The sequence below is a fragment of the Treponema socranskii subsp. socranskii VPI DR56BR1116 = ATCC 35536 genome, from assembly GCF_000468115.1.
GTDB classification, from domain to species: Bacteria; Spirochaetota; Spirochaetia; order Treponematales; family Treponemataceae; genus Treponema_D; species Treponema_D socranskii.
Window position 1 is genome coordinate 1 of sequence record NZ_AVQI01000030.1, and the last position, 57,671, is coordinate 57,671.

Consider the following 57,671-nt stretch of genomic DNA (forward strand, 5'->3'; position numbering starts at 1 on the left):
GAACTTCGCTCAATGTAAGGTACGGTGGTATCGCGTCTCCGTATGAAATGGAAAACTCAATACAGCCTCATTACCCATTAGAAAATACCCATTGAAAATGGATTTCCGTGATTTCTAGCGATTTCGAGCAAATTTCTTCCGCACTCTTGTATTTTGCCTATATACCAGATATACTGAATACAATCTTATGTAGGAGGGCTTTATGACAATACGCAATCTCTTTAAATCGCTTTCCGTATTCGCGGCGGCATCTCTTTTATCGACCGCTTCCGTTTTCGGAGCAAACGCGGATATCGACAAAGCGTTCGAATCTTTTACGGACAAAGTGACGGAAGTGCTTCCCGAAACGACGACGCAGCTCGGCGTTTGGTCGGACGCATATATCGGAAAACTGTTCCCGTCCGCACCGCCGCATTTCGGTATCGGCCTTACGGTTTCCGGCACGTTTATGAATACGAAAGAATTTTCATCGACTGCCGAAGCAATCGTCAACGAAATCAACGGCAAGACTCCGGGAGCATCGAAAGACTTCAATTTTTCGATCCCGAACACTATCCCCTTTCCCGCTTATTCGATAAACGCGCGTTTGGGCGGCATCATCCTTCCCTTTGATGTCGGCTTGTACGGTTCATACTTAAAAATCAATTCGTTAAAGTTCGAAGATTTTACGGGAACGATCACGTACTATTCGTTCGGCGGCGATATTCGCTATGCCGTTATGAAAGGAAGCACACTGCTTCCGAAAATATCCGTCGGTGCGGGTTACATATACACGCACATGGCGCTCGGTGCGGAAGGTTCGTCGACGTATACATCCGACTTAACCGCACACGGCATTCCCGGCATTACCACTGCAACGGTTACGGCAAATACGGATATGAATACGAACTTCGACCTGCACACGCTTTTCGTACAGGCGCAGGTTTCGAAAAAATTCTTTATCCTGACGCCCTACGCCGGTATGCGCGCCTACGTTACGGCATCGAAAAACCATTACGATTATGCATATTCGTCGACATACAAAGCAGGTGCCCTCTCGGGTAACGTTCCCAACGGAAGCGGAAGCGAAGCGCACGATTACAATTCGAACGGTTTTGCATGGGGAAAAATCCAGCCGCAGCTCTATACCGGTCTCGGCTTAAACATCCTCTTTTTCGACTGCACCGTCGGCGGCTGCTGGAACCCGAGGAATAACCTGTGGAGCGCAAACGTAAGCGCGCGCTTTAAGCTATAACACGGTTTTATTCGTGCGGAGGCTTTAATATATCCGACGCTCTCTCTGCGCCGTAATAAAGGGTATTAAAGCCGACTGCAACCGCCTTATAGAAAACATACAGTGCAAAACGTTGAGCACTGTACCCGATGCCGCTTGAAGCTTCGCTGCGAGGCTGCGTCGGGGTTATTGATTAAACATTCGATTTCGAGTTTGACAAAATTCGAAATACTGCGGGAAGCTTCTAAAAATATCACCTCTTAGAAGCTTCCTTAGATTTAACTTACGATGGTACGTATATGGCACTCGACGAACGATTACAGACGATCAGGCACAGCTGTTCACATGTTATGGCGGAAGCGATTAAACATCTCTATCCGGGTACGAAAATCGCTATAGGCCCCGCGATCGATACGGGCTTTTATTACGATTTCGATTTTCCGAACAACGTCAAATTTTCGGAAAGCGATTTTCCTGCGGTCGAAAAAGAGATGCGGAAAATTCTTTCGGGCAATCACGAATTCGTGCGCAAAGAGATTTCAAAAGACGAAGCGCTTTCCCTTTTCAAAGACGAGCCGTATAAAATCGATTTGATACAAACCCTTCCCGCAGACGAAGCGATCTCCACTTACGAACAGGACGATTTTCGCGATCTCTGCCGCGGACCGCACGTTTCGAGCACGAAAGAGATAAACGCGCAGGCTTTTAAATTGATGAAAATTGCGGGCGCATATTGGCACGGAGACGCAAGTCAGCCGATGCTCACGCGCATATACGCAGCCTGCTTTGCAAAGCCGGACGATTTGAAAAATTATCTCAAAATGCTCGAAGAAGCCGACAAGCGCGATCATCGAAAACTCGGCGTAAAGATGGATCTCTTCCACATAGACGACGAAGATCCCGGCCAGATTTTTTGGCATCCGAACGGCTGGTCTGTGTATATAACGCTGCAGGAATACATGCGAAAAAAGCTCGAAGCCGACGGTTATATGGAAGTCAATACGCCGGCGATTATGCCGCGCACGCTGTGGGAACGGAGCGGACACTGGGGACATTATCAAAAAAATATGTTTATCACCGAAAGCGAAAAGCGCATGTTCGCGATCAAGCCGATGAACTGCCCCGGCGCAATCGAAATATTTAAAACGCGGACGAGAAGCTATAAAGATCTTCCGATGCGCCTTGCCGAATTCGGTCACTGCGTTCGCAACGAGCCGAGCGGAACGCTCCACGGCATTATGCGCGTGAGAGGCTTCGTGCAGGACGACGCGCACATTTTGTGTACCGAAGAGCAGATCGAAAGCGAAGTCGCAAAGTTCTGCAAGCTCCTCGTCGGTGTATACGGCGATTTCGGTTTTAATAAAAATCTCATCGTCAAACTGAGCACGATGCCCGACGATCACGTCGGAGACGAAGCGACGTGGCATCACGCCGAAAGCGCTCTCGGAAACGCGTGCAAAGAAGCGGGTCTCGACTACGACGTGCAGCCGAAAGAAGGCGCATTTTACGGGCCGAAACTCGAATTTACCCTCGTCGATGCGCTCGGCCGCGAATGGCAGTGCGGTACGATTCAGCTCGATTACCAGCTGCCCTCAAGCGAACGGCTCAACGCGGAATACATCGGAAAGGACAATCAAAAGCACCATCCGGTTATGCTGCACCGCGCCGTGCTCGGATCGCTCGAACGTTTTATCGGCATCCTCATCGAAAACTACGCCGGCGCTTTTCCCGCGTGGCTCCACTTCGAACAGGCGGCCGTCGTTCCCGTCGGACCCGACTTTTACGAGTATGCCGAAGCTGTGCGAAGCGCGCTCGCCGAAAAAGGCATACGCGCAAACGCATACGTCGACGAAAGCAATATGAAAAGCAAAATCAAATCGATAAGCTCGGAGCGCAAAACGCCGTACATCCTCATCGTCGGACAAAAAGAAAAAGACGAAGGTGCGGTAACCGTCCGCTTCCGCGCCGACAGCGGTCTCGAACAAAAAACGTTTTCGCTCAAAGACTTTGTCGCCTATGTGCAGGAAAAAACGAAAACGCACTACAACGGCATTTGATCGATTTTTAAAATCGGCGTTTCGGCACTTCGTTTTAAGCGATATGGCGGATCACGACGTGCTATCGTATCTTTGTAACGCTTGCGTTGAATTCGGCACCCGACATCTTTCCTTCGGGATAAAAATTGACTCCGTCGCGGAGCGTCATCAGTTCGTTTTCAACGCTGCCGAGCACCGCATCGAAATCGGGAGAAGCGAGCGGCACATCGGGAATCGGACTCGAAAGCATTCTGCTGCGATAACGCTCGGAATATCGTGCGGGGTTCGGATTTTTTCCCGCAGCCGTCCGCAAGTTCCATAAAAAGCGTGCACAAAGAATACGGCTCGCTTCCGCTGTCGATCGGAGTTGACCGTCATCCGAAATACCGGAAACGCTTTTCAACAAACCCGCACCCCGCACAACGGCGAACAATCTTTCGCCCCCGTACTTTTTTCCTCCGGTGTAGATATCCAAAAGCTGCGTCGACGCTTGCGTAATTTCGATCATCTGCAAAAGCGAGATCGATTCAAGCGGCAAAAATTTCGCAAGCGCTTTGTCGTCTGAAACGGCATCTTTAAGACGCCATGCTTTTTCGCGAAGCGGCGAATACGCGCTTTTATAAAACGGAGCGAGGAGCAAAAAAGCAGTATCGAAGAGGCCTGCCGCTTCATCGTACCTTCCCGCCTTGTATGCGTCGAGGGCGGATTCGAGCACGAGAACTCCGTCTCCGCTTCGAAGCGAAAGCGCTTCTTTTAAATTAATAATTCCCAAGCGATGACCGAGCACGATCGCTTCGCTGTCGTCGGCATAGCGGCGGGCAGCCTGCTCGTAGCATTTTTTCGCTTCGTTCGAATTGCCGCCGATAAAATATGCGCGGCCCAAAAGCGCATAGAGACGGGAAGCCGCTCGTTTTTCAAGTTCGGGAAATGCGAGACGCTTTTGTATCTCCGAAATGATATGTGCTCTTTCGGATGCATAATTTGCCGCATTGTCCCCGCTGAAAAAAGCGGCGTCGAGAGATGCAAGGCGCGCCTGCATCGAAAGCGAAAAACCGCCGTCAACCGTTTCATCGGAAGAGACGAGTACGTCTTTTTGAAACGTCATACAAGAAACAAGCGCAAACGAGAGCGCCGCAAAAACAATAATTATTAATTTTTTCATCGTATATCCCACGCATATAAATTTTTATCGAACGAAAGCACGATACATTCGTCTTTTTTATCGCCGTTGACATCCGCGATGACGGGTACGCCCCTGCCCGCGACGGGAAACCCGGATACGAGTTCGAGTGACTGCATAAAACCGTAGAGCACGTTTTCGTCGGCGCACGCGTACACGGCATCTCCCGAAGATGAACGCACGGAAGCGATGCGCCCTTGCCGCGCGGAAGACGCGCCGGGAATCTTTACCGTCGTAAAGGTACCGTCAAGTGCAAAGCGATACAGTTCCGCATCCTCCGAAAGCGCAAAGAAAAAAGAGCCGCACGAAACGACATTCGTATAAAACACGCCGTTCGTCTCTATCGGAAATCCGTCTTCGAGTTTACCGTCTTTGAAAAGGTAAAATCTGCCCGATTGCGTTATAAACGCCGTATAGAGAAAGCCGCCGCTTTCCATGAGCGCAGGCGAATCGAAGCCTATGCCGTCTATTTCCATCGGCTCGGAAGCATTAATAATTTTTTGATTTTTCATGAGATAGATCGAACCTGCAAACGACTTTTCGTATACCGCAGCCGTATCGCCCGAAAAAGAAGGCGCGGAAAGAATTTCGCCGTCGTCCGGAAGCTGCACTTCGTCGTAGGTACCGTCGTCTTTTACGACGAGGATGACCGATCCCCGAGACGGAATCAAAAGCGTTTTACCGAATGCCGCAGGTCGCGCAGACGGGACGGTGCCCGTGAGAATCGGAAAGTTTCCGACGTTTTCAAGAACACGGTTCAGCAAATGTACCGCACCGTTCGCACCGACTGCCCAAAGCACGCCCCCATCCCTGCACTTTTCGGCAGCGGAAACGATCGAAGCGTTTTCGGCCAAGCTGAGTTCGGTCCGCTTCATCGACGAAAGTTCGAGAGAACGTATCTTTTTTCCGCTTTCAAGCCAAAACACCGCGCCGGGATTTTTGCCCGCTTCCGCATGCAGTAAAAAGTCGGTCGTACCTTCGAGCGCGATCGGAAAACCCGGAACGAGGCGCATATCCGATGCCGAAGAAGCGACCGCATGGAGCTGACAAGTGAGCACCGAATTTTTTAAGCGGAAATCGCAGCGGCCGACAGTGTACAGCTTTAAGACGTCGGCAAGCAGCGTACCGTTTCGGATAAAAAACGGAACGCTGCGTTTCAGATCGTAATACACGCTCACCGTCGCTTCCGCCGAAAGATTGCCCGAAACAGTTTTCCAATTTTCGTTTCGCGCGAGCATTTTTCGTTCTTTCAGATCGTTATATACACCGGCTAAATTTTGCGGCGACTCCGAAAAATAGATGTAATTCCCCTGCACAAAATAATACGGACGCGGCAAATCAACGCCGAACGACGAAAGCAGTTCGCGTAGCAGCGGCGGCATATCGATGCGGGGAAGCCGCACGCCGCCGATTATTAAATTCGTATTGTTTTCGATCGCAAACGACGAAAATATGGAGTCGAATATTTTTTCACGTTGACGTGCGTCTCGTATTTCGATCGCAAAAACGGGATCGGTGTTGCCTTCAATGCCGAGCACGGCGCATTCGCTTCCCGTCCATGAAAAAACGATATCGTCGAGCGAAACCGAAAAGAGCCGCCTGCACCACGCATTCGCTCGCTGCCATGTACGCTCGATATCCGTCGTCCTTTGTAAAAGCGGAAAAAGCGCGTCTTTCAATTCGCTGAACTGCCCCGCATTGAGCAGCGTATAATACTGCACGTTCTCTCCGAGCTGCGAAAGGAGTGCGGGCATTTTCGAATTTTTTATTAAAAGAGGCGCAAGCGGAGATGCGTTCGTATCGGAAATCGCAAACGGGAATTCCGCTTTGACCGTGATATCGGCATCTGATATACCGAACGAAACGACACTGAGGGCCGTTTCATCGAGCAGAGAAGAAACTGCCCCGGCGACATCGTTTCCGGCGGTAACCTGTTCGACGAGCCGCTTTCCGTTTGCCACGATGCGGATCGGCTCGCCGCTTTTTTGCAGCAAAAGCGCTTTTTCTTCTTTTTTGTACGCACGGACATTGTCATCCAAAATCGCACGGGAAAGCGTAGCGAGCGAATCGGATGCAACGAGTAGATTGCGCTTTTGAGCAATATAATACGCCGCATTTTTTCCTGCAGCGTATTTGAAATACGGAAAATCGTAATCTTTGACATAGTCCAAATTATTAATATTCAAATGCGGTGCGACAAGAGACGCGAAGCGCGTCAACGCGGAAAGAAAGCTCATATCGATAAGTGCGATATACGACGAAGCTCCCTTTGCCGCATAAAAAGCGGCATACACGCTTCGAGATGCGGCAAAGCGCACGTATTTGTTGCTGCGCAGAGCCGACGAGCGGAACTCCATAAACGGAGCGCGGTAATTCGAAAGCAGCGGATCGGCAAGCAGCACGTCGGCGGCTTTCAAATCGACTATCGGAGAGACGGCATCCCACAGAGAATCGGTGTGCACGAAAACCGAATAATCGGACGGAATCACGTCAAGAGGCGACATTCTGTCGAGAGCGGAAAAACCGATCCACCCGAACAGAGAGACGAGAATGACGCACAGAAAAATCAAAATCCCTTTGAAAAGCCGCACAATGAACGGCGATTTTTTCTTTTCATTCATAGCGTATAGTATAGCAGATATGTAATTTTTTTTCAGTATCTGCTATACTTGTTTCTATATGAATGACGAACGAAAACAATTTTTTATCGAACTTGAAGGAAAAACGGGCGATGCCGTCGAAGAACTGGAATTCGTGTGCATCAATGCGGATAAAAAAACATACGCCGCGCTCTCGCTCACTTCTTCGCGTACCGAGCTTTGGGGACTCCTCGTCTTTTGTGCGCACGGACTGTATTTTTACGTTTCCCCGTCCGAAAATTTTATGTCTCTGATGTTTCGGCAGATGACACACGGAAGCAAACCCTCCGAACAGCTCATCGACCTCGGCCGAATCGAAGCGCTCGAAACCGAATTGCCTCAGAAAAAATGGTATTCCGTACTTTTTACCGATGTAAAACACCGTATCGATGCGTCGTTCGTCTTTGAAAAAAAACAATATTATTTTTCGATGACGACGCTCTCTCCGGCATCAGGCGTACAAGAGCGGATTCAAAAAAAGCTGCACGGAAAATCGGCGGTATCGACATACATAAGCTCGCCGTAGAGCAGAAGTTAAATTGAACGGCGCTATTTCAGATGTTCAATTTAACCGGCCGACGCGCATCACGCACCGACCGGTTTTATCTATTAATAATTATTAAAAATAATCCGAGCGACGAGGCGAAAGCCTTACTTGCCGATTACGCGGATCATTTCACAGAGCTTATTCGAGTAGCCCCACTCGTTGTCATACCCACGGTCGAAGCAAGTGCGTACGACCGTGCACAATACTTACTTGCTGATCACGCGGATCATTTCGCAGAGCTTGTTCGAGTAACCCCACTCGTTGTCATACCACGCAATCAATTTTACAAAATCGTTTTCAAGTGCGAGACCCGCGTTCGCATCAAAGATGGACGTGTGGCTGTCACCGGTAAAGTCGGTCGAAACAACCTGATCTTCGGTATACGCGACGATGCCTTTGAGTGCGCCGTCAGCGGCTTTTTTCATCGTTTCACAGATGTTTTTGTACGCTTCTTCTTTGCTGCTTCCCGCGGCCTTTTCAAGCTGGCAAGTCAAATCCACAACCGATACATCGGGAGACGGAATGCGCATCGAAATACCGGTGAGTTTACCGTTGAGCGCCGGGATAACTTTTCCGACCGCTTTCGCAGCTCCCGTCGTCGACGGGATGATGTTGTTGTATACGGCGCGTCCGCCTCTCCAGTCTTTTCCGCCCTTTGACGGACCGTCGACCGTAAGCTGCGTACCCGTCGATGCGTGCACCGTTGTCATAAGACCGCGTTTAATGCCGTATGCATCGTGAATCGCTTTTGCAAGAGGCGCGAGACAATTTGTCGTGCAGGACGCGTTCGAAATGATCGTCTGTCCCGCATAGGTCGAATCGTTGACGCCGTAAACGAACATCGGCGTATCGTCTTTTGAAGGAGCCGACATGACGACTTTTTTTGCGCCACCTTTGATGTGCGCTTCGCACGCTTCCTTTGTCAGGAAAAAACCCGTTGATTCGACGACGACATCGGCGCCGCATTCGCCCCATTTGATATTCGCAGGATCTTTTTCCGCGAAAACGCGGATTTTGTTGCCGTTTACGATGAGGTGCTGATCGTCGAATTCGACTTTGCCTTCAAAACGGCCGTGAACCGAATCGTATTTGAGCAAATATGCGAGATAATCGATCAGCATTTTCGAAGGATCGGCTTTATTGAAAGCGAGCAAATCGTTGATGCCGACAATCTGAATGTCGTTAAAGTTTGAAACCGCAGCGCGGAATACCATGCGCCCGATGCGACCAAAACCGTTGATACCGACTTTAATCATACTAATAACCCCTTATTAATAAAAATCATTTTACGGGAATAATTTTACGCTTTATAAAAGCCAGTGTCAAGTTGATTAAAAATCGTTAGCCTTGTTGCGTCTTTTTCTTTCGATCGATATAGCCGCTTTCTTCGAGGTAGCGGCGGCGGGAGATGATGAGACCGATGAGTTCCTGATACATATTGTAGTCGACTTCAAGCGCAATCGGCAAAACGAAAAATTCGGTTTCGTCGCAGTACCGCTCGATAAACGCGGGATCGGTGACAAAGCCGAGGCTTATCATATTGCTGATCCTGTCGGCGCATTTTAATATTTTCGCTTTTTGACTTCCGCTTTGGATGATGGTACGCAGGTAATCGCTTTTCGGCTGCCCTTCTTTTCGCGTCACTTCGAGGACGAGCTTGTACACTTTCGGCCCGTCTTCGTCGATATCGATTATTAAATTCGGATCGAAGCCGGGCACGTCTTCGATGACGTCGTGAATGCACGACGCTTTCAAAAGCACCGAATCGATATAGCCGTAGTCGATGAGGATACTCATCGTGTCGAGCTGATGACGGAACATATTGCCGCCGGCGTGACGGGCTTTGCCGATGAGTACCGTCGCAAGCTGCATGTACGGCGCGAGGTAAATGTTTTTCAACTGGCGCATGGATTTGTTGTCCATCCTGCCCGAACGGTCGACATGCATTTTGTACTTCAATCGTTTCATCGGCTCCGCCTCTTACAAGCTTTGCATATACGACGCAAGTTTTTCGATGCGGCGCCTGTTTTCTTCGAGCTTCGCCTTTTCCGCTTCGACAAGCTCTTTCGCAGCGTGCTCCGCGAATTTGCCCGAAAGCTTCGCTTCCGAACGGGCGACGATCGCTTCGGCTTCGGCTTTTTCTTTTTGAAAGCGAGAGGCGAGCTGCGTTTTGTCGATGCTTTCGTCTATGAGCAAAAAGGCTTCGGCGCCCGGTACGACGGTACCGATCGAAGAGGCGGGCTTTTCATCGACAAAATCGATGTGCGAGATTCCCGCAAGCAGCATGATGATATCGGATTTTTCAGCACAGACTTCCGCGGCGCTGCCCTTTTCGATCATAAGCGCAAGGCGTATCTTCGAAGCGGGATCGATGCCGCACTCGGCGCGGAGCGCGCGAACGCCTTTTATGAGTTCGCGAAGCACGTTAAAACGCCGCGTCACGCTTTCATCGACGCGAGCATCGCTTGCTTCGGGAAAAGGAGATGCGATGAGCATACCGCTATAGTCGCTCGTCGAAAGGATTTTATTCGCGCCTGCGAGTTTTCTATTTTTAACAATTTCGGCAAGCGGAAGTTTCGCGTAGATCTCTTCGGTCACAAAGGGGAGGAAGGGATGGAGGAGGCGGATATTCTCTTCGAGCACGTTGAGCAAAACCGAAACCGCTCTGTCTTTTTCCGCATCGCTTCCGTTTTTAAATGAAAGCTTTGTCGCTTCCACGTACCAGTCGCAGTATTCGTTCCAAAAATATTCGTAGAGCGAAGAAGCCGCATCGTTGTAGCGGTAGCTTTCAAGCGCTTCGCGCTCCGCTCGCACGCACTTGTCGAGCTCCGTGTAAATCCACCTGTCGAGTTCGGTTAAATCTTCGTCGCGCACCGGAACGAGATTCCGCCCTTCGAGATTTCCGAGTATATAACGGCTCGCGTTCCACACTTTGTTCGCAAAACGGCTTCCGAGCTTAAACGATTCCCTGTCGATTAAAACGTCCTGCCCCTGCGCGCACATAAAGCCGAGCGTAAATTTGAACGCGTCGCTTCCGTACATGTCGACGATCTCAAGCGGGTCGATTCCGTTGCCGAGCGACTTGCTCATCTTTCTGCCCTGCCTGTCGCGCACGAGTCCGTGAATGTAGATGTCGTGAAACGGCGCTTTGCCCGTAAATTCGATGCCCGCCATAATCATGCGGCTCACCCAAAAGAAAATGATGTCGTAGGCGGTGACGAGCGCGCTCGTCGGGTAAAACTTTGCCGAATCGTCGGTCTCCTCCGGCCAGCCGAGCGTGCTGAACGGCCACAGCCATGAAGAAAACCACGTGTCGAGTACGTCGGGATCCTGTTCGAGTTCGGTCGACGAACACTTCGGACAGGCGTGCACGTCTTCGCGCGAAACGATCGTCTCCCCGCATTTTTTGCAGTACCACACCGGAATGCGGTGACCCCACCACAGCTGGCGGCTGATGCACCAGTCGCGGATATTTTCGAGCCATACTTTATACGTGTTTTCCCATTTGCGCGGGAAAAATTCGATATCGCCGTTTTTCCACGCATGAAGCGCTTTTTGTGCAAGCGGCTGCATTTTGACAAACCACTGATCGCTTAAATACGGTTCGACGACGGTATTGCAGCGATAGCAATGTCCGACCGCGTGCGTAATCTTTTCTTCACCCTTGAATAAATTTTGCGCTTTCAAATCTTCGATGATCAGAGCCCGCGCTTTTGCACAGGAAAGTCCGCGGTAGCGTTCGGGGCAGTTATCGTTCAGCGTACCGTCGGGATTCAATATATTGATAACGTCGAGATCGTTCCGCTTTCCGACCAGCCAGTCGTTCGGATCGTGCGCCGGCGTGATCTTTACCATACCGGTGCCGAAGTCTTTATCGACGTACGCGTCGGCGATGAGCGGAATGACGCGGTCGGTACACGGCAGTTTTAATTTTTTTCCGACGATATCTTTATAGCGCTCGTCGGCGGGATTTACGGCGACGGCCGTATCGCCGAGCAGCGTTTCAGGCCGCGTCGTCGCTATTTCGATTTTCGTCGAACCGTCGGGCGCGGGACCGTCGGCGTATTCGTAATAGATGTGATACATCGCACCGGCCGTATCCGTGTGTTCGACTTCGTCGTCCGCAAGCGCAGTACCGCAGCGGGGACACCAGTTAACAAGATAATGTCCGCGATAGATGAGTCCGCGTTCATAGAGCGTTACGAACACGTCGCGCACCGCGCACGAAAGTCCTTCGTCCATCGTAAAGCGCTCGCGATCCCAATCGGTGCTGTTGCCGAGCTTCCGCTGCTGTTTGACGATCGTCGCATGGTGGTCGTCTTTTACCGCCCACGTGCGCTCGAGAAATTTTTCGCGGCCTATGTCGCCCCGCGATTTGCCTTCTTTTTTCAGCGCGCGCTCGACGACGTTTTGCGTCGCGATACCCGCGTGATCGGTACCCGTCACCCACAGCGTGTTGTCGCCTTTCATACGGTGATAGCGCACGACGATGTCCTGCAGCGTATTGTTCAGCCCGTGCCCGACGTGCAAAACACCCGTCACGTTCGGAGGCGGGATGACGACTGAAAACGTCGCAGCTTTAATCTCTTCGGGAGATTTGCCCGCCATACGTTTTTCGTATTCGGCATGAACGGGAGAGGCGGGATCGGACGCGGGCTTAAACCAATTGCCCTCTTCCCACGCTTTGTATATGCGGTCTTCAAAATCTTTCGGGTTATACGCTTTTTCAAGCTCTATCGCTTTCATAAAAAAGCATTATGGCACATAATGTAAAAATAATCAAACAAAATAAAACTCCAATCACCGAATCATTGTACATAATATAATACTGAATAAGTCGATAACGCTTACAACACCGTCGATCGACTTCGGCATTGCGGATAATAATCGCTAAAGGTGAGTTTTTAGAAATATCCTCATGTAGTTTTCTACATCTGAGAAATAGGGCAATTATTGAGCCTTGCCCAGCGTATTACATTATTCAGTCTCGCCTGATAGCCTTTTCCCGCTTGTTTTAGCCATGCAAGATTATCATTGTCAATCTTTGTGTGAATGTCCGTCTTAGGCATTTTCAAAGATTGAATATAATAAAAGCCGCCGTTTGCAGTCGGTTTGCTCGGCGGTATATCCGAAAAGTCTATTTCGCTGTCAGGTGTTTTATCCATCTCTTCAAGGATTGCCCGTTCTTTATCCGTCAGCGGTGGAAAATCAATAACCTTGTATTCTCTTTGCATTTTCTTCATAAAGCCGAACCTCCGTTTTGTCTGCTTTTCGTGCAGATATAAGCCTTATCAGCCCGTCCCTGTCAGTTGCTATAACTGTTACGATATAACGCCCGTCCAGTTTGCCTATGTATTTTTCTCTGCATTCGTCATCCGAATGCTTATAATCATAATCTTGGAACAGCAACGGATCATTGAATATACGGCTTGCAAATTCAAAACTAAGCCCCTTATGCTTTATTTTATTGTATTCGTTTTTTGCCGTATCCCATACAAAAGTATCAAGATAGACAAAATCCGTATTCCGTTCCACATCTTTATAGTACATCATATATGTACATAAATCAATAGATCGAAAGTCGAGTTTCGAAAGTATTTCTAAATAAAGATATGCTTTCGGCGAGAACCCGTCCGACGCGCCGCTCGATGCGCATACAAACGGCCGATATCCTACTTCCGCTCCATACGGGAAAGGAGCGCGTCGAGTTTTTCGCCGTATTTTTTATCGGACGCCCACGTCCCTGCAAGTTCGAAAATCGTCGGCGCTTTGCCGCGCGGAGAGACGAATTTGGCGCGTTTATCGACGACGGGATTGACGAGTTCGTCGGTATCTCCGTACGCATTCAAATGCTGGATGTGCGCACGCACGCCGAGCAGCACCGTCGGAAAACGATCGGGAACCGTCCCGCTTCCGGTCGCACCGAGTCCGCAGTAATTGTGCATGTCTTCGGTAACCGCCCCGCCGAATTTCAAAAATCCCGTTTCGAGACACATCTGCGCGAAGGCGACGTCGGAATTGATCCCTTCGTCGTGCGCTTCCGAAATATAACACTGCGCAATATAGAGGGCATCAGCTTTGCGTATCGCGGGGTTATGAGAGCGTAAAAACGATGCGAGTTCGGCTGCTGAAAAAACACCCTCGCCCGTAAGGCTCCGCGATGCTGCAGGTTTTTCAAACGAAAGCGTTGCACACGAAACGAACATCACCACGCAGGCACACGGCAGTGCGATGCGGCGAAATAAAGCCGATTTCGACGGACGCCCTCCGTTTTTTTCGGCCTTTTTTATTTCCGCCGATATTTTTACAAATGTCGTCATATCAATATTTTCGGCATCGCGTCCCTTCTTCGTGAGCGCCCCGATACAAACGGCAGAGGACGGTCCGATGTGCGAATACCGCGCAAACGAGGGCGGTAAAACTCCGATGTGCACATACCACGCACGTGTATACGAACAAGCGCACAATTTTATCGTAAAAACTTCGAGCAAAAACTCCGAAATCGCAACATTTTTTCGATTATTATGTGATGAACTATCACCGAAACGCAAAACCGGACATACGCGAACAGGTTTTAAAACACGGATTCTCATATCCGAGCGATGAGGAGCTTGTCATGCTCATACTCGGAAGCGGCACAAAAAAATCGCCCGTACGCCGCCTCGCGCGCAGCGTCGTCGAAGCGCTGTACGAATCGGACGACAAAAACATCGTACCGAATCTTTTGGCGATCAAAGGCATGGGAACGGGAAAAAGCCTCGCCGTAGCGGCCGCGCTCGAACTCGGACGCAGACGGAACGCGCACCTGCATTCGGTCATCACGCAGCCGAAAGATGTCGTACCCTTTGTAAAAAATTATTCGGTATTGCCGAAAGAGCATTTTCTGTGCATAACGCTCAACGGCGGCCACGAAATCATACGGATACGCGTCGTAAGCGTCGGCACGATTAACCGAACGATTATCCACCCGCGCGAAATCTTTTCGGAAGCGCTTGTCGAAAACGCTGCGGCGATGATCGTATGCCACAATCACCCGTCGGGCAGCTGCGCCCCGAGCAGAGAAGATATCGAAACGACGAAGACGCTCATAGAAGCGTCGAAAATTATCGGCATCACGCTGCTCGATCACATCATCCTCGACCGTGATTCGTATTTCAGTTTTCTCGAACACGATTTGCTCTTTACGCCCGTAGAATAACGACCGAGCGCATTCAGCGGCTGCGATAAAGCGTGCGATTAATCCGAATACGGCACGGCTTCTACCGGTGCCGGAATTCGGCACCTTCGGTTTGACGCAGCGCTTTTAAATCGGTATCATTATCGATATGAAGCTCTATTCGAAAACGCAATTCATACGCGCGATCACCGCGGCAGTCGTAATCACCGCAGCGACAGCGATTTTTATCGATAGAAATATCGGCTCATTTGCGTCGTTCGCGGGCATCGGGGAAGCTGCATCGCAGCCTGCCGAAGCGCAGCGCGATTTTGAAAATCAAACGGCCGCCGAAAGCTATCCGGTTTTCGAACAAAGCGCCGCCCTCCCGCTGCGTCCCGTTGCGGATGCATCCGGTTTTACGGAAGACGAACAGCAAAATATCAACGTCTACGATCGATGCGCCGAATCGGTCGTAAACATCAGCACGAAGATCGCCGGCGTAAACTGGTTTCTCGAACCGATAGTCGAAGACGGAGGAACGGGAAGCGGCTCTATCATCGACAAGCGCGGATATATCGTCACGAACGTGCACGTTATCCAAAATGCGTCGGAAATCTACGTGTCGCTTTCAGACGGCACGCAGTACGAAGCGGAGATCGTCGGACAGGACAGCGAAAGCGATTTGGCAGTTATTAAATTCACGCCGCCTGCGGGTACGGTTTTAAAAACGATTTCATTCGGAGATTCGAGCAAAGTCAAAATCGGACAAAAAGTCATCGCGATCGGAAACCCGTTCGGACTCGACCGCACGATGACGACGGGAATCGTTTCGGGACTCGCCCGACCCGTGCGGAACAATAACAACAGGATCATCCGCAACATGATTCAAACCGATGCCGCAATCAATCCGGGAAATTCGGGCGGTCCGCTTTTGGATACTGCCGGCCGCATGGTTGGTATCAACACGATGATCGTATCGCCTTCGGGAAGCTCCGCCGGCGTCGGATTTGCGATCCCCGCGGAAACCGCCGTGCGCGTCGTTTCCGATTTGATACGCTACGGGCGCGTAAACCGCGGCATCGTGCAGATGTCGATCGTACAGCTGAACCGGACGATCGTGCAGTACGCGGGTCTCGACGTGTCGGCGGGCGTGCTCGTTTCGGAAGTGACGAAAAACGGAAACGCGGACAAAGCCGGTATACGAGGCGGCACGCAGCGGGCAAACTACGGCCGCTCGATAATCTTCCTCGGCGGCGACATCGTAACGAAGATCGACGACATCGCGATAGCCTCCCTCGCCGATTATTTTTCCGCGCTCGAAGACAAGCGTCCCGGAGATACGGTTTCGATGACGATCCGCCGAAAGGGTAAAGACTTGACGATAAACGTAACGCTCGCTCCGCCGCAGCAAAATTAATCAACACCCCCGACGCAAGCGTCGGGGTATTAAACCCTCCGCACGAATAATTTGAACGGCGGGTTTTGAAAGCATATCGGCTGATTGATTTTACCGCGCCCAGTCTTCGATTTTCAGCATACTGATTTTACAGAGTGCCGCGAAATCCCGCTCATTGTGTGTTACGAGGATCATATTGTTTGCTACGGCTATCGCCGCAATCTGCGTATCCGCATAAGAGCTCGGCGTACCCGCCGCATCGCAGCGCGCCAAAAGTTCTCCGCAAATGCCGGCGGCAAACGCATCGTAGGGGATGATATCCATATTTGATCTGAGGTTTTCAATCGCATCTGCAACGATGCACCGCCCCTTGCCTTCGGGCATCTTTTCCAATCCGTATATTAATTCCTGCCAAACGACGGCGGGGATCGCACAGCGTGTTTCGTTTGCGTAGTACCGTTCCAATACATGTTCATTAGGAATTTTCTTTGCAAATTCGGAAATAACATTCGTATCCAATAAGTATATCGCTTTCATTTTTCCGACCAAAGTTTTTGAGCTTTCTTAGGATCGGGCATCTCTCGCGATCTGACATAGGGCAAGCCCTCATCGAGCAAGCTGTCGGCATGAGCTTTTCTCCATTCGGAAAGCCAATTTTTCCGCCGAATATGTCGTTCACGGTATGCTTCATAGCTGATGATGACGGCCACCGGCTTATCGCGACGGGTAAGCTCGACGCTTTCCCCCGCTTCCGCCATCTTTATGAGAGCTGAAAAATTGTTTCTCGCATCGTAGATCGACGATCTGCACATACGCACAGTATACGGTGATCCTGGCTATCTGTCAATAAAATTAGCTATATCGATTTACCATACTGCACCGGCACTTTATCAACTTTTTAAATAGAGTTCGGAAAATCGATTTCCCCGGAAGGCAGACCCTTTTGCCTTTTACCGCACGGTACGGTATATTTACGGTATGCGCAAATTTCACGTAGTGTCTCCGTACGAACCGGCGGGCGACCAAAAACAGGCGATCGACGCGCTTGCCGAAGGTTTTTTACGCGGCGACAAATACCAAACGCTCAAAGGCGTAACCGGAAGCGGCAAAACCTTTACGATGGCGAAAATCATCGAACGCGTGCAGCGTCCGACGCTCATCATCAGCCACAATAAAACCCTTTCCGCGCAGCTGTATCGCGAGTTTAAAAGTTTTTTCCCCGACAACGCCGTCGAATACTTCGTTTCATACTACGATTATTATCAGCCGGAAGCATACGTGCCCGCACGGGATTTGTATATAGAAAAAGACGCGTCGATAAACGATGAAATCGACCGGATGCGCTTGGCTGCAACGTACAGCCTTATGGAGCGGCGCGACGTCGTCGTCGTTGCAACGGTGTCGTGCATCTACGGTCTGGGTATGCCGGACTTATACAAAGAGATGCGCGTACACATCGAAAAGGGAGAATCGCGCACTACACATACGATCGCAGAAGAACTTATTGCGCTGCAGTACAAGCGCAACGACGCCGTATTGGAGCGGGGCAATTTCAGAATCCGCGGCGACGTCATGGAAATCTTTCCGGCGTATATGGAAACGGACGAAGCGTATAAAATCGAATTCGATTGGGATGAAGTCGCAAAGATAAAGCGCTTCAACGTGATGACGGGAAAGACGATCGAAGATTTGGACGAAACGGTCATCTACCCCGCACGCCACTTTGTCGTACCGCACGAACTGCTCGTCGCCGCAACCGAGCGCATACAAAGGGAACTCGACGCTCGCCTCGCCGAACTTGAAGCGCAAAAAAAACCGCTCGAATACGAACGCCTCAAAACGCGCACGACGTACGATATCGAAATGATGAAAGAGATGGGCTACTGTCCGGGCATCGAAAACTATTCCGCACCGATCACGGGACGAAAAACGGGAGAGCATCCTGCGACGCTCCTCCACTATTTTCCCGACGATTTTTTGTGCATGCTCGACGAAGCGCACGTCACCGTCCCGCAGCTCGGCGCGATGTACGAAGGAGATCGGAGCCGAAAACAAAACCTCGTCGATTTCGGTTTCCGCCTGCCGAGCGCGCTCGATAATCGCCCGCTCAAGTTTGCCGAATTTTCCGCAAAGCTCAACCAAGTCATCTACGTGAGCGCAACGCCCCGCAAAGAAGAAGTAAAACAGAGCACGCAAGTGGTCGAACAGCTCATCAGACCCACCGGCCTTCTCGACCCGATCGTCGACGTGCGCCCGAGCGAAGGCCAGATGGAAGACATCTACAACGAAATCAAAAAGCGCATCGCAAAAAACGAACGCAGTCTCGTTCTGACGCTGACAAAAAAAATGGCCGAAGATTTGACCGACTACCTGCTCGGTCTTTCGCTCAAAGTAAAATACATTCACTCCGAAGTCGAAACTTTCGAGCGCGTCGAATTATTAAAAGGGCTGCGTGCGGGAGAGTTCGACGTACTCATCGGCATCAACCTTTTGCGCGAAGGGATCGATTTGCCGGAAGTATCGTTTATCGCGATCCTCGATGCCGATAAAATCGGATTTTTGAGATCGGCGACGAGCTTGATCCAAATCATCGGACGGGCGGCGCGGAATGCGGATGGAACGGTCGTCATGTATGCGGACAGGATGAGCGATGCGATGCAGGAAGCGCTGAACGAAACGAAACACCGGCGCGAAATTCAGGAAGCGTACAACAAAGAACACGGCATTACGCCGAAAACGATCGCAAAAGCGGTCGAAGATATTTTAGTGCACGAAGAAAAAGAAGCCGAAGAAACGGCGGCGGTCGAACTGGCCGTCCTCAAAAAAAGCGCGAACCTCTTTGTGCCTTCTCAGCGCAAAAAGCTTATCGCCGCTCTTAAAAATGAAATGGCGGAAGCTGCCGACCGTCTCGAATACGAAAAGGCCGCCGTCATCCGCGATCAGATACGCGACATCGAAAATCAATACGGAACATAAAAAAACCGCCGAACGCGAATCGATCGGCGGCAATTTTGATAAGGATCGAAACGGAAACGGTCACTTTCCGCTGCGCTTTACTGCTGCTCCAATTTTTGCGAAACGAATTTACCCCAAATGCGGTCGGCGCGCGCGATGTGCATTAAAACCCAGTTTACGATAAAAGAATAAAATTTGAGCGCATCATCCTGAGTACCGCCGTCGAGTTTGCGGACCTGTATTTCGACTTCCCGCACAAACGCGTCATGCGCAACCTTATGCGTACTCGTCGCGGGATAACCGTACTTTGCCATAAATTTTTCTTCTTCGGTAAAGTGGTAAACGGTGTAATCGGTCAATGATTTAAGCACTTTCGACATCTTCAGTTTATAATCTTCGGGAGATCCTTCCACTGCATCATAGAGCTCGTTTGCAATAGCGAGCAGCCGCTTATGTTGACCGTCTATCTCCGGTATATTCAAAAGATAGGAATCGTCCCACTGAACCTTTGCAACCTTTTCCATAGCATACTCCCATTAATTTAGAGACCCTTTAAAACAGAACTCACCGCAAGCAAAGCGCCGCCTGCAAACGTGAGCCAATAATAGCAGCGACCCTGCTGCAAAAAGCCGAGATTGATTCGTCCCATCAACATGACGCTGATAAAGCCGACGGCTATCAATACAACGGCGATCCACCATGTCGTCGATTTCGGCGCATTTGTTTTCATGTTATACCTCTCAAGATGATTTTCAGCACCCGCTGATTTTTTATCATAACTACATTTTCAAATCATGTCAAACGCCTTTTATATGAAATATATTTTTTACTTGACTAAAAACGCTATATCTGGTAGCATCACTCATAATAGGCGCTATATATAGCGCTAAAACTATATCGATATCAATTTTATATCGATTTCACCGAAAATATCAGGGGAATATATGAAAATCATAAAACGAAGCGGCGCGGAAGTTCCGTTCGACCGATCGAAGATAACCGTTGCGATTTCAAAAGCGAATGTTCAAGTGCCGGAAACCGAGCGCCTCACACAAGCTCAAATCGATTCCGTTGCCGATGACATCGAAATCGAATGCGCGAGAGGCGGACACGCGCTCGACGTCGAAACGATTCAGGACCGCGTCGAAAACGGTATCATGAGGTGCGGTGCATACAACGTCGCAAAAACCTATATCACGTACCGCTACCGCCATGCGCTCATGAGAAAAGCGAACACGACGGACGCGCAGATTTTAAGTTTGCTCGACGAAAACAACGAAGAAGTCAAGCAGGAAAACTCGAATAAAAATCCGACAGTCGTCAGCGTCCAGCGCGACTATATGGCCGGAGAAGTGAGCAAAGACATCACGAGGCGCTTTTTGCTCGACGAAGATATCGCAAAAGCGCACGCCGAAGGCATCATCCACTTTCACGACGCCGACTATTTTGCGCAGCACATGCACAATTGCGACCTCGTCAATCTCGAAGACATGCTGCAAAACGGCACGGTCATCAGCAATACGAAAATCGACCGGCCTCATTCGTTTTCAACCGCGTGCAATATCGCGACGCAAATCATCGCTCAAGTTGCAAGCTGTCAGTACGGCGGCCAGAGCATTTCGCTTGCACACCTCGCGCCCTTTGTAGACGTGAGCCGCAAAAAAATCGAAAAAGAAACGAAAGAGATGATCGCGACGACGAAGCTTTCCGTAACGGATGAGCAATTTTCATACATCGTCGAAAACCGTCTGCGCGATGAAATAAAGCGGGGCGTGCAAACGATCCAATACCAAGTGATTACGCTGATGACGACGAACGGACAGGCGCCCTTCGTCACGGTCTTTATGTATTTGAACGAAGCGAAGAGCGCGCAGGAAAAATCGGACTTGGCGCTCATCATCGAAGAAACGCTCAAACAGCGCTATCAGGGCGTCAAAAACGAAGCTGGTGCGTGGATTACGCCCGCCTTCCCGAAACTCATTTACGTGCTCGAAGACGACAACGTCGAGCGCAATTCGAAATATTATTATCTCACCGAGCTTGCTGCAAAGTGTTCGGCACGGCGTCTCGTGCCCGATTACATTTCCGAAAAGAAAATGCTCGAACTCAAAGAGGGCAACTGCTATCCGTGCATGGGCTGCCGCTCTTTCCTCACGGTTTATCGCGACGAAAACGGCAAGCCGAAATTTTACGGCCGCTTTAACCAAGGCGTTGTTACGCTGAACCTCGTCGATGTCGCCTGCTCTTCGGGCGGCGATACGGAACAATTTTGGCGCATTATGGACGAGCGGCTTGAGTTGTGCCGCCGCGCGCTCATGATCCGCCACAAGCGCCTTCTCGGAACGAAAAGCGATGCGGCTCCGATTCTGTGGCAAAACGGAGCGATCGCGCGCCTGGCAAAGGGTGAAAAAATCGATAAGCTTTTGTTCGACGGCTATTCGACGATTTCGCTCGGATACGCGGGACTCTGCGAATGCGTGCGCTATATGACAGGAAAATCGCACACCGATCCCGAAGCGACGCCCTTTGCACTGGAAATCATGCACCGCTTAAACGATGCGTGCGCCGAATGGAAAAAAGAAACGACGATCGCCTTTTCGCTGTACGGCACGCCGCTTGAAAGCACGACGTATAAATTCGCCAAGTGTTTAAAACAGCGCTTCGGCATCATCCCCGGCGTTACCGATAAAAACTATATCACCAACAGCTACCACGTGCACGTCACCGAGCCGATAGACGCGTTTGCAAAGCTGACATTCGAATCGCAGTTCCAAGAGCTTTCTCCCGGAGGTGCGGTCAGCTATGTCGAAGTGCCGAACATGGAAAATAATATGGAAGCGGTTATGACGCTTTTAAAACATATCTACAACAATATCATGTACGCGGAGCTCAATACGAAAAGCGATTTTTGCCAAAGCTGCGGCTTTACCGGCGAAATTCATATCGCTTCCGATACCGACGGCAAGCTCGTGTGGGAATGCCCTGCCTGCGGCAACCGCGATCAGGCGAAGATGAACGTAGCGCGCCGTACTTGCGGCTATATCGGCACGCAGTACTGGAATCAGGGACGCACGCAGGAAATAAAAGAGCGCGTGCTGCACTTATAATGTACTACGGCGCTATCAAAAAAACGGATGTGGCCGACGGAGAAGGAGTACGCGTTTCGCTCTTCGTCTCCGGCTGCCGCAACTGCTGCAAGGGATGCTTTCAAAAAGAAACGTGGGATTTCCTCTACGGCAAGGAATTTACAAAGGAAACCGAAGATGAAATCCTCTGCGCCCTCGAACCAGATTATATCGCGGGTCTTACCGTGCTCGGAGGAGAGCCCTTCGAAGAAGAAAACCAGCGGGATATCCTCCCCTTTTTGCGCCGCGTCAAAAAAGCCTTTCCGCACAAAACGATATGGTGCTACACGGGCTACGTGTATGAAGCGGATTTGCTTTCCGGCGGACGGAAACACTGCGAAGCGACGGACGAAATGCTCTCCCTCATCGACGTACTCATCGACGGACCTTTTATCGAAGAAGAGCGGGACATAACGCTCGCGTTCCGAGGTTCTCGAAACCAGCGCATCCTGTATTTGAAAAACCGCAGCCGGTAAATTGCCGTCCGCATATTTTTAGGCCGAATGTCGCGTTTTTCAAAATGCGTTGTTTTTACAACGTATTCATTCTTTAAAAAGCGGTATAATTTAACAAGATTGAATTATACCGATAAAACAACGTTCGCTCAAAAACGCTTGTTAATTAACACGAAAACTTTTACGGAAAAATTATGAAACGGCAAATCATTCATATCGATCGGGAAAAATGCAACGGCTGCGGCGCCTGCGTGACCGCATGCCACGAAGGAGCTATCGCCATGGTAGACGGCAAAGCGAAACTCATCCGCGACGATTACTGCGACGGCATGGGAGACTGTCTCCCCGAATGCCCGACGGGGGCTATCACTTTTGAAGAGAGGGAAGCCGCAGCCTACGATGAAAAAGCGGTTGAAGTTCACAAAGCCGCGCGCGCCGCCCTTCACGCGCGGCAGGAAGAGTGCAGCCCCGAAAGAAGTTTCCATCGTGCGGGAGGATGTCCCGGATCCGCTTCGCGCACCTTCGATCGAGATGCCGCATCTCCCCTGCATGAGCACCGTCCGACTGCCTGTCCGGGTTCCGCACTCCGATCGTTTGATCGGGAAGGCGCCGACGCTTCGCCCTTCCCGTCTTTTCAAGCGATGCCCGTCCCCTCATCGCAGCTTCGGCAGTGGCCGGTACAGATCAAACTCGCCCCGCTCCGCGCTCCGTATTTCGACGGCGCGCATCTTTTGATCGCGGCGGACTGCACCGCTTACGCATACGGAAATTTTCACAACGATTTTATCAAAGGTAAAACGACGCTCATCGGCTGTCCGAAACTCGACGAAGGCGACTACACGGAAAAGCTTGCTGCGATTATCGGTGAAAACAATATCAAAAGCCTCACCGTCGTCCGCATGGAAGTACCCTGCTGCGGCGGCATCGAAAACGCTGCGGTAAACGCGCTTAAAGCGAGCGGAAAATTTATTCCGTGGCACGTCGTCACCGTTTCATGCGACGGCCGTATTTCGGACGAATAAAAATAAGCGCGGTGTTATTGCGGAACTTGAGCGATAAAAGTATGATATGGTAACTATGAAAGGAAAATTGCTTATCAAACGGGTATATCTTCCCGCATCGGACGATGACGGAGAACGCTGTCTCGTAGACCGCCTGTGGCCGCGAGGATTAAAAAAAGAAAATGCCGCCATCGACGGTTGGCTCAAAGATATCGCGCCGTCGAACGAAATTCGAAAAGATTTCAATCACGAACCGGAAAAATTTCCGATGTTTCGTGCCGCATACAAAAAAGAACTTTCAAAAAACGAGGGAGCAAAACAATTTGCACTCGAATGCGCGGAAAAGCTCAAAACGAAAAACGTAACGCTGCTCTACGGCGCCAAGGATGCCGAACACAATAACGCCGTCGTACTCCGCGATTGGATTTTGCAAAAAATTACATAGGTCGAATTTCGAGTTTTAAAAGTATTATCTAAACAAATGTATGCTTTCGGCGGTGCCACGGATTGCGAAAAGACGGGAGCAAGGCCGGCTCAAACGCTGTTAGCTTTTAACACGGCCCCGTCTCCCGTTTTTCATCAATGCAGGAAAAGAGAAAGGATGAATATTTCAATAACGCCTGCGATACCGAGCACGAGCGTACCGAGCGTCTGCGTTTTATAGCCGCGTTCGGGCGACATGGCACCGAAGTTCGTGACCACCCAGAAGTACGAATCGTTCGCGTGACTTACGGTCATAGCACCGGCGCCGATCGCCATACACGCGAGAGCCGCCCGTACCGGAGAATCGAGGCCGAGTACCGGAAGCAGCGGCGCGATGATGCCCGCAGAAGTCACGAGCGCGACGGTCGAAGAGCCTTGAGCCGTTTTCAAAATCGCCGAGAGGATAAACGGGAAAAAAATACCCATCGTCTGAAGCACCGTCGCGTGTATTTTGATATAGTTTACCATATCGGAGGACGCGATAACTTTTCCGAGCACGCCGCCGGCAGCAGTGATAAACAGGATCGGGCCGGTCACTTTGAGTGTTTCTTCCACGATCGCATAAAAATCCTTTATTTTATCGGCAAGCTTGAGCTGCAGCACCGCAAAGGCAGTACCCACGCCGAGCGCGATAACCGGAGTTCCGAGAAATTTAACAATATCGATTCCGAAGCCTTTCATCTTTGCCATCGTAACGATAGAGGATGCCGCCATGAGGATAACGGGAACGACGATCGGTGCGAGCGCGTTAAAACCGTTCGGAAGTTTTTTAAATTCGGCGACGAGCTGTTCGTAGCTTTTCGTCACCTGCCCCGCATCGGCTTCATCGTCTGCACGGACGCGGGCGCCGATATATTTGGCAAAAAAATAGCCTGCGATAAGCGGCAAAATAGAACACAGCGCGCCCATACCCATGACGAGCAAAAGGTTATCGCCGATACCGAGCGTATTCGCTGCAGCGATAGGACCCGGCGTCGGCGGGATAAATACGTGCGAAATATACAAACCGAACGAAAGCCCCGCCGTCATCGCGACGGAAGAAGCGGCGGTTCTGTTGACAAGCGCTTTGCGGATGGGGTTCAAGATGACAAAGCCCGAATCGCAAAATACCGGAATGGAAACGACCCAGCCCATAAGTTCTACGGCGAGAACGGGATGATTTTTTCCGACGAGATGAATGATCATATCGGCGAGCTTCAGTGCAGCTCCCGTTTTTTCAAGCACCGATCCGATGAGCGCGCCGAGGATGATGACGATGCCGATACTCGTAAAGGTACCGGCAAAGCCCGCTCCGATGACGTTTGCAAGTCCCTGCACCGTTTTTCCGTCGGCGGTTTTCACGTTGACGAGCGGAATGCCGGCGATCAAACCGAGCAGCAACGAAATGCACATGATCGAAATAAAGGGGTGAATTTTAAATTTTGAGATCGCAAACACCATGACGATGATCGCAATGACAAAAACGAAAATAAACGGTAAGCCTGTCATGTATAACATCCTTTTTTTGCAATTATACTAACACGAGTTTTTCGATTTTGCAAGAATTTTTTTACGGAAAGCGCCTGTCGGGATCGTACGGAATAATAACGGTTCGCGACACGAAAAAGCGGCGCCGCAGCTTTTGTGCGGCATCCGATTGACGCATGGCGGACTCGAACCGCCTACCTACTGCTTAGAAGGCAGTTGCTCTATCCAGATGAGCTAAAGCGCCGTAGGGCTTATACTACAGCAAACGCGCGATTCTTGCAAGACGGAAGTTGCTAAACTGCGGTACCGCATCGTTAGATTCGATCTGCGTAACGCAATGCGAACGCGCGTCGTTAGTTATCTTCCGTGCCGGCATTAACGGCGACGGTTCCGAGGTGCAGCACTTTGCTGTAATACGTCGTGTACGTCGTATCGCGGCCGACGGATACGGCATACATATCGACAAAATAGGTGTTGGGATACGAGCTTGAAAATCCGGAACTCGAATGACTGTAGTCGTCCTCTCCTTCCGCAGGCGTGCGGTCTTCCGCTCCCGTCCTGCCGAAGTCGAACGAATATCGGTTACCTTCCCGTTTCGGCACCATCGTCGCAACGATACTGCTGTCGCCGGCATAACCGACGATAATCTTTGCCTTATAACGAGCATCATTCTGATAATTCGTCAAACGAATATAGATGCGCCTGTCCGCACCGGTCGATGCGATAAGGGGAGTGGTCGTAACCGAATCGGTTCCGAGCTGCCGATATTTATACTTGCCGGTAAGCAAAGTCGCCGCAGAAGAAGGATCGGTCGAATTGTTTGCGCTGCTCAACGCGGAAGTGACACTGCCGATCGATTCGTAACGATTGTAGATCTTATAGTAAACGGCCGTTCCCAAAAAATTAAACGAAGGGCTTATACCTGCATTGCCAGTTTCGTTCGTCACAAAATCGAAATATTTATTGTCATACGTCGTATCGGCATTCGGCGTGTTGTATATACGAAAGGGCGCTTCGAGCACATAATACTCTTCCAGTCCGCAGCCGAAAAAACAAAGGCAGCATATTGCAAGAGAAAACAATTCGTATAAGTGATATTTTCTCCGCATGCCGCCGCCCATTCTCATGTAAAAAAAACAATTATATGGATATATCGGTTACTCGGTTTTACCTTCGGTTTTCAGCGCGATAAGGCGCGTTTCGGCAAGGTTCGTCCACACATCTCCGAGCGCGCCTGCACTAAGCTTCGCATACGATTCGGAAGCTTTTTTATAATCGCCGAGCGCTTCGTATGTACGCGCTTCGGAAAAACGCGCGTGAGAAGCGAGCGGAAAATCTTTTACGTCCGCAGCTTTTCCGTAGCTCGCCGCCGCATCCGCAAGGTTTCCGATATTTTCATCGCAGACCGCCATATTGTAATAGGCAAGCGGCGCCGTATACGACTTCGCGCCTTTCGCTGCGGCAGCCGTCCAATAGGATTTTGCCGCCGCGTAATCTTTGCGCCCGTAGGCGATGCCGGCAGCGATCATATTCGCCCGCACTCCGACAACGCCGCCTTTTGCAAGATACGGCGTGAGCTTCGTCATTGCATCGCTTCTCTTTGATTCGATTTCCGCGTCGGAAAGGGACGCCGAATCGTTCGTGAGCTCGTATTCGACGGTATCGACAAATGAAATGCCCTTTGCCCGCGAAGACGAAACGACGGCGGCGGAAATGCCGTATACGACTATTGCAGCAATGACGACAGCCAGCGAAACGATAATCGGCATGCGGTGGCGCAGCATAAACTGCGAAAGGCGTTCACCCGCAGTCGCTTTTTCAAATTTTTTTTCAATCATATCTACTCCCGTATTCACATCTCTTCCGACAGTTCTTCCCGATCGCGAAGATCGTTCAGCAAGCGCGAAACGTATGTCCGCTGGATGCCGAGTATTTTTCCCGCTTTCGTTTTATTCCAAGCGGTTTCTTCCAAAATCTTGCGCACATAAGCGCTTTTAAATTTATTAACCGCTTCTTTCAGCGAACGATCGCCGCATTCGTTCGATGCAAATTCTCCCGCCATGCGTTCGATTTCATCTTCGCCGCTTCCGCGCTCTTCATAACCGATGCGCAGATCGAGCGCATTGATAAGAGGCGGCGTGCCGAGCACGCATGCGCGTTCGATCGAATTTTCGAGTTCGCGGATGTTCCCCGGCCAATAATACGAATAAAGGGCATCCATCGCCGAACGCGAAAAGCCGGTAAAATTCTTTTTTGTCTCTCCCGAAAACTTTTGCAAAAAGAAATCGGCAAGAGCGGGAATATCCTCTTTGCGTTCACGAAGCGGCGGCACTTTTAAAGGTATACCGCTCAGGCGGAAATACAGATCGCTTCGAAATTTTTTCTCGCTCATCATCGCTTCGAGATCGCGATTTGTCGCCGCGACGACGCGCACGTCGACGGACACGGTTTTGCTCGATCCGACTTTTTGAAACTGCTTCGACTGTATGACGCGAAGCAGCTTCGCCTGCAGTTCGAGCGGCATCTCTCCGATTTCATCGAGAAATATCGTCCCGCCGTCTGCCGTCTCGAAGTAGCCTTTGTGATCGGCTTTCGCATCGGTAAACGCACCCTTTACGTGCCCGAAAAGCTCGCTTTCGAGCAGCGAGGGAGAAAGAGCTGCGCAGTTGACGCGCACAAAGGGCTTTCCCGCACGATCGCTTTTTCGGTGTATCTGTTCGGCAACGAGCTCTTTTCCGACGCCGCTTTCACCGGTAATGATAATCGAAAGATTCGTCGTCGCGATGCCGTCGATCATCTTCAGCAGATCCAAAATGACCGGGCTCTTTGCGATAAACGGATGATAATCGCTTCCCGCCGAAAGCGTATTTTGCAGCGCGGAAATTTTATTTTGCGCGGACTGATACTTCGCCGCGTTCCTATACGCTATGCCCGCTTGGCTGCACAGCATATTGAGTATTTCGAGATCGTCGCCGTCGAAATATTCGCCGCCCGCTTTATTTATCAATTCGATGACGCCGATGCACTCATCGCCGACGCACAGCGGAACCGCTATCATCGTTTTGGAAACATAGCCGGTTTTATGCTGTACGTGATCGGAAAAACGCGGATCACGCGTAACATCCCGCAAGATAAGGGGCTGCCGGTGAGATGAAACCCAGCCTGCAATACTGCTTTTATCGACGGGTATGTCCTTCGCTTCCGCACCTTTCGGTCCGAGTGCGATGACAAAACGCAGCGTACCGTCATCGTTTACGAGAAGCAGCGACGACGATTCGCAGTGAACGAGACGCATCGCCGCTTCGAGAATATATACGAGCAGCGCGTCCAAATCGGCGTAATTCGAATTGATTCTGTTGTTGATTTCGATGAGCGTATTGAGTTCATCTAAACCAATCGAAGTCATCTCGGTTTTCGGTAAAAGTATCAGTCTTTTTTCTGCGTCTGCAGAAAGTCGCCGAACGTATACGCGCCGTCGTTTTCATCCGGCTTTGCGATATACTGCGAAATGGCCGCACGCTCCTGCGCTTTTTTAAATTCGCGCACGGAAAAAGCGATCTTTTCTTTTTCGACGTTGACATCGACGACGTACACGTTGATCTTGTCGCCGACTTTATAATTTTTTACCGCCTCTTCAAAGGGTACGTTACGGTCTTCGCTCAAATTCGTTTTATTGACCAGACCTTCGATGCCTTCCGGTGCTTTGACGAAAATGCCGAATTCCGTGATCGACGTGATTTCGCCTTCGAGCGTGGAACCGGGCTTATGCGCTTCGGCAAAGAGCTTCCACGGATTGTCGGTAAGCTGTTTGATGCCGAGCCGAATACGATGACTTTCCGCATCGTTTTCGATGACAACCGCTTCCACTTCCTGATCCTGCTCGAGTTCGCTTCCGGGATGCTTTACTTTTTTCGTCCACGAAATATCGTCTCCGTGCAAAAATCCGTCGATGCAGTCTTCAAGTTCGATAAAGGCGCCCGCATTCGTGATCTTTACGACTTTGCCCTTTACGCGGCATCCGACAGGATATTTTTCGCCGATCGTATCCCACGGATTCGCCGTCACCTGCTTTAAGCCCAGCGATACGCGGCCGGCTTGAATATCATAGCCGAGGATCATGCATTCCACTTCGTCTCCGACTTTTACCATGTCGGACGGCTTATTGACTTTTTTCGTCCACGAAAATTCGCTTATGTGCACGAGCCCTTCGATGCCCTCTTCAAGTTCGATAAAGGCGCCGAAGTCGGTAAGTTTCGTCACTTTGCCCTTTACGACATCGTTGACGTGATAGGTATCTTCAAAGTGCATCCACGGATCTTCGGTAAAGTGCTTGAGCGAAAGGTTGATACGCTTTTCGGCTTCGTCCATGCGGATCACTTTGAGTTCGATTTCCTGCCCTTTTTTAACAAAATCTTTCGGACGGGCGACGTGCCCCCAGCTCATATCGTTTATGTGAAGCAAGCCGTCGAATCCGCCCAAGTCGATAAAAGCGCCGAAACTCGTAAAGCTCTTTACCGTACCCTTTACCGTATCGCCGATCTTTACGTTCGAAAAGAATTCATCGCGGGCTTTATCGATCTGCTCTTCGAGATATTTTCTGCGATTGACGACGACGTTCGCTTTGTTGTCGGAATACAGCCGTTCGATATACATTTTGCTTTCGGTACCGATGAGCGATTCGGGCTTTTCGACCTTTTGGCTGTCGGACTGGCTGATCGGCAAAAACGCACGGATGCCGCCGCCCAAATCGACTTCAAAACCGCCTTTGACAACCTTTGTCACCGTACCGTCTATAGGTGCTTTATCTTTAAACGCTTGGGTAATGTCTTTCCACAAACGCTTTTCATCGGCCTGTCGCTTGGAAATCTCCGGACCGTTTTTGCCGAATTTATTGACGAGTTTAACCGTAACCGTATCCCCGACTTCCGGCGCTTTTGAACCGAACTCCGATTTGGGGATTCTGCCTTCCGATTTGCAGTTTACATCGACAAATACGGTATCGTCGGTAACCGCGACGACCGTCCCGTCGACGAGCTGTCCGTTTTCCGGCGTGCTCAAACTGTTCAGAGATTCTTCTAATTGTGTCTGGAACTTATCCTTGGAGTCCTGGTTTTGTTCCTTTTCCACTTCCTGTGTTTCCATCTTTGACCCTTTTTCGTGAATTTGATTTAATATTATCTCACAAACTTTCTCTATCGTCAAGGTGGATGTATCGATATATACGGCGTCGGGAGCGACGACGAGCGCGCCTTCTTTTTTGTTTTTATCGATTTCGTCGCGCTTTTTTATCGCTTCTTTGATCTCTTCGAGCGTCATACCGCTCACGCCCTGTTTGAATCTCCGCTCAGCCTGTACGTCGAGCGACGCGTCGAGATAGAATTTACAGTCGGCATCAGGAAATACGACGGTCGTCATATCGCGTCCTTCCGAAACGATGTCGAGCGATTTTGTTAATTCTTGCAGGCGGGCGTTGACAAAACGGCGTACTTCGGGAAACGCGGACACGCCTGCCGCGTGAGCGCTCACTTCGTCCGAGTGCAGTAAGGATTCGACGTCATCGCCGTTTAGAATCAAATGCGAATCGACGTAATCGAGTTTTTGTTTTTTGCAAAAATCGACGACCGCCCGTTCGTCATTCAAATCGATGCCGTTTTTTAAAAGCGCGAGCGTGAGCGCGCGGTAAAAGCTTCCGCTGTTTAAAAACGTAATGCCGAGCTTTTTCGCAAGAAGAGATGCAATCGTGCTTTTGCCGGTACCCGCCGGACCGTCTATCGCAATAACCATATATCCTCCCTTATCATCGTTGTCGTCCGATCTCCGAGACGGCGGCTTCGCACACCATACATCCGCGCCTTTCTAAAATCGCTCCGTTCCCGAATTTTTGCACAGTGCGAGAAGACCGCGCACTTCACCCTTCGTTAAATCGCGAAACTCGCCGCGTTTAAGGCCGTCGGTCGTTACGTTTCCGATCCGCACGCGCTCGAGCGATTTGATGCCGACTTGATAATATTCGAACACGTGTCTGATTTCACGGTTTTTGCCTTCGATCAAAACGATGTGTATTTTGCGCGCATTGCGTTCTTCGGCTTTGATGCAGCGGTAAAATACATTATCTATGCGGACGCCCTTTTCAAAATCGGCTGCAAGCGTGCGCGGGATATGCGTACTCGTTTCGACCGCGTATTCCTTTTCCAATTCCGCCGACGGATGCGAAAGGGTTGCCGCAAAGCCTCCGTCGTTCGTAAAAATTATCAATCCCGTGCTGAACATGTCGAGGCGTCCGACATTGTACAACCTTTCTGTATACGCGGATTTTAACAAATCGGATGCAACCGGTCTCCCCTTTTCATCGGAAAGCGAACACACATAGCCTGCAGGTTTATTGAGAAGCACGTAGCGGAACTCTTTTTCGGGCGAAACGATCTTGCCGTCGACCGCCACTTTATCGCCGAACGACACTTTCGTACCGAGCGCCGTAACGATTTCTCCATTTACCGAAACGCGGCCGGAGGCGATGTACTCTTCCGACGCGCGGCGGCTTGCGACGCCCGATCGAGCAAGGTATGCCTGCAGCCTCATCGGAAACGAAAAGTCAGCGGGCAAGCTCGAACCTCTCGGCTTCGTCTTCGTCGAGCTTCGGCAATTCGGATATGCTGTTCAAACGGAAAAATTTTAAAAATTCTTTTGTCGTGCCGAAGAGCACCGGTTTTCCCGGCACGTCTTTTTTGCCGACTTCTTTTATTAAATTTCGCTCCGAAAGCAGACGGATCATATTGTCGGCGGACACGCCTCTGATCGCTTCGATTTCACCGCGGGTGATCGGCTGCGAATACGCGATGATCGAAAGCGTTTCCATAGCCGAGCGCGAAAGCTTTCCTTCGCTTTTGGAACCGTAGCGTTCTCGCAGCACTTGCCACAATTCTTTTTTCGGAACGAGCGACCAGCCGCCGGTAATCATCTGCAGTTCGATGCCGCTCGATTTTTCGGCAAGGCGTTCTTTTAAAGCATCGATACACTTTTTGACGACTTCGCTCGAAAGCTGCGAAATATTCGCAAGCGATCGTTCGCTTACGGGTTCGCTTTCGAGAAAGAGAATCGTTTCGATCAATGCCGTTTCTTTTTCAAGCTCCATACCGCTTCCGTCACCCCTGTACGCTTGCACTGCCGGCGCCCGAAACCGAAGCCGCCGCGTGTTCTCCTTTCAGTCTGCATATCTTTATATCACCAAACAGCCTGTTTTGGAAGACCGCGATCATCCGGTCTTTTACCGCTTCAAGCAGCGCCATAAACGAACAGATGATATCCATTTCGTTTCCCGGCCGCGTAATCAAATCGGTAAACATGCACTCGTCCGCCTCTTCGAGTTTTTCGTTCATCAGCGTGATCTTTTCGTTGATCGAAATCTCTTCGTACATATTCAGTATCTTTTCGTTCGAATACTGAGAAACCATGTCGCGAAAAATCCGCTGCATCTGCTGGAGGAGATCCCACGTATCGATCTGCTCCCAAATGCCGTCGTCTTTGTCGAAGGGCAGCACGCGTTGAATCTTCGCGCGTTCGAAATTCCACTCCGACGTATCTTCCTGCTCTTCCATAAGTGCGGACAGCCGTTTGAATTTTTGATATTCGATGAGGCGGTCGACGAGTTCCTGCCGCGGGTCTTCGTCATCGTCGTCATACTCGATTTCAACGGGGAGCAGCATACGGCTTTTGATATAGAGAAGCTTCGCCGCCCAACTGTAAAATTCCGACAAATCGCCCAAATCGGTCTGCACCGCATAATCGAGATATTCAAGATATTGATCGGTGATCTCGGCGATCGGAATATCGTAAATATTGACTTTGCTTTCTCTGATAAGCGTCCACAATAAATCGAGCGGGCCTTCGAATTCGCCCGCCGTATAGCTGCGCTTTACTTTCGCCGTATCCGCCGTCTTTTGCAGTACCGCCTGTTCTTCCGCCATTTTATGCCTCTCGAAACATCAAACGCCTGCGAGGAAATTACCCCGCGTGTTCCGCTGTAAAGTATGGGGCGGCAGCGTGTATTAAAATAGCCGTCCCATAAAACAGCACAGCGAGTAAATCTTCAATTTGGGAGCTGTACATCCGTTTTCAGCGTACAGATTCCTTACCTCAACTATCGGCAAAACGGCATAAAATCTCAACCTCCGGAACGATAAAAAAAATCAGGGAAATCGTCGGAAAATCGAAGCTTTCGGACAAGGAGAAAATTTAAAAAATTTTGCTTGCATTATTTGAAATCTGTGGTATACTTAAAAGCGGTGAAAGGGACAGAGCGTGAGAAGCACGCCGGAACGGCCAACGCCGTTGAGGACGAGCGGTAAGGAGGGCAGCCTATGGTTGAAAATCCCCCGTACACAACTGTCTTGGATCACTGATATTCAGCCGGTCGGAATGACCGCGCATGAAATGAAGGTCGGCAAAAGAACGCATAGAGCGCGCTTATTGCCGTGACCGCAAATGCCGGCGTTATGCCGGCTTTTTTTGTCCTATGGCAACCGGATAATCGAAACTCGACATTCGCTCCGATATAAAGTACACTGACAAACGATATGTTGAAAAACGATGCGTCCAACAATTCTTTCGATAAACTCGTATCCGGTATAAGTGCGGAAGAACGACGGTTTTTGCTTGAAAGGCTAAAACAAGAACATGCGGGAAAAGTGCCGCAGTCGCTTTCGGTTCCGGACGAACAGGCATCCGATACGAGAGCGCTGCACGTACGCATACAAACCGAATCGCTTTTGTATCGTTTTGTTTTATGGCTGCGTGCGCTGCTTACAAATCAAAGCAGGGAAACGCTCTATAATAAAGATTTTATGGCAGATGAAGCGAAAAAGATCGCCCGTGCGCATCCGGGCTTGATCGATTTTCCGCACAGTGTTTTGGAATCGATCTTTTATGAAAAGCTCAAAGATATTCACGACTGCGCTTCTTTTTTCAAACCCTACATTGCCCAAGCGTATGAAAACCCCGGCGAATTTTACGTCTTTTTAAGCACATTCGTCGCACCCGAAATCGCGGAACGAATCGACAGTGAAGCCGATCCTTACTCGATCCCGTTTGACCGGCCGCTTACGAACGAATTGCGCGTTTCGCTTACACGCAAGCTCGATGCGGCGATCCGCGATATTTCAAGCGCAGCAAAAGCGAATATGTATGAAGCGGTGCGCGCCGTAGAATGGCTCAGGCAATTTACCGCTCTGCCGTATTTGCACTTTCTCGCACAGTTTACCGCGATCGCGTCGAGCTCGTACACCTGTCCCTTTGCAAACGCACACACCGATTACCCTGCCTTTGCCCGAGTGCTGTCGAACGGAATGCTGATTTCAAATGAAGTGCTTGAAAGCCTCTTTTTCTTTGTCCGACGAAAGATGGTGCACACGCTCGCACTTGACGCCGGTGCCGAAAAAGCGTTGAAAGACTTTTTGCAAAAGTCGGCGGCGACGCTTTCGAGCATACGCATGTTTATTGAAACCGTTCCGCTCGTCGCGATCGGACGTATCGTCCACGGAAACTGTACGTGGGTTCCCGAACCTTTCGGAGGAGCGGAAGACTGGGCGATAAAATTCCGCGGCCAATGGAAAGCGGTTTTCGATGAGCGATGGAATTCGTGGCTTGCCGACAGAAAAAAACATCAACTTGTCGATTCGCTTACCCTGCATTTCGGACTGCAGGAATTTCCCGAACTGCCTTACCGTCCGTGGGCGTCGCTGTGGGGCGGCATTCCGTTCCGTTGTGAAATGACGGCGGGATTTTTAGCGTGGTTTGCTTCGAATAAATACGGAGAAGCGATGCCGACGCTGACGACGCTCATGCTCGAAGGCATCTTTTTAAAAAACGAAAACCGCATCGAATTTTCCGAAGCGGTCAACGACTTTGCTTCGACAAATAAAAAAATCGAAACGTTCGCCGAATCGCTCGCCCCCCGCGGTACGAAAGGCATCGTATTTGAAAGCATCGCATCCGAGCACATACGCTCGCTGAAAGGACAGGCACGCATCGATTCGCTCATGCTCGCAATCGAAGCGGAAGTCCGCGAACTCGGCGGCGCATTTTGCAGAGAATGCCGTACAATCGAAAATATTTTTTCCGGCATCTTTAATGAAAGCAAAAGTGCCGACTACGACGTGCTGCAAAACTTCATGACGATTCAAGGACGCGACAATCAGGATTTCAGAGACAAAATGCTCGACGTACGAAGCTTACTGCAAAATTCGTTCAAACTGCTGGCGGAAATCGAACCCTTCAATTTGCCGCGCGAAACCCCTTCCGATGCGGCGGCGGCCGAATGACTCGTATCACCCTCGCCTGTACGGAGCCGTACGTCGTACTTCCCTTTTATGCAAACGGTAAACCTCTTATGCGCGATGCGCCCTTTTGGGGCATGACGCTCAAACAGGCGGGAAGCATGCGATTCCGTTGGGACGAAACGAACGAAACGCGCGATACGCTGCTTAAAGAAATCGCATCGGGCAGAAGCGCTTTTCGAAACGACGTACCCTGTGAGCCCGTTCCGCTTGAACTCCTTCATTCGAAAATCGTATACGCCGTTTCATCCGCTGCAGATACCTACGGCCGTCAAGGCGACGGTATCGTGACCGATCGCACATCGCTTATGCCCGTCGTCACGGCGGCGGACTGTATGCCGATATTTTTTTACGAACGGAAACGGGGCGTTTTCGGCGTCGTTCATTCGGGATGGAAAGGGACGGGAATCGTTACGGAAGCGATCGCCGTAATGCGGCAAACATATGGGGCGGATGTGAAATACTTATCCGTCGTACTCGGTCCGCATATACGAAGCTGCTGTTATATCGTAGACGAAGAGCGCGCATCGTATTTTAAAAAGAACTTTTGCGGCGATTGCGTACGCGAATACGAAAGCGGATATGCCAATGCCGAAAGCGTGGACACAGGCAAAAGCCGCGCTCGGCTTTCGGGAGCGGCAACTCTTTTGCAAAATGAGGGAAAGGCAAAGCGCTACCGGCTTTCGCTTGAAAAAGCAAATCTTGCGCTCCTCGAAGCCTCAGGCGTCCGCGATGAAAATATCGCCGTATGCGATGACTGCACCGGATGCGACGAACGATTCGGATCGTTCAGGCGCGAAACGGGCGGCGACATACAAAAGCCCTTTACCGTACAGGCTGCCTTTTGCGGACGGATTCGGTGAGTTCGCGTACCTCATAAATTCTTACGATTTGTTACTGCCCTTAGATAAAAATTGATTTCCGGCGGCGCTGTGTATTTTCAAGCTTTACGGATATCGTCGTTTCGGATTATAATTCAAATATGCCCCACGAATACAGCAAAGCCCGCATCGCACAAGGCGTCTTCTATATCGTCTGCGCGTCGTTTTGCTTTGCGCTTATGGGAATGCTCGTACACTTTGCAGGCGACATACCCTTTATGCAAAAAGCGTTTTTCCGCAATGTTATAGCTTTTTTTATCGCATGCGTAGTATTGATAAAAGAACAGCGCGAAGGAAAGCACCCGTTTGTACTGCCGCGAGGAAGCATCTGCCTGCTTTTTTTACGATCGCTTGCCGGTTCTCTCGCCCTATTCGGAAATTTCTATACCCTCGACAAAATCAACATCGCAGACGCATCGATTCTCAATAAAATGTCTCCGTTTTTCGCCGTCGTCTTCAGCTTTGTTTTGCTCGGGGAAAAAATTATGCCCGTTCCGCTTGCGGCGATCTGTATTTCGATTGCGGGAGCGGCTCTCGTCATAAAACCTTCGTTCGACATTGCGGCGATGCTCCCTGCACTTGTCGGATTCTTAGGAGGCGCAGGCGCGGGATTCGCATACGCGTGCGTACGCCGTTTAAGAACGATAAACGTAAACGGCAAACTCATCATCGCCTGCTTTTCGCTTCTTTCATTGCTCCTTGCCGTTCCGTTTTTACTCTTTCGGTTTTCACCGATGACCGGCCGTCAACTGCTTATCATGTTCGGAGCGGGAATCGCGGCGGCAGGCGGACAGTTTTTTATAACCGCCGCGTACGGTGCGGCACCTGCCGCAAAGATCAGCATATTCGATTATTCGCAAATTTTATTTTCGTCGCTCATGGGATATATCGCATTCGGCCAAATACCCGATGCGATGAGTTTTGCAGGCTATGCCGTCATCATCGCTATGGCGATCGTCGTATTCGTGTACAACAGACGGCACAGCGATTATTAATTATTAATTTGATTGAGGAACCACTCGTAGAGCGCATCGGTACGGCGTTTAAATGCGTCGGCCAAATCCACTTTTATAAAGAGAACGGTTACCGTCTGTTTTTGCCCCGTAACGATTGCGGCGGAAGAAAAGAAAATGCCTTCTTCGAGCGGATACGCCGAAATGCACATTTCCATTTCGCGCGCTTTTAAGCACGTCACTCCGTGATATTTCATCGGCGTACAGTTTGTGATTTCGACGAAGATTTCTGATGCCGAATCGGTGTACGTGTGGAGATACGTATTTTCGCCGAACGACGTATCTTCCTGAAACACGTAGCGTACATCGGAAGGGGGAACTTCGCTTGCAACGGGATCGGCGAGCGCATTTTCCGTATGCTCGGTATCTGCGACGTAGTACGAGCGCGTAAAAAGCGTTTTCGGCTTATAGCCCGCGCGCCGAGAAATATACGTAATGCCCTTTTGCGCGGAAACGCGTCCGAGCGCATTGTAGAGGGAAAGAAGCTTTTCGTCCGCGCTCATATTTTTCCACGAAGCGGGATACGCGATAAGCGCACAAGATACGACGGCAAAGCCCTGTTTGCCTTGCGGAGCCACCGCAAGTTTTTGTGCGATAGCGCTCGAAGAGGGCACGTACTTTGTCAAATCTTCCCCGTTGCCGTTACCGAAGGAAATCACGTTGCCCGCCGTAAGTTCGCTTGCTTCTTTTTCGCCGATATTCGGAAGCGCATCGGAAAGGCGCTCAGTCTTTTTCGCAGCGAGTTTGTACCCGTCATCCCCGTATGAAGGAAAAACCACGGTAGACGAATCGACCGTCCCCTCATCGCCTGTAGAAGCGGAAATCATGCAGAACGACACCGCGAGAGCGAAGACGATTTTTTTTATATTTTTTTTCATGTCAATTTATTCCGTAGGCCGCTTTTTCAAAGAACGGCTTTTTACGACAGCCTGTCCTTTACCCGCTTTTTGCTCCATCATCGCGCGCACGGTAAGCGGCAAACCGAAGAGCGTGATAAAGCCGCCCGCGTCACGGTGATCGTAGAGATCGCCCGTCGTAAAGCTTGCAATGCTTTCGTTGTACAAGCTGTACGGCGAGAACGAACCCGCACCCTGCATCGTGCCCTTATACAATTTGAGGCGCACCCAGCCGCTCACGGTCTCTTCGACTTTGTCGTTGAACGCCATGATACCGCTCATGAGAGAGGTAAACCACAAACCGTTGTAGATGAGCTCCGCCTGCTTGAGCGCGATCTGCTGCTTGTAGTGATAAGTATCGCGGTCGAGGCACAAGTGTTCAAGCTGTTCATGCGCGTAATACAAAATCGTCCCGCCCGGCGTTTCGTATACGCCCCGGCTTTTCATGCCGACGCAGCGGTTTTCGACGAGATCGATTAGTCCGATACCGTTTTTCCCGCCGATTTTGTTGAGCGTTTCCATGAGTGAAAGCGCATCCATCTTTTTTCCGTTGACCGCGACGGGAATACCTTTTTCGAATTCGATCTTTACGTATTCGGCTTTGTCGGGAGCCGCTTCCGGCAGCTTTGTGATTTTGAGCATATTTTTCCAATCGGGTTCGTTTTCCGTTTTTTCGAGTTCGAGCCCCTCGTGGCTGATATGCCAAATATTTTCGTCGCAGCTGTACGACGACGATTTTTTTACCGGAACGGGAATGCCCCTCTTTTCAAGGTATTCGATTTCGTCTTCGCGGCTTTGGAGATCCCACTTCGGATCGCGCCACGCGGCGATGACGCGGAGATCCGGCGCAAACGCTTTGATCGCAAGTTCGAAGCGGACTTGGTCATTGCCCTTTCCCGTCGCGCCGTGACAGATCGCACAGGCTTTTTCCTGCCGAGCGTATTCGACGAGAATTTTTCCGATAAGAGGACGCGCCGTCGACGTGCCGAGCAGATATCGGTCTTCGTAGAGTGCACCGCCTTTCAGTGCAGGCCAAATATATTCTTCGATATATTCTTTTCGCGCATCGACGACATAGCATGCCGAAGCGCCCGTTTTGATCGCGCGTGCTTTTATCGTTTTCCAATCGTCGCCTTGTCCCAAATCGATGCAGACGGCGATGACGTCGTAATCGTAATTTTCTTTTAACCACGGAATGATGACTGTCGTATCGAGCCCGCCCGAATACGCGAGAATCACTTTGCTTTTTTTAGCCATGCGAACGCCTCTTTTCGATAAATAAATTTCTGAAAAGAATTGTAACAACAATCGTGCACTATGACAATCGCACGAATTCCCGATATCGTACACATTCGAGCAAAGTATGCGGCAATTGAAAAACCGCATATTTATCGCTACAATCGCTGTATTATGGAAAAGCTCTTGTCACAATTGCTGCCTTCTTTTGCGCACAAAGCGCTTGCAGCCGACGGAATCAGCCCCGTCGAAACCGTCGATATCATGAATATTCCGATCACAAATCTCGCATTCGATTCGCGCGACGTAAAAGAGGGTTCGCTTTTTTTTGCGCTTCCCGGAACACATCAAAACGGAAACGATTTTATATCCGAAGCGCTTGAAGCGGGCGCGAACGCAGTCGTCTATCAGGGAGATATTCCTCACGAAGTTCGACGCGAATGTGCAAACGTCATCGCGCGCCGTGCGATCGAAAGCGCCGTCGGCAAAACGAAACGATATCTTCCGGCCTTTTTACGCGTAAACGATGCGCGTTTTGCCATGGCGCCCGTTTCCGACGCTTTTTACGATTCCCCGTCAAAGCGCCTCATCGTCATAGGAGTGACGGGTACGGAAGGGAAGAGCAGCACGGTTTCGTTTATCTGGCAGCTCTTGCGCCTGTGCGGAGAAAAAGCGGGCTTTATTTCAACAGTCGAATATTCCCTCGGAGGCGATGCCCTCCCCAACCCCGAACATCAGACGACGCCGGAAGCGCCGATTATCCAAAACCGTCTCAACGCGATGCTCGAAAACGGCTGTACTTATGCGGTCATCGAATCCTCTTCTCACGGGCTTTCCGTTTTGACGAACAGACTCGGCAATGTCCAATTCGACTGCGCGGTTTTTATGAACGTTACGCTCGAACACCTCGAATTTCACAAAACCTTCGAGCAGTACCGAAGCGATAAAGCGAATCTTTTCCGCGCGCTCGACAAGTGCGACCACGTAAAAACGATCGCCGGCACCCCGATGAAAATTCCTTCCATCGGCGTCGTCAACGCTGAAGATCCGTCGGCAGTCTATTGCATCAATTCGACAAAGCATCCCGTCTATGCGTTTACGACCGAAGGACAGGCGGGAAAAGCCGCAGCGGAAACGGGAGCCGATGCGGTCGCCCTTCCGCCCGTACCCGAAGGAGTCCGCTGCATGACGGCTCGGAACATCGCATCGGCGCGATTCGGTATTTCGTTTACGATCGACGCGGACGGGGACGACGCCGTATTCCGAGCGAGCGACGATCCCGCCTTTCCGAGAAAACGTCCCGTCATCCACGTCACCGCTCCGCTTCCCGGTGCGTTCAACGCATACAATCTCATGGCGTCCCTCATCGCGGTGAGCAGCGTTACGCAAAAATCCTTTGAAGAAATCGCGCATCACTTTCCGTCACTCACTCCCGTCAAAGGGCGCATGACGGTCATCGACAGGGGACAGCCCTTTGAACTCATCGTCGATTACGCGCACACGCCTTCGTCGTTCGAAACGATATTTCCTCCGATCAGAAAAAGATGTACGGGAAGGCTTTTCGCCCTCTTCGGTTCGGGAGGAGAGCGCGATTTGACAAAGCGGCCGCTGCAGGGAGAGATTGCCGCAAAATTCTGCGACGTCATCGTACTCGCCGATGAAGATCCGCGAGGCGAAGATCCCGTAGCGCTGCTCGAAATGATCGCAAAAGGCGCCGAAAAGCGCGGCAAAAAAAAAGGCGTCGATCTCTTTATCATCCACGAGCGGCCGAAAGCGATCCGCGAAACTTTCAAAATGGCGGCAAGCGGAGACATCGTGCTGCTCCTCGGAAAGTCGCACGAAAATTCGATCATCTACAAGGACAAAACCGTACCCTACGATGAAATACGCGAAGCGCTCACCGCCCTGTCCGAACTGGGCTACGCGTAAGCCCAGCACTCCGCGTTTATCAGGTCGAATGCCGATTTTATTAATTATTAAAATCGTCTTTGCTAAATCTTCCAGCTTACGGCGAGCTTTCGCGCATCGACGAAGCGGCGGTATATGCCGTTTTTTCTCATAAGCGATGCGTGAGTTCCCTGTTCGGCGATTTTGCCCTGATCGACTACGACGATCTGATCCGCATAGCGCACCGTTTTCAAGCGATGCGCTATCATCAAAATCGTCTTCTTTTTCGTCAGCGCGTCGATCGCTTCCATAAGTTCTTTTTCATTTTCGGGATCGACGTTTGCAGTCGCTTCGTCGAGTACGATTATCGGAGCGTCTTTCATAATCGCACGCGCGATGGAAATACGCTGTTTTTCTCCGCCCGAAAGACTCGCCCCTCCCTCGCCGATAACCGTATCGTAGCCGTCCGGAAGAGCTGAGATAAATTCGTGGCAGCACGCTTTTTTTGCCGCGGCGATAACTTTCGACATGGGCGCGTCACTCTGCCCGAAGCGTATATTGTTCGCTATCGTATCGTGAAAGAGGTAGACGTTTTGGAAGACGAAACTGAAATTTTTCATAAGGCTGTCCATGCTGTACGCTTTTACGTCTTTGCCGCCCAAAAGCACGCGCCCTTCCTGCACGTCCCAAAAGCGCGAGATAAGACTGCACAACGTCGTCTTTCCGCCGCCCGAAGGCCCGACAAAAGCCGTCGTCGTTTTTTCGGGGATATGCAGCGACACGCCGTCGATGATCTTCCGCGTATCGTACGAAAAGCCGATATCTTCGATATCGATATCGCATTTTTTCGGCGCAATGTCTTCACCTCTCGTATCCATCGGCTGCAAATCGAGGATGGCTTTCGCTTTATCGATACTCGCGTCGATGACGCGAAGCAGCGCGGAATAATTTCCCGCCGCATCGAGGTGAGCGTAAATCATAAACGAGCTTATGATCATAACGACAGCGACGAGCAGATCCATAGAACCCGCGATATACAATGCTATCGAAAGCGCGCTCATCGCAACTCCGAGCGCCTTTGTGATGAAATTCTGCGCGGTCATGTAACCGATAAATTTCATCTCCATCCGAATGTTGATATCGGCGTTGCCGTCGATCGCTTTGACGAGTTTTTTCGCGGCCGCTCCGGTCAGATTGTAGGCTTTTACTTCCGCAATGCCTTGAATATATTCGAGGATGCTCTCGACGAGGTCCGTATCGGCTTTCATCTTTTGCGGAGCAAGCATCGCCGCCTGACGCTGCATAGCCCGGTTTACGAGCGAATAGAGCGCGAGGCCCAGAACGACGACGATGCCGATCCTCCGGTCGTAAAACAAAATCATCGCCGCAACAAGCACCGTATTTAAAATACCCTGCGTCGTCATCATCACCACCCGCGCCGCGATATCTCCGAGGCTTTCCATCGTATTCGTCGTCACGGACGTGATGGAGCCGAGACTGTTATTGTTAAAATAGCCCATCGGAAGATAGCGCAAGTGCTCTGCGATTTCGATCCGCTTGTCCGCACATGCCGTATAGCCCGCTTCCGTTTGCAGCATCGTCGACGTATAGCGCACAAAAAAATTGACGACCATACTGCCGAGCATGATGGCGGTACAGGTAAAGATCGTCCGGGTCGTAAGCGAGTTTGAAACGATCGCTGAAATCATAACTGCGATCGCGGGAATTTTCATCGCGTCGCACATAGCAATGACGATACCGAGCACGACGGCTATATGGAATTTCTTTTTATTGATGCCGCCCGCAAAATCAAAAAACTTAAACAATATTTTAAACATCTGTCGTATCTCCTAGCCTTTCACTGCGCTCAAGCCGTCTTTAACCGATATGTGCGCTTCCCACATCTTCGCATACAAACCTCCGCGCAAAAGGAGTTCGCGGTGCGTCCCTTCATCGTCGAGCGTTCCGTCTTTGATAACGAAGATTTTGTCCGAGTCTTTGATCGTCGAAAGGCGGTGCGCGATGACAAGCAGCGTTTTCCCCTTTACGAGCTTTGCGACCGACGACTGGATGACAGCTTCGTTTTCGGGGTCGGTATACGACGTCGCTTCGTCGAGGATGACGACGGGCGCGTCTTTGAGCATGGCGCGCGCGATCGCGATGCGCTGCCGCTCGCCGCCTGAAAGGTGCCCGCCTGAGTCTCCGACGATCGTATCGTAGCCGTGTTCGAGGCTTTCGATGAATTCGTGGCAGCCGCTTTTTTTCGCAGCTTCTTCGACTTCTTTATCGCTCGCGCCCTCTTTTCCGATACGGATATTTTCGCGCACGCTTTCATTGAAAAGATAATTATCCTGCGACACGAAAGCGATGCGTCTGTTGTACGCTTCGAGCGGAATCTTTCGGATATCGACGCCGCCTAAAGTGATGACACCCTCGCCTGCGTCCCACAAAGACGCGATGAGCTTTGCGATCGTCGATTTGCCGCTCCCCGAAGGCCCCACCAAAGCGCACACCGAACCGTCGGGGATTTCAAGACTTATGCCGTGCAGCACTTCTTTTTCGCGGTATGCGAAGCGCACGCCGTCGAGGCGGATCGCATTTCCCTCAGGTTCTTCGCTCATTTTGTCGGGACGCGAAAGTTCTTTCCGTTCGAGGATATCCGAAACTTCTCCGATAACGACGCCCACTTTTGCCATATCGTCCGTATACGACATCGCGGTGATAAGCGGCGATATCAATCCGACGCTCAAAATGATTATTTGAATAAAATCGCTCGCGGCAAGTGATCCGTTTTTAACGAAAAATCCGCCTGCGGGCAGAACAAACAAAAGCGTCGCGGGCGTGATCACCATCGTAAGCGTAAAAAATATATTGGCTCTCCTCATCCAGTCGATAAAGCAGGACGCACCCTCTTTCGCCGCAACGACAAAGCGGTCATACGAACTTTTCACTTTGCCGAACACTTTGATAACTTCAATGCCGTTGATGTATTCGACCGCGGTATCGTTGAGCGCTTTCGTTTTGTCGATGACCCGCTTCCACGACGCTTCATAGCCTATCCACATACACGAACCGAAGATAATACCGATCGGAAGCGAGATGAGCGATACGAGAGCCATGCGCCAATCGATAAAAAAGAGATAGATGAGTACGCAAAGCGGTCCGAAGAGGTTTCCCGTAAACTCGGGCACGACATGCGCGAGCGTCGTTTCGATGCTGTCGACTCTTTCGACGAGCGTATTTTTGAGAGAACCCGACGGAATATCGAGCACGCTGCCGAGCGGCAATCGAGCAAGTTTATCGCAGCATCTCTTTCTGATTTCGGCGAGCACGCGGAATGTCGCTTTGTGCGAAAGAGAAGTCGAAACTGCGTGGAGAACGACGCGAAATGCCCAAAACAACATTATTAAAATAAGATCCGCGGCAAAAGCGCCGAAAACGCGTGTGCCCGCCAAAAGCTTTTTTATGATATCGGCGATAAAAAAATACGGAGCGATACCGCATAAAACGCCGAACATCGCCGTAAGCACGCTCAACGCATAGTACATTTTCCGATCTTCCGCAAATTCTACGATCCAAGAAACTGCGGAACGTTTTTTGTCTTTCATCGATTATACCTTTCCTTTGCGTATCGGTTTTTTAACCGGCATACATTCGCCGATACCGTTTTATTAGCTTAAGCTAACTTGAAAAAATTGTAGCGTATCTCGGCAAAATCCGCAAGTGAGCGCGTGCATATTATCGCCCGCTTATCTCGCTCGTTTGAGTTTCAGTGTGTGTTTTGCACGCATCTTGTACGTCTGCTCGACGTGCGCGTTTACACGACGGCGCCTGTGCCTTTACATTTCACATTTTGCGCTAAGCCATTCCCGAGCCGCACCGAAAGTGCTATACTCGTTCTATGACGATAGCACTTATCTACGGCGGAAAAAGCGGCGAACACGAAGTATCGCTCATGTCGGGTGCAGCGGTCGCGCGGCACATCGACAAAAAGCATAAAGTCATTCTCATCGGCATTACAAAAGACGGACGATGGTTTTTACAAGACGATGCCGAACTCGACCGCGTGAGAGCCGACGCAAAGGCGGCGATTAAGGTAACGGAAAAAGAGGGCGCTGAAATAAGGGTCGCTCCCGGAATGAAAAATGCGGCCTTTTCGGCGGGCGGCCGGATACTCGATATCGACGTCGCGTTCGCAGTCCTTCACGGTACGAACGGCGAAGACGGCACCATTCAGGGACTCTTCGAAACGGCGGACATCCCCTATGTCGGCTGCTCCGTCGCATCGAGCGCACTCACGATGGACAAAGAAAAAACAAAGGTCGTCCTTCAGGCGGCGGGCATTCCCGTCGTCCCCTACGTTACGGTTCGGAGAGCGGATGTGCTCGATTCGCGCGCGTACGATGCGCTCGTAGAAAAAGCCGTCAGTACACTCGGCTTTCCGCTTTTTGTAAAGCCCTGCGCGGCGGGCTCTTCGAACGGTGCTGCAAAAGCGGAAAACGCAAAGGCGCTTTCGGTCGCACTTGCGGACGCTTTTTTGTGGGACGATAAAGTGCTTATCGAAAAGGCGATAAACGCCCGCGAACTCGAATGCGCCGTCACCGGCAATACGACGGCGGCGGAAGGAATGCGCGAAAGCGTTACCGTATATGGACCCGGTGAAATCGTTTTGACGCACGAGTTTTACGATTACAACGCAAAATACAAAGACAGCGACGGCGTGCGCATACCGGCGGACATAAGCGAAAGCCTCCGCGAAAAGATCAGAAACATCGCACTGAACGCATACAAAATCGTCGACGCATCGGGTTTGAGCCGCATCGATTTTTTTCTCGACAAAGACTCTGGCGAAATCTATCTCAATGAGATCAATTCGATGCCGGGCTTTACGGCTATCAGCATGTTTCCGAAAGCCTGTGAAAGCGAAGGCTTGAGCTTTACCTGCCTCACCGAATTGCTGATCGAAGAAGCGATCCTCCGCCGAAAAGAGAGGCGCGTTTTAAAAACATCGCGCTGAAAAAGGGAAACGTTTTTTTCGATCGGCTTGCAACACCGCGCCGACACGCTTGCTGTACAATTGGAACATTCACAGAAAAATTATGCCGAACACAGCTCCGAACAACATGACGAATACGGGATGGATTTTCGTCTTCATCAAAACGATAAGAGCTGCGATATAAAACGCAAGACTCGGCCACACGAAAAGATTTTTCCAGCCTTCAATCGTCAAAAGCGAACCGAACGAAAAAGGCGTGTTCAAAAGCGCGACGATAAAAACCTGCGCCGCCGCAACGAGGATGATTCCCGTAGTCGCAGGTCTAAGCGTGGAGAATGCGGCTTTGACGAGCGGCGTATCGTGGAATTTCATAAAAAAATGCGCGATTATTAAAATACAGATAACGGACGGGAGCACTTGCCCGAATGTCGTAACGATGCCGCCGAAAACGCCGTACTGCGAATAGCCGATGTATGTCGCCATATTGATGCCGATCGGTCCCGGCGTCGATTCGGAGATGGCAACCATATTGTAAAACTGTTCGGCAGAGATGACGCCCTTGTCGACGAGAGTTGGCTGCATGAGCGTTACGGCGACAAGCCCTCCTCCGATCGTAAACGCGCCGATATAAAAGAAAATCCAAAAAAGCTGAAAAAGCGAATACGTCGTTTCCATCACTTGTCCTCCGCGCTTTTTTTCATTTTTCGCAAAAGTACCGAAACGATGACGCCCGTCGCCGCTCCCGCGATGATCATCCAATACGACGGTACTTTGAAAAACCATATCGCCGCAAACGAAACTGCGAGGCACAAAAATCCCAAAATCGATTTTACGGTTTTTTTTGAAAATTGAAACACGACCGACGTGAGAAGCGCCGCGACCGACACATTGATGCCGCGAAGCGCTTTTTGCGCAAGCGGCAAGTGATCGACCGAACTGATAAAGCGCGCGATAAGCGAAATGATAATGACGGACGGAGTTATCATACCGAGCGTCGCGACGATGCCCCCGATTATCCCCGCCTGCTTAAAGCCGACAAAGGTTGCGACATTTACCGCAATGATACCCGGAGTCGATTGTCCTATCGCATAATAATCGAGCAGTTCGTCTTCGGTCATCCACTTCTTTTTTTCGATCAGATCGCGCTGCAAAATCGGCATCATCGCCATACCGCCGCCGAAAGTAACCGAACCTATTTTGGCAAGGGAAAAATACAAATCAAACAGTATCGAAATCTTTTTCATACGTATCCTTATTATTTTACAACATCAGTTCTCGTTCGCTCGAATATCGGGCTCGTATCCGTAAACCGAAACATAACAGCTGCGCCACGCCTTAGAAGCGCGCGACATCAAAAAAGCGGCGTTCTCTTTGCGCGAAAGCGTTTTATCGGGATAGATCGGAGAGAGGATATGGAGTGTCGCAACTTTTTTTTTGCTGAAAAAAGAACGTAGCTTTGAAGGCGCGGAAAAGGTGATAAACATCGGAACGACAGGCACCGAATTCGCTGCGGCTATATGGAACATGCCGGTGTGAAAGGGGCGCGGCTTTTCATAGCGAAGCCACAGCGATTGCTCCGGATAGCCGAGCACGGCGCAGCCCTTTGCGAGTAAAAGCGACAGCGTCTTTTGCAGCTCGTTCATCGCTTTTACGTTTCCGCTGAACGGCAGCGTCCCCGCCCCGCGCATGATGCTTCCGATGGGTCCTCGCATATTGTTAAATTCCGCAACCGTGATGTACAGCGTATGACCGAAAACCGCCTCGCGCACGATCATATTGTCGAGCGAGTGCACGTGATTGCAGACGGCGACAAAGCCTTTCACACTGCACAGATTTTTGCGCCCTTCGACGCGAGCGCCGAGCACGAACTTTGTCAAAACCGGGCCGAGTACCGTCGCCGCCGCGCGGATAAAAACGCACCATAAAAAAAATGAAAACGTGCGTGGGAGAAAAACATAATCGTCGGTTACCCGAATCATCGCATCATAGTCGATCGGCTGAACGTTTCCGTCGAACTTGCCTTTTTTTTCAAGCTCTGCGATGCGATTTTGTATTTCGCGCTGCGTATCGCCTTTGATGCCGCCGATGTCCATCACTCCGATCCCCTCATCACCGTTTCAATGCGCTCGATCTGCTGCCACGGCACACCTTCGCCGTAATGCGGATTTCGAAGCAGCGTAAAAAATGCCGCAACGTAAAAATATGCGTACTCGGCTATAAAAAAGGGATTGTACAAAAGCACGGCAAGCTTTTCGCCGAACGTAATCTTGAGTGCTTTCGGATCGATTATGAGTGCGATAAACGTATAGGAAACGAGTACGCCGTAGAGTATAAGCATGATGACCATGCCGTATTTTAACGCGGAAAAATTAATAAATCCGCGATTAAAATAATCAATACCTGCAGCGATTATGTAAAGCACAAAACAAACGGCTGTATTGCCGAAAAACAAAAAAAGCGGGCCGAATCCGTACAAAAAATCGAAATTTTTTATGCGGATGCCGCGTATCTTTTGCACAAGCGAAAGCGAGCGATCGCGAAGAGATGCGTACGTTTGTTTTGCGATTGTATTGCGGTACTTAAACGCAATCTGCATATAGCCGATGAGCCAACGCTCACGGCGCCGATCCAACGCTTTATGCGAAAGCGCTTCTTCGGTGTAGACGACTGCGTATTCGTAAAAACACGACGACCAGCCGTGAAGAATCGCATTGATAGTCATCTCAAGATCTTCGGTAAAACTGCGGTACGGCCAGCCGCCGATCTCTTCGATGACGTCGTGCCTGACCATAACGCCCGTCCCGCACATCGTACAGGGAACGCCTGCCTTCGTTCTGAACGCATTTCCCATCTTGTCGAGAAACGTGTACGTAAGCGCGCTGCAGTTCGTCGCAAGCGAACGGAGTCTTTTCCCCCCAAGGAGATAATTTTTTACTTCGCGCTTACCGAGCACGATCTGAACGTCCGATGCGAGAGCGTTATTCATCTCTTCGATAAAATTGTCCGAAGCGACATTGTCTCCGTCGATGATGATATACGCATCGTAACGCCCGTATGCGCCGGAAAGCAGCTCTTTGAGCGAACCGTCGAGCGCCATGCCCTTGCACGTTTGATTTTTGACAATCTGCACATAGGTGCTCTCGTATTTTTTCACGATGGCGCAAGTCGGGTCGTCTTCCGAATCGACGATGACAAACGTATCGAATTTTTTGCAGTCGTAGGTTTGACGCGCGAGACTGTCCAGCAAAAGCCCGATACCGACGCTTTCGTTCCGCGCGGGGATAAGGACGGCAAAGCGATTTTGCACGCGGTTTATTAAATGCTCGGGCTTTTTAAAACCGCTTACATAATACAATAAACGCGGGATGTATAGAACAAAGGCGATCAACGAAATAAGACCGTACATATAGAAGAGCGATACGGCTTGTATATCAGTCATACACAAATGATAGGAAGTAAACGGTGAAATGTCAATTACGCGCGTATGTCCGAAACCCTGTATATGCCGTCAAACGAAACGGATATATTCACGCTTGCTTTTTTACGATAATATGGATATATTAAGAACGGAGCAATTACCTACTTTTTTCGTAGATAATTCAGCTTTTTGTTCCTTAATCATAATCAGGAGTTCGATTATTTATGAGTGATCTGCTGCTCGATGTTCAAAATATTTCGGTCGATATAAACGGAAAGTCCGTGCTGCACGGCATCGATTTGAAAATAAATAAAGGCGAAACACACGTATTTATGGGGCCGAACGGAGCGGGTAAATCGACGCTCGGCAATACGCTTATGGGAAATCCCGTCTACACGCTTACCGAAGGAAAAATCATATTCGACGGTAAAGACCTCACCGAAGAAAAGACGGACGTGCGCGCGAAAGCCGGTATGTTTTTATCCTTTCAAAATCCGCTCGAAGTACCGGGCATTTCCCTCGAAACCTTTATCAGAAGTGCGCTCCAGCAGCGTACCGGAGAGCACGTTAAACTGTTCCAATTTCAAAAAGACCTGCAAGCGGCGATGCAATTGCTAAACATGGATATATCCTACGCTTCACGCGATTTGAATGTCGGCTTTTCAGGCGGCGAACGCAAAAAAAGCGAAATACTGCAGATGCTTATGCTCAAGCCCAAATTCGCAATCCTCGACGAAACCGATTCGGGTCTCGACGTGGACGCGGTGCGTACCGTATCAAAGGGCATCGAAGCGTATAAGCAAAACGGCGGCACGCTGCTCATCATCACGCATTCGGCGAAAATTCTCGAAAGCCTTACCGTCGATTTTACGCACGTGCTCGTCAAAGGCAAAATCGTCAAAACGGGAGATGCGTCTCTTGTCGATGAAATCAACAAAAACGGATTCGAACGTTTTGAAAAGGACGGTACGCAATGAACGAAGTCATCGACAGAAACTCCGCCGCAAAAATCGATATCGATACGTCGATGTATGATTTCCGTTACGATGAAAAAGATTTTTACAGAAACGATCCCGGATTAACCGAAGAAATCGTTTTAAAGCTTTCAAAAGATAAAAACGATCCCGAATGGATGAGGGATTTCCGTCTCGCTTCTCTTAAAATTTACGATGAAATGCCCGTGCCGTCGTGGGGGCCGGATATAAGCGGGCTTCACATAGAACACATCGCGACTTACGTGCGCCCGAACACGAAGATGAAAAACAACTGGGAACAAGTTCCCGAAGATATAAAAGAAACCTTTGAAAAGCTCGGCATTCCCGAAGCGGAGCGCACCTCTCTTGCAGGCGTCGGCGCGCAGTACGACAGCGAACTCGTCTACCACAATATACGCGACGAAGTTGCAAATCAGGGCGTCGTCTATTCCGATTTTGAAAGCGCTCTCCGCGGCGAATACGCGGACATGATCAAAAAACATTTTATGCGCCTTGTTCCGCCCCGCGCCCACAAATTCGCCGCGCTCCACGGAGCGGTATGGTCGGGCGGTTCGTTTGTGTACGTGCCCAAAGGCGTTCACCTTTCCTTTCCGCTGCAGTCGTACTTCCGCTTAAACGCGAAGGGTGCAGGCCAATTCGAACACACGCTCATCATCGTCGACGAAGGAGCGGATCTGCACTTTATCGAAGGATGCTCCGCGCCGAAATACAACGTCGCAAACCTGCATGCAGGAGCCGTCGAACTCTACGTTGCAAAAAACGCCCGGCTCCGTTATTCGACGATCGAAAACTGGTCGAAGAACATGTACAACCTGAACACGAAGCGCGCACGAGTCGAAGAAGGAGGCTCTATCGAATGGGTTTCGGGTTCGTTCGGTTCCCATATTTCGTATCTGTACCCGGAAAGCGATTTGGTCGGTGAACATGCGAGAGCCGAGTTTACGGGCGTCACCTTTGCCGGAAGCGGCCAAAACCTCGACACGGGAGCGAAGATGGTACACAGCGCACCAAATACGTCGAGCGTCATTACGACAAAATCGATTTCAAAAGGCGGCGGCGTAAGTACGTATCGATCCGCAATTTACATCGATAAAAAAGCACGCGGCAGCAAAGCTTCCGTTTCGTGCGAATCGCTCATGCTCGATGAAGATTCCAGAAGCGATACCGTGCCTGCCATGGAAATTCACACTGACGACGTGGATGTCGGACACGAAGCGAAAATCGGGCGCATTTCGGGAGAGGCGATCTTTTACCTCATGTCGCGCGGCATCGCGGAAGACGAAGCGAGAAGCATGATCGTCAGCGGCTTTGCTAATCCGGTCAGCAAAGAGCTGCCGCTCGAATACGCAGTCGAAATGAACAATCTCATCCGCCTCGAAATGAAAGGCACTCTGTAAGGATCGCGTATGGCTGAAATATTAACGATTAATAATTTACCGACGCTCACGTGGAATTGGCTAAAAATAAATTCGACGCCGTTTTCAACCGATGCGCGCCTTTCGGGCGACGGGGAGCCTCGCATGAGCGCCCTGCCCCACGGCGTCGAATATGAGCGGTACGCAAACGCGGATGCCTATCGCAATCTTGAAACGGGCTGCGGCAAAGAGCTCGGCGCTTATTTTTTCAAAGATGCGAAAGCTTCGCGTATCACCGTAAAAAAAGGTCGGCGCGTCGAAACGCCCGTCTTTATCGATTTCGATTTAATCGATAAAAGCGCTACTTCCGCTTTTCACATCATCAAGGCGGAAGAAGGCGCGTCGATTACGGTTATCATGCGCTATGAATCCGAGCGCGCTTCATCGGGCACTCAGATTGTCCGCACGATTTGCGACGCGGGAAAGGATGCGTTCATTCACTTGGTAAAAGTGCAGCTTTTAGGCGACGGTTTTGTGCAGACCGACGATATCGGAACCGTCTGCGCCGAAGGCGGCCGCGTCGAAGTGACGCACGTGATTCTCGGCGGGGAAAAAACATATACGGGAGCCGCGGGCAAGCTACCCTCGTTCGGCGGCTCTTTTAAGGCGGACACGGCCTACCTTTGCCGCGGAGAGCAAAAGCTCGATATGAATTACATTGTGCGTCAGATCGGTAAAAAAACGGACTGTCAAATGAGCGCTCAAGGTACGCTGTGTGACCGCGCGGCAAAAACCTACCGCGGTTCGATCGATTTTATAAACGGCTGTGCGGGCTCGACGGGCAACGAATATGAAGAAGTGCTCTTGCTTTCGCCCGATGTCGTCAACAAATCGATTCCGCTCATTCTGTGCGGTGAAGAAAACATAGCCGGCGAACACGGATCGACGATCGGAAAACTCGGAGACGACACGCTTTTTTATATGCAGTCGCGCGGTATCGCTAAATCGGAAACCGAAAAGCTGATGGCACGCGCAAAAGTCGTACGCATCGCCTCCCTTATTCCCGACGAAACGACCGTCGCAAAAATCAACGCGTACTTGGATGAGGTATTTTCACATGAATGATTTTCGAAACGATTTTCCGTTTTTCTCAAATGCGAAAAACAAGGGTTTAATCTATTTCGATAACGCTGCGACGACGCAGCGGCCGCGCCGGGTAATCGATGCGATAACGCATTTTTACGAAGAAAACAATGCGAATCCTTTGCGCGGCCTCTACGATTTGAGCGTACGGGCAACCGAAGCTTACGAAGGCGCGCGGCACAGTGTCGCCCGCTTTATAAACGCGGCAGAAGATTGTGAAGTGATTTTTACGCGGAACGCAAGCGAATCGTTGAACCTCATCGCTTATACCTACGGCATGGCAAACATACGCGAGGGCGACGAAATCGCCGTTTCGATTATGGAACACCATTCGAACATCCTTCCGTGGCAGATGGTTGCAAAAGCGAAGGGTGCAAAGCTCGTGTATTTGGAGTGCGACAGAGAAAGCGGCATCATCTCCGACGAAGAAATCGCAGGAAAGATAGGAAGTCGCACAAAGCTTGTCGCCGTCGCTCACGTCAGCAACGTACTCGGCATTACAAACGATATCGCAAAAATCGCAAAGGCCGCTCATAAAGCGGGAGCCGTTATCGTCGTTGACGGCGCGCAAGCCGTGCCGCACATCAAAACCGACGTGCGATCCCTTGATGCCGACTTTTACGCGTTCAGCGCTCATAAACTCACAGGCCCCACAGGATGCGGCGTTTTGTACGGCAAAAAATCGCTCCTTGAAGCGATGCCGCCTTTTTTGCGCGGCGGCGAGATGATCGAATACGTTACGAGAGAAGATGCGACATGGGCGCCGCTTCCGGCAAAATTCGAAGCGGGCACGGTAAACGCGAGCGGAGCCGTCGGACTTGAAGCTGCCGTCAAATACATCGAATCGATCGGCTACGATTATATAACAAATCACGACAACGCGCTCGCCTCTCGCCTTATCGAGGGCATGAAAACAATTCCACACGTGCGCGTCATAGGTAACAGCGACGGGATGCGACACTGCGGTATCGTCACCTTTACGATAGACGGAGTGCACCCGCACGATATCGCGACCGTGCTCGACACCGAGCGTATCGCGATCAGGGCGGGACACCACTGCGCGCAGCCGCTCGGAAGCTACCTCGGCGTTCCCGCAACGGCGCGGGCAAGCGTCTATTTTTACAACACCGAAGAAGAAGCCGACGTTTTTTTGAGTAAAGTAAAAAACATCCGCTCATGGATGGGCTTTAAAGATTAGGAAAACGCTTTCGGCTGCGGAACAAAGAGACGGCACATAAACGCGAATACACAAGGACGGCATTGGTATGGAAACGAAAGAACTGTATCGGGAAATTCTCAACGAGCACAATTTAAATCCCGCTCACAAAAAGCCGATGGCTCATCCGACCCTCATTTTAAACGGTGTCAATCCGAGCTGCGGGGACAATATCACGCTCAGTTTGCAGATCGATGATGACGGAACGATTACCGACGGCTCTTTTACGGGAAGCGGCTGCGCCATCTCCCAAGCGTCGGTCGATATGATGCTCGATCTCGTCGTCGGAAAAAATAAAACCGAAGCGCTCCGCCTCGCAAATATCTTTATGAGCATGATAAAGGGCGATGCGGCCGCATCCGAAATAGAACAACTCGACGAAGCGGCCGCCCTCGAAGACGTTTCGAAAATGCCCGCGCGCGTCAAATGCGCCGTGCTCGGCTGGCGGACGATGATGGAAATGTTCGACAAAAATAAATCAGTCGGAAGCGGCAGTGCGACGCACTGCGACAACTGTACGCAAAAAGACGTGTGTACGAAAGCTTAAAGCCCGCCTCAAAAATACGCTTCGTAAAAATCGAGGGCAAGCGAAATATAACGCACGCGAAGCGGAAGCCAAACACACTTCGGCAGGCAGTTACACAGCCACCAAAACAAGAAAAGTCTTAACCGTGGATTTTTTATATTTTCGTTTAAAACAATCCCGAAATGACTCCGTCGTCGTTCACGTCGATATTGAGCGCGGCGGGTTTTTTCGGCAGCCCCGGCATCACCGTGATGTCGCCCGAAAGCGCGACGATAAAGCCCGCACCCGCGTAAAGCTGCGCGTCGCGGATCGGAAAGGTATAGCCGCTCGGAGAAGCGAGCAGTTTCGGATCGTGGCTCAGCGAATTCTGCGTCTTTGCGATGCACACGGGAAGCGCTCCGTAACCCGCCTTTTCGAAAGCCGAAAGCTTTTTCAAAGCGGCGCTTTCAAACGAAACCGCACCTGCACGGTAGATTTCCCGTGCAATGCGTTCTATCTTTTTTGAAAGGGGCATATCGGAATCGTAGAGCGGACGGAAATCCGCTTTTCCCGCATCGCAGAGCGCGCTCGTTTTTTCGGCAAGCGAAATCGCTCCCTCGCCTCCCTTTTCCCAGCTTTCGCAGACGGCGCTTTCCGTACCCGTTTCTGCAATGAGTTCAGCGAGGAGTTCGAGTTCTTCGCTCGTGTCCGATGCGAACTTGTTGATCGCGACGATCGCGCTTACGCCGAATTTGCGGATGTTTTCGATATGCGTTTTGAGATTTGAAAATCCCGCCGAAAGCGTTTTGAGGTCGGGACGGGCAAGATCCTGTTTTTCCGTACCTCCGTGCATTTTAAGAGCTCTCACCGTTGCAACGATGACGGCACAGGACGGAGCGATGCCCGCCGCACGGCACTTGATATCCATAAATTTTTCCGCACCCAAATCGGCGGCAAATCCCGCTTCGGTTACGACATAGTTTCCCGAAGCGAGAGCGGCGAGCGTCGCGTTGATGCTGTTACAGCCGTGCGCGATGTTCGCAAAGGGGCCGCCGTGCACAAACGCGGGAGTTTTTTCGAGGGTTTGCACGAGGTTCGGCTTCAGAGCATCTTTGAGCAATGCGGCGATCGCGCCGGTACATCCGAGTTCTCCGAATTTAACGATTTCTCTGTCGTAATTTTCCCCGATGACGATATTCGAAATGCGCTCTTTCAATTCCGAAATCGTGCGGGAGAGACAGACGATCGCCATGATTTCGCTCGCGACGGAAATGCAAAAGCGGTCTTCGCGCGGTACTCCGTTCACTCTGCCGCCGAGTCCGACGACGATGTTGCGCAGTTCGCGGTCATTGAGATCGACGCACCGCTTCCACGAAATCGTGCGGGGATCTATCCCCAGTTCATTGCCGTGGTGAATGTGATTGTCTATGAGTGCCGCAATCAAATTATTTGCTGAAGAAATCGCGTGGATGTCGCCCGTAAAGTGCAAATTGATTTCTTCCATCGGAACGATCTGTGCGTATCCGCCTCCGCAGGCTCCGCCTTTTATGCCGAAACAGGGACCCAAAGACGGTTCGCGGAGCGCGAGCACCGTTTTTTTGCCGATACGGTTGAGCGCATCGGCAAGCCCTATCGAAACGGTCGACTTGCCCTCCCCCGCGCTCGTCGGCGTTACGGCAGTGACGAGGATGAGACGAGCGCGCGAAGTTTCGTCCAGAGCGCGTTTTTGCAGAGTGCGAAGCGTTTTTGCACTGAGCTTTGCTTTGTAAGCTCCGAACAGTTCGATCCCGTCCGCATCAATCCCGATCCGCTGAGCGATGTCCGCGATCGGAAGCATTCGATTTTTTTGTGCTATTTCGATATCCGACAACATAGCGTAATTATACGCGCGAATGCCGGCCTTTGTAAATCGTTCGGAACGCTTTAATCAAGGCAATCGATCCGATTCGCGCATAAGTTTTTCCTACAGATGATTTTAAGCCGCGCATCTTTAATCTGCAGCTTTTAAAATCGCCGTTTTAAACTTGACAACGTAAAGATTTTACGCTATTATCTTGACACTGTAAAGATTACAAGAAAAAAGGAGCCGCTTATGCGAAAATCGAAGTTGCCGTATCACCGCGAAGGATTGAAAAATCTCCTAATC

At 50.6% G+C, this 57,671-nt stretch carries 50 protein-coding genes and 1 tRNA gene (1 of these 51 running past the window's edge); 21 read left to right on the plus strand and 30 right to left on the minus strand.

Going from position 1 to position 57,671, the window contains the following annotated elements:
- Positions 1-202: 202 nt before the first annotated feature.
- Both HMPREF0860_RS04630 and thrS read left to right on the plus strand, forming a co-directional pair.
- On the plus strand, positions 203-1,234 hold the full coding sequence (locus tag HMPREF0860_RS04630; RefSeq protein WP_021330049.1) for a hypothetical protein: 1,032 nt from the start codon (positions 203-205) through the stop codon (positions 1,232-1,234).
- A 278-nt stretch (positions 1,235-1,512) separates the two neighbouring features.
- Positions 1,513-3,270 carry a threonine--tRNA ligase gene (gene thrS, locus HMPREF0860_RS04635; RefSeq protein ID WP_021330057.1) on the plus strand — a complete coding sequence of 586 codons (1,758 nt, stop codon included), beginning with the start codon at positions 1,513-1,515 and terminating at the stop codon, positions 3,268-3,270.
- A gap of 61 nt (positions 3,271-3,331) precedes the next feature.
- Here thrS and HMPREF0860_RS04640 read toward each other — a convergent pair whose 3' ends face one another.
- Together HMPREF0860_RS04640 and HMPREF0860_RS04645 are read right to left on the minus strand one after the other, a co-directional pair.
- Complete coding sequence (locus tag HMPREF0860_RS04640; RefSeq protein ID WP_021330020.1) at positions 3,332-4,411, minus strand: tetratricopeptide repeat protein; 1,080 nt, start codon at positions 4,409-4,411, stop codon at positions 3,332-3,334.
- Complete coding sequence (locus HMPREF0860_RS04645) at positions 4,408-7,050, minus strand: hypothetical protein (protein WP_021330050.1); 2,643 nt, start codon at positions 7,048-7,050, stop codon at positions 4,408-4,410. The genes HMPREF0860_RS04640 and HMPREF0860_RS04645 overlap by 4 nt, the downstream gene beginning before the upstream one ends.
- 58 nt (positions 7,051-7,108) lie before the next feature.
- Here HMPREF0860_RS04645 and HMPREF0860_RS04650 point away from each other — a divergent pair, with 58 nt between their 5' ends.
- Positions 7,109-7,594, plus strand: a complete 486-nt coding sequence (locus HMPREF0860_RS04650) for a hypothetical protein (protein ID WP_021330016.1) — start codon at positions 7,109-7,111, stop codon at positions 7,592-7,594.
- 227 nt (positions 7,595-7,821) lie between these two features.
- On the opposite strand, the gene gap is transcribed toward HMPREF0860_RS04650, so the two are convergent.
- The 6 genes from gap to HMPREF0860_RS04680 form a co-directional block, all read right to left on the minus strand.
- Positions 7,822-8,868 (minus strand): type I glyceraldehyde-3-phosphate dehydrogenase, encoded by a 1,047-nt coding sequence (gene gap, locus HMPREF0860_RS04655; RefSeq protein WP_445795383.1) that lies wholly within the window; start codon positions 8,866-8,868, stop codon positions 7,822-7,824.
- Between the two features lie 88 nt (positions 8,869-8,956).
- Positions 8,957-9,562 carry an HD domain-containing protein gene (locus HMPREF0860_RS04660; RefSeq protein WP_038080794.1) on the minus strand — a complete coding sequence of 202 codons (606 nt, stop codon included), beginning with the start codon at positions 9,560-9,562 and terminating at the stop codon, positions 8,957-8,959.
- 33 nt (positions 9,563-9,595) lie between these two features.
- Positions 9,596-12,361: a valine--tRNA ligase gene (locus HMPREF0860_RS04665; RefSeq protein WP_021330062.1), complete on the minus strand. Its 2,766-nt coding sequence runs from the start codon at positions 12,359-12,361 to the stop codon at positions 9,596-9,598.
- 182 nt (positions 12,362-12,543) lie between these two features.
- Entirely contained in the window at positions 12,544-12,858 is a 315-nt protein-coding gene (locus HMPREF0860_RS04670) for a BrnA antitoxin family protein (protein ID WP_021330037.1), read from the minus strand.
- The gene (locus HMPREF0860_RS04675; protein ID WP_038080796.1) at positions 12,824-13,150 is read right to left on the minus strand and encodes a BrnT family toxin; all 327 of its coding nucleotides are present in this window, start codon (positions 13,148-13,150) and stop codon (positions 12,824-12,826) included. Before HMPREF0860_RS04675 ends, HMPREF0860_RS04670 begins: the two co-directional genes overlap by 35 nt.
- A 137-nt stretch (positions 13,151-13,287) precedes the next feature.
- Positions 13,288-13,935, minus strand: a complete 648-nt coding sequence (locus HMPREF0860_RS04680; RefSeq protein WP_081670687.1) for a glucosaminidase domain-containing protein — start codon at positions 13,933-13,935, stop codon at positions 13,288-13,290.
- Positions 13,936-14,144: 209 nt separating this feature from the next.
- Between HMPREF0860_RS04680 and radC the strand changes: the two genes are divergently transcribed.
- Positions 14,145-14,813, plus strand: coding sequence for a RadC family protein (gene radC / locus HMPREF0860_RS04685; protein WP_021330027.1), 669 nt, complete (start codon positions 14,145-14,147; stop codon positions 14,811-14,813).
- A 127-nt stretch (positions 14,814-14,940) separates the two neighbouring features.
- The gene (locus HMPREF0860_RS04690; RefSeq protein WP_021495547.1) at positions 14,941-16,188 is read left to right on the plus strand and encodes a S1C family serine protease; all 1,248 of its coding nucleotides are present in this window, start codon (positions 14,941-14,943) and stop codon (positions 16,186-16,188) included.
- A 90-nt stretch (positions 16,189-16,278) separates the two neighbouring features.
- On the opposite strand, the gene HMPREF0860_RS04695 is transcribed toward HMPREF0860_RS04690, so the two are convergent.
- Complete coding sequence (locus HMPREF0860_RS04695; RefSeq protein WP_021330075.1) at positions 16,279-16,704, minus strand: type II toxin-antitoxin system VapC family toxin; 426 nt, start codon at positions 16,702-16,704, stop codon at positions 16,279-16,281.
- Positions 16,701-16,979: a type II toxin-antitoxin system Phd/YefM family antitoxin gene (locus HMPREF0860_RS04700; RefSeq protein WP_038080781.1), complete on the minus strand. Its 279-nt coding sequence runs from the start codon at positions 16,977-16,979 to the stop codon at positions 16,701-16,703. Before HMPREF0860_RS04700 ends, HMPREF0860_RS04695 begins: the two co-directional genes overlap by 4 nt.
- A gap of 166 nt (positions 16,980-17,145) precedes the next feature.
- Between HMPREF0860_RS04700 and uvrB the strand changes: the two genes are divergently transcribed.
- Positions 17,146-19,143 (plus strand): excinuclease ABC subunit UvrB, encoded by a 1,998-nt coding sequence (gene uvrB, locus HMPREF0860_RS04705; RefSeq protein WP_021495546.1) that lies wholly within the window; start codon positions 17,146-17,148, stop codon positions 19,141-19,143.
- Positions 19,144-19,220: 77 nt separating this feature from the next.
- Here uvrB and HMPREF0860_RS04710 read toward each other — a convergent pair whose 3' ends face one another.
- Positions 19,221-19,646 (minus strand): bacteriohemerythrin, encoded by a 426-nt coding sequence (locus HMPREF0860_RS04710; RefSeq protein WP_021330087.1) that lies wholly within the window; start codon positions 19,644-19,646, stop codon positions 19,221-19,223.
- A 17-nt stretch (positions 19,647-19,663) separates the two neighbouring features.
- Positions 19,664-19,852 carry a hypothetical protein gene (locus HMPREF0860_RS04715; RefSeq protein WP_021330092.1) on the minus strand — a complete coding sequence of 63 codons (189 nt, stop codon included), beginning with the start codon at positions 19,850-19,852 and terminating at the stop codon, positions 19,664-19,666.
- A 214-nt stretch (positions 19,853-20,066) separates the two neighbouring features.
- On the opposite strand from HMPREF0860_RS04715, the gene nrdD reads away from it, so the two are divergent.
- From nrdD to HMPREF0860_RS04735, 4 genes are all read left to right on the plus strand, one after another.
- On the plus strand, positions 20,067-22,229 hold the full coding sequence (nrdD, locus tag HMPREF0860_RS04720) for an anaerobic ribonucleoside-triphosphate reductase (RefSeq protein ID WP_021330019.1): 2,163 nt from the start codon (positions 20,067-20,069) through the stop codon (positions 22,227-22,229).
- Entirely contained in the window at positions 22,229-22,723 is a 495-nt protein-coding gene (nrdG, locus tag HMPREF0860_RS04725; protein ID WP_021330011.1) for an anaerobic ribonucleoside-triphosphate reductase activating protein, read from the plus strand. Before nrdD ends, nrdG begins: the two co-directional genes overlap by 1 nt.
- Positions 22,724-22,896: 173 nt before the next feature.
- Positions 22,897-23,724, plus strand: a complete 828-nt coding sequence (locus tag HMPREF0860_RS04730; protein ID WP_021330079.1) for an ATP-binding protein — start codon at positions 22,897-22,899, stop codon at positions 23,722-23,724.
- Between the two features lie 55 nt (positions 23,725-23,779).
- Positions 23,780-24,148, plus strand: coding sequence for a DUF488 domain-containing protein (locus tag HMPREF0860_RS04735; protein WP_021495551.1), 369 nt, complete (start codon positions 23,780-23,782; stop codon positions 24,146-24,148).
- A gap of 134 nt (positions 24,149-24,282) precedes the next feature.
- Here the strand turns inward: HMPREF0860_RS04735 and HMPREF0860_RS04740 are convergent, their stop codons facing one another.
- The 9 genes from HMPREF0860_RS04740 to HMPREF0860_RS04780 form a co-directional block, all read right to left on the minus strand.
- Positions 24,283-25,674 (minus strand): GntP family permease, encoded by a 1,392-nt coding sequence (locus HMPREF0860_RS04740; protein ID WP_021330014.1) that lies wholly within the window; start codon positions 25,672-25,674, stop codon positions 24,283-24,285.
- Positions 25,675-25,823: 149 nt separating this feature from the next.
- A tRNA-Arg gene (locus HMPREF0860_RS04745) sits at positions 25,824-25,897 on the minus strand.
- Between the two features lie 109 nt (positions 25,898-26,006).
- A complete protein-coding gene (locus tag HMPREF0860_RS04750; protein ID WP_156002058.1) occupies positions 26,007-26,762 on the minus strand; it encodes a hypothetical protein in 756 nt (251 codons plus the stop codon).
- A gap of 48 nt (positions 26,763-26,810) precedes the next feature.
- The gene (locus HMPREF0860_RS13210) at positions 26,811-27,491 is read right to left on the minus strand and encodes a tetratricopeptide repeat protein (protein ID WP_021495544.1); all 681 of its coding nucleotides are present in this window, start codon (positions 27,489-27,491) and stop codon (positions 26,811-26,813) included.
- A 14-nt stretch (positions 27,492-27,505) separates the two neighbouring features.
- Entirely contained in the window at positions 27,506-29,059 is a 1,554-nt protein-coding gene (locus HMPREF0860_RS04760; protein WP_021330053.1) for a sigma 54-interacting transcriptional regulator, read from the minus strand.
- A gap of 20 nt (positions 29,060-29,079) precedes the next feature.
- Entirely contained in the window at positions 29,080-31,437 is a 2,358-nt protein-coding gene (gene rpsA / locus HMPREF0860_RS04765) for a 30S ribosomal protein S1 (RefSeq protein ID WP_021330039.1), read from the minus strand.
- A 72-nt stretch (positions 31,438-31,509) separates the two neighbouring features.
- Positions 31,510-32,232 (minus strand): pseudouridine synthase, encoded by a 723-nt coding sequence (locus HMPREF0860_RS04770; RefSeq protein ID WP_051169936.1) that lies wholly within the window; start codon positions 32,230-32,232, stop codon positions 31,510-31,512.
- A 13-nt stretch (positions 32,233-32,245) separates the two neighbouring features.
- Positions 32,246-32,785, minus strand: a complete 540-nt coding sequence (gene scpB / locus HMPREF0860_RS04775; RefSeq protein WP_021330069.1) for an SMC-Scp complex subunit ScpB — start codon at positions 32,783-32,785, stop codon at positions 32,246-32,248.
- A gap of 10 nt (positions 32,786-32,795) precedes the next feature.
- Positions 32,796-33,617: a segregation and condensation protein A gene (locus HMPREF0860_RS04780; protein ID WP_021330038.1), complete on the minus strand. Its 822-nt coding sequence runs from the start codon at positions 33,615-33,617 to the stop codon at positions 32,796-32,798.
- Between the two features lie 609 nt (positions 33,618-34,226).
- Here HMPREF0860_RS04780 and HMPREF0860_RS04785 point away from each other — a divergent pair.
- From HMPREF0860_RS04785 to HMPREF0860_RS04795, 3 genes are all read left to right on the plus strand, one after another.
- Complete coding sequence (locus HMPREF0860_RS04785) at positions 34,227-35,969, plus strand: DUF5312 domain-containing protein (protein ID WP_021330056.1); 1,743 nt, start codon at positions 34,227-34,229, stop codon at positions 35,967-35,969.
- Complete coding sequence (locus HMPREF0860_RS04790) at positions 35,966-36,847, plus strand: purine nucleoside phosphorylase YfiH/LACC1 family protein (RefSeq protein ID WP_021330041.1); 882 nt, start codon at positions 35,966-35,968, stop codon at positions 36,845-36,847. The genes HMPREF0860_RS04785 and HMPREF0860_RS04790 overlap by 4 nt, the downstream gene beginning before the upstream one ends.
- Before the next feature lie 119 nt (positions 36,848-36,966).
- Complete coding sequence (locus HMPREF0860_RS04795) at positions 36,967-37,860, plus strand: DMT family transporter (protein WP_021330025.1); 894 nt, start codon at positions 36,967-36,969, stop codon at positions 37,858-37,860.
- Here the strand turns inward: HMPREF0860_RS04795 and HMPREF0860_RS04800 are convergent.
- Together HMPREF0860_RS04800 and HMPREF0860_RS04805 are read right to left on the minus strand one after the other, a co-directional pair.
- Positions 37,857-38,756 (minus strand): DUF6675 family protein, encoded by a 900-nt coding sequence (locus tag HMPREF0860_RS04800; protein ID WP_021330077.1) that lies wholly within the window; start codon positions 38,754-38,756, stop codon positions 37,857-37,859. The two genes, HMPREF0860_RS04795 and HMPREF0860_RS04800, sit on opposite strands and share 4 nt — an antisense overlap.
- A gap of 6 nt (positions 38,757-38,762) precedes the next feature.
- Positions 38,763-40,031, minus strand: a complete 1,269-nt coding sequence (locus HMPREF0860_RS04805; RefSeq protein ID WP_021330048.1) for an argininosuccinate synthase — start codon at positions 40,029-40,031, stop codon at positions 38,763-38,765.
- Positions 40,032-40,184: 153 nt separating this feature from the next.
- Here HMPREF0860_RS04805 and murE point away from each other — a divergent pair, with 153 nt between their 5' ends.
- The gene (gene murE, locus HMPREF0860_RS04810) at positions 40,185-41,939 is read left to right on the plus strand and encodes a UDP-N-acetylmuramyl-tripeptide synthetase (RefSeq protein ID WP_038080802.1); all 1,755 of its coding nucleotides are present in this window, start codon (positions 40,185-40,187) and stop codon (positions 41,937-41,939) included.
- A 62-nt stretch (positions 41,940-42,001) separates the two neighbouring features.
- Here murE and HMPREF0860_RS04815 read toward each other — a convergent pair whose 3' ends face one another.
- Both HMPREF0860_RS04815 and HMPREF0860_RS04820 read right to left on the minus strand, forming a co-directional pair.
- Complete coding sequence (locus tag HMPREF0860_RS04815) at positions 42,002-43,735, minus strand: ABC transporter ATP-binding protein (RefSeq protein ID WP_021330012.1); 1,734 nt, start codon at positions 43,733-43,735, stop codon at positions 42,002-42,004.
- Between the two features lie 12 nt (positions 43,736-43,747).
- Positions 43,748-45,505, minus strand: a complete 1,758-nt coding sequence (locus HMPREF0860_RS04820) for an ABC transporter ATP-binding protein (RefSeq protein ID WP_021330070.1) — start codon at positions 45,503-45,505, stop codon at positions 43,748-43,750.
- Between the two features lie 293 nt (positions 45,506-45,798).
- Between HMPREF0860_RS04820 and HMPREF0860_RS04825 the strand changes: the two genes are divergently transcribed.
- A complete protein-coding gene (locus HMPREF0860_RS04825; protein ID WP_021330067.1) occupies positions 45,799-46,914 on the plus strand; it encodes a D-alanine--D-alanine ligase family protein in 1,116 nt (371 codons plus the stop codon).
- A gap of 69 nt (positions 46,915-46,983) precedes the next feature.
- Here HMPREF0860_RS04825 and HMPREF0860_RS04830 read toward each other — a convergent pair whose 3' ends face one another.
- The 4 genes from HMPREF0860_RS04830 to HMPREF0860_RS04845 are packed head-to-tail and all read right to left on the minus strand — an operon-like array spanning position 46,984 to position 50,332.
- The gene (locus HMPREF0860_RS04830) at positions 46,984-47,568 is read right to left on the minus strand and encodes a chromate transporter (RefSeq protein ID WP_021495550.1); all 585 of its coding nucleotides are present in this window, start codon (positions 47,566-47,568) and stop codon (positions 46,984-46,986) included.
- Positions 47,568-48,137 carry a chromate transporter gene (locus tag HMPREF0860_RS04835; protein ID WP_021330052.1) on the minus strand — a complete coding sequence of 190 codons (570 nt, stop codon included), beginning with the start codon at positions 48,135-48,137 and terminating at the stop codon, positions 47,568-47,570. Before HMPREF0860_RS04835 ends, HMPREF0860_RS04830 begins: the two co-directional genes overlap by 1 nt.
- Positions 48,138-48,161: 24 nt before the next feature.
- Positions 48,162-48,986: a lysophospholipid acyltransferase family protein gene (locus HMPREF0860_RS04840; protein ID WP_038080785.1), complete on the minus strand. Its 825-nt coding sequence runs from the start codon at positions 48,984-48,986 to the stop codon at positions 48,162-48,164.
- Positions 48,986-50,332, minus strand: a complete 1,347-nt coding sequence (locus HMPREF0860_RS04845) for a glycosyltransferase family 2 protein (RefSeq protein WP_021330082.1) — start codon at positions 50,330-50,332, stop codon at positions 48,986-48,988. The genes HMPREF0860_RS04840 and HMPREF0860_RS04845 overlap by 1 nt, the downstream gene beginning before the upstream one ends.
- A gap of 203 nt (positions 50,333-50,535) precedes the next feature.
- Between HMPREF0860_RS04845 and sufC the strand changes: the two genes are divergently transcribed.
- From sufC to sufU, 5 genes are all read left to right on the plus strand, one after another.
- Positions 50,536-51,288 carry a Fe-S cluster assembly ATPase SufC gene (sufC, locus tag HMPREF0860_RS04850; RefSeq protein ID WP_021330059.1) on the plus strand — a complete coding sequence of 251 codons (753 nt, stop codon included), beginning with the start codon at positions 50,536-50,538 and terminating at the stop codon, positions 51,286-51,288.
- On the plus strand, positions 51,285-52,703 hold the full coding sequence (sufB, locus tag HMPREF0860_RS04855) for a Fe-S cluster assembly protein SufB (RefSeq protein ID WP_021330036.1): 1,419 nt from the start codon (positions 51,285-51,287) through the stop codon (positions 52,701-52,703). The genes sufC and sufB overlap by 4 nt, the downstream gene beginning before the upstream one ends.
- Positions 52,704-52,712: 9 nt before the next feature.
- Positions 52,713-53,786 carry a SufB/SufD family protein gene (locus HMPREF0860_RS04860; protein WP_021330031.1) on the plus strand — a complete coding sequence of 358 codons (1,074 nt, stop codon included), beginning with the start codon at positions 52,713-52,715 and terminating at the stop codon, positions 53,784-53,786.
- On the plus strand, positions 53,779-55,002 hold the full coding sequence (locus tag HMPREF0860_RS04865) for an aminotransferase class V-fold PLP-dependent enzyme (RefSeq protein ID WP_021330060.1): 1,224 nt from the start codon (positions 53,779-53,781) through the stop codon (positions 55,000-55,002). Before HMPREF0860_RS04860 ends, HMPREF0860_RS04865 begins: the two co-directional genes overlap by 8 nt.
- Positions 55,003-55,069: 67 nt before the next feature.
- Positions 55,070-55,567, plus strand: coding sequence for a Fe-S cluster assembly sulfur transfer protein SufU (sufU, locus tag HMPREF0860_RS04870; protein ID WP_021330040.1), 498 nt, complete (start codon positions 55,070-55,072; stop codon positions 55,565-55,567).
- Between the two features lie 145 nt (positions 55,568-55,712).
- Here sufU and HMPREF0860_RS04875 read toward each other — a convergent pair whose 3' ends face one another.
- Positions 55,713-57,398 carry a formate--tetrahydrofolate ligase gene (locus tag HMPREF0860_RS04875; protein ID WP_021330024.1) on the minus strand — a complete coding sequence of 562 codons (1,686 nt, stop codon included), beginning with the start codon at positions 57,396-57,398 and terminating at the stop codon, positions 55,713-55,715.
- A 219-nt stretch (positions 57,399-57,617) separates the two neighbouring features.
- Here HMPREF0860_RS04875 and HMPREF0860_RS04880 point away from each other — a divergent pair, with 219 nt between their 5' ends.
- Positions 57,618-57,671, plus strand: the start of a protein-coding gene (locus tag HMPREF0860_RS04880; protein WP_021330083.1) for a TetR/AcrR family transcriptional regulator. The gene runs 549 nt beyond the window's last position; only the first 54 of its 603 coding nucleotides appear in the window; it begins with the start codon at positions 57,618-57,620; the stop codon falls past the right edge of the window.

Bases quoted from the DNA above. Each gene is read 5' to 3' on its own strand.
- HMPREF0860_RS04670 (WP_021330037.1), bottom strand. From the start codon at position 12,858: ATGAAGAAAATGCAAAGAGAATACAAGGTTATTGATTTTCCACCGCTG.
- uvrB (WP_021495546.1), top strand. From the start codon at position 17,146: ATGCGCAAATTTCACGTAGTGTCTCCGTACGAACCGGCGGGCGACCAA.
- HMPREF0860_RS04665 (WP_021330062.1), bottom strand. From the start codon at position 12,361: ATGAAAGCGATAGAGCTTGAAAAAGCGTATAACCCGAAAGATTTTGAA.
- HMPREF0860_RS04710 (WP_021330087.1), bottom strand. From the start codon at position 19,646: ATGGAAAAGGTTGCAAAGGTTCAGTGGGACGATTCCTATCTTTTGAAT.
- nrdG (WP_021330011.1), top strand. From the start codon at position 22,229: ATGTACTACGGCGCTATCAAAAAAACGGATGTGGCCGACGGAGAAGGA.
- HMPREF0860_RS04730 (WP_021330079.1), top strand. From the start codon at position 22,897: ATGAAACGGCAAATCATTCATATCGATCGGGAAAAATGCAACGGCTGC.
- scpB (WP_021330069.1), bottom strand. From the start codon at position 32,785: ATGGAGCTTGAAAAAGAAACGGCATTGATCGAAACGATTCTCTTTCTC.
- HMPREF0860_RS13210 (WP_021495544.1), bottom strand. From the start codon at position 27,491: ATGATTGAAAAAAAATTTGAAAAAGCGACTGCGGGTGAACGCCTTTCG.
- sufC (WP_021330059.1), top strand. From the start codon at position 50,536: ATGAGTGATCTGCTGCTCGATGTTCAAAATATTTCGGTCGATATAAAC.
- HMPREF0860_RS04650 (WP_021330016.1), top strand. From the start codon at position 7,109: ATGAATGACGAACGAAAACAATTTTTTATCGAACTTGAAGGAAAAACG.
- nrdD (WP_021330019.1), top strand. From the start codon at position 20,067: ATGAAAATCATAAAACGAAGCGGCGCGGAAGTTCCGTTCGACCGATCG.
- murE (WP_038080802.1), top strand. From the start codon at position 40,185: ATGGAAAAGCTCTTGTCACAATTGCTGCCTTCTTTTGCGCACAAAGCG.
- HMPREF0860_RS04715 (WP_021330092.1), bottom strand. From the start codon at position 19,852: ATGAAAACAAATGCGCCGAAATCGACGACATGGTGGATCGCCGTTGTA.
- HMPREF0860_RS04690 (WP_021495547.1), top strand. From the start codon at position 14,941: ATGAAGCTCTATTCGAAAACGCAATTCATACGCGCGATCACCGCGGCA.
- HMPREF0860_RS04800 (WP_021330077.1), bottom strand. From the start codon at position 38,756: ATGAAAAAAAATATAAAAAAAATCGTCTTCGCTCTCGCGGTGTCGTTC.
- HMPREF0860_RS04630 (WP_021330049.1), top strand. From the start codon at position 203: ATGACAATACGCAATCTCTTTAAATCGCTTTCCGTATTCGCGGCGGCA.
- HMPREF0860_RS04645 (WP_021330050.1), bottom strand. From the start codon at position 7,050: ATGAATGAAAAGAAAAAATCGCCGTTCATTGTGCGGCTTTTCAAAGGG.
- HMPREF0860_RS04840 (WP_038080785.1), bottom strand. From the start codon at position 48,986: ATGGACATCGGCGGCATCAAAGGCGATACGCAGCGCGAAATACAAAAT.
- HMPREF0860_RS04785 (WP_021330056.1), top strand. From the start codon at position 34,227: ATGTTGAAAAACGATGCGTCCAACAATTCTTTCGATAAACTCGTATCC.
- sufB (WP_021330036.1), top strand. From the start codon at position 51,285: ATGAACGAAGTCATCGACAGAAACTCCGCCGCAAAAATCGATATCGAT.
- HMPREF0860_RS04770 (WP_051169936.1), bottom strand. From the start codon at position 32,232: ATGAGGCTGCAGGCATACCTTGCTCGATCGGGCGTCGCAAGCCGCCGC.
- HMPREF0860_RS04835 (WP_021330052.1), bottom strand. From the start codon at position 48,137: ATGAAAAAGATTTCGATACTGTTTGATTTGTATTTTTCCCTTGCCAAA.
- HMPREF0860_RS04825 (WP_021330067.1), top strand. From the start codon at position 45,799: ATGACGATAGCACTTATCTACGGCGGAAAAAGCGGCGAACACGAAGTA.
- HMPREF0860_RS04805 (WP_021330048.1), bottom strand. From the start codon at position 40,031: ATGGCTAAAAAAAGCAAAGTGATTCTCGCGTATTCGGGCGGGCTCGAT.
- HMPREF0860_RS04700 (WP_038080781.1), bottom strand. From the start codon at position 16,979: ATGTGCAGATCGTCGATCTACGATGCGAGAAACAATTTTTCAGCTCTC.
- HMPREF0860_RS04740 (WP_021330014.1), bottom strand. From the start codon at position 25,674: ATGACAGGCTTACCGTTTATTTTCGTTTTTGTCATTGCGATCATCGTC.
- sufU (WP_021330040.1), top strand. From the start codon at position 55,070: ATGGAAACGAAAGAACTGTATCGGGAAATTCTCAACGAGCACAATTTA.
- HMPREF0860_RS04875 (WP_021330024.1), bottom strand. From the start codon at position 57,398: ATGTTGTCGGATATCGAAATAGCACAAAAAAATCGAATGCTTCCGATC.
- HMPREF0860_RS04830 (WP_021495550.1), bottom strand. From the start codon at position 47,568: ATGGAAACGACGTATTCGCTTTTTCAGCTTTTTTGGATTTTCTTTTAT.
- HMPREF0860_RS04780 (WP_021330038.1), bottom strand. From the start codon at position 33,617: ATGGCGGAAGAACAGGCGGTACTGCAAAAGACGGCGGATACGGCGAAA.
- HMPREF0860_RS04640 (WP_021330020.1), bottom strand. From the start codon at position 4,411: ATGAAAAAATTAATAATTATTGTTTTTGCGGCGCTCTCGTTTGCGCTT.
- HMPREF0860_RS04695 (WP_021330075.1), bottom strand. From the start codon at position 16,704: ATGAAAGCGATATACTTATTGGATACGAATGTTATTTCCGAATTTGCA.
- HMPREF0860_RS04750 (WP_156002058.1), bottom strand. From the start codon at position 26,762: ATGCGGAGAAAATATCACTTATACGAATTGTTTTCTCTTGCAATATGC.
- HMPREF0860_RS04860 (WP_021330031.1), top strand. From the start codon at position 52,713: ATGGCTGAAATATTAACGATTAATAATTTACCGACGCTCACGTGGAAT.
- HMPREF0860_RS04845 (WP_021330082.1), bottom strand. From the start codon at position 50,332: ATGACTGATATACAAGCCGTATCGCTCTTCTATATGTACGGTCTTATT.
- HMPREF0860_RS04820 (WP_021330070.1), bottom strand. From the start codon at position 45,505: ATGAAAGACAAAAAACGTTCCGCAGTTTCTTGGATCGTAGAATTTGCG.
- HMPREF0860_RS04795 (WP_021330025.1), top strand. From the start codon at position 36,967: ATGCCCCACGAATACAGCAAAGCCCGCATCGCACAAGGCGTCTTCTAT.
- HMPREF0860_RS04790 (WP_021330041.1), top strand. From the start codon at position 35,966: ATGACTCGTATCACCCTCGCCTGTACGGAGCCGTACGTCGTACTTCCC.
- HMPREF0860_RS04865 (WP_021330060.1), top strand. From the start codon at position 53,779: ATGAATGATTTTCGAAACGATTTTCCGTTTTTCTCAAATGCGAAAAAC.
- HMPREF0860_RS04680 (WP_081670687.1), bottom strand. From the start codon at position 13,935: ATGACGACATTTGTAAAAATATCGGCGGAAATAAAAAAGGCCGAAAAA.
- HMPREF0860_RS04660 (WP_038080794.1), bottom strand. From the start codon at position 9,562: ATGCATGTCGACCGTTCGGGCAGGATGGACAACAAATCCATGCGCCAG.
- HMPREF0860_RS04735 (WP_021495551.1), top strand. From the start codon at position 23,780: ATGAAAGGAAAATTGCTTATCAAACGGGTATATCTTCCCGCATCGGAC.
- thrS (WP_021330057.1), top strand. From the start codon at position 1,513: ATGGCACTCGACGAACGATTACAGACGATCAGGCACAGCTGTTCACAT.
- HMPREF0860_RS04815 (WP_021330012.1), bottom strand. From the start codon at position 43,735: ATGTTTAAAATATTGTTTAAGTTTTTTGATTTTGCGGGCGGCATCAAT.
- rpsA (WP_021330039.1), bottom strand. From the start codon at position 31,437: ATGGTTATTGCGATAGACGGTCCGGCGGGTACCGGCAAAAGCACGATT.
- radC (WP_021330027.1), top strand. From the start codon at position 14,145: ATGAACTATCACCGAAACGCAAAACCGGACATACGCGAACAGGTTTTA.
- HMPREF0860_RS04760 (WP_021330053.1), bottom strand. From the start codon at position 29,059: ATGACTTCGATTGGTTTAGATGAACTCAATACGCTCATCGAAATCAAC.